Origin of the sequence: Streptomyces sp. NPDC058685, from assembly GCF_042714725.1 — a bacterium.
GTDB lineage: Bacteria > Actinomycetota > Actinomycetes > Streptomycetales > Streptomycetaceae > Streptomyces.
The window spans coordinates 148,707-203,415 of sequence record NZ_JBHXSL010000008.1 but is presented as its reverse complement, the minus strand read 5'-3'; the positions used below and the strand labels follow the sequence as shown (position 1 = coordinate 203,415).

The 54,709-nt window shown below is 71.5% G+C and carries 55 protein-coding genes (2 of these 55 only partly in view); 41 read left to right on the top strand and 14 right to left on the bottom strand.

Annotation, left to right across the window (positions count from 1 at the left end):
* On the top strand, positions 1-413 hold the 3' portion of the coding sequence (locus ACFWU3_RS10510) for a PaaI family thioesterase (protein WP_384434149.1). It extends 7 nt beyond the left edge of the window; 413 of the gene's 420 nt are visible here — the last part of the coding sequence; the start codon falls outside the window, past its left edge; the stop codon is at positions 411-413.
* A 253-nt stretch (positions 414-666) separates the two neighbouring features.
* Here ACFWU3_RS10510 and ACFWU3_RS10505 read toward each other — a convergent pair whose 3' ends face one another.
* Positions 667-1,671 (bottom strand): Gfo/Idh/MocA family oxidoreductase, encoded by a 1,005-nt coding sequence (locus ACFWU3_RS10505; protein WP_384434146.1) that lies wholly within the window; start codon positions 1,669-1,671, stop codon positions 667-669.
* A gap of 155 nt (positions 1,672-1,826) precedes the next feature.
* Between ACFWU3_RS10505 and ACFWU3_RS10500 the strand changes: the two genes are divergently transcribed.
* The 15 genes from ACFWU3_RS10500 to ACFWU3_RS10430 all read left to right on the top strand — a co-directional run bounded on the left by ACFWU3_RS10500 (position 1,827) and on the right by ACFWU3_RS10430 (position 15,242).
* Entirely contained in the window at positions 1,827-2,546 is a 720-nt protein-coding gene (locus ACFWU3_RS10500) for a GntR family transcriptional regulator (protein WP_384434304.1), read from the top strand.
* 160 nt (positions 2,547-2,706) lie between these two features.
* Positions 2,707-3,705: a sugar ABC transporter substrate-binding protein gene (locus ACFWU3_RS10495; protein WP_313943287.1), complete on the top strand. Its 999-nt coding sequence runs from the start codon at positions 2,707-2,709 to the stop codon at positions 3,703-3,705.
* 119 nt (positions 3,706-3,824) lie between these two features.
* A complete protein-coding gene (locus ACFWU3_RS10490) occupies positions 3,825-4,838 on the top strand; it encodes a sugar ABC transporter substrate-binding protein (protein ID WP_327678853.1) in 1,014 nt (337 codons plus the stop codon).
* Entirely contained in the window at positions 4,835-5,896 is a 1,062-nt protein-coding gene (locus ACFWU3_RS10485) for an ABC transporter permease (protein WP_313943285.1), read from the top strand. The genes ACFWU3_RS10490 and ACFWU3_RS10485 overlap by 4 nt, the downstream gene beginning before the upstream one ends.
* Positions 5,893-6,738 (top strand): ATP-binding cassette domain-containing protein, encoded by an 846-nt coding sequence (locus tag ACFWU3_RS10480; RefSeq protein WP_384434142.1) that lies wholly within the window; start codon positions 5,893-5,895, stop codon positions 6,736-6,738. The genes ACFWU3_RS10485 and ACFWU3_RS10480 overlap by 4 nt, the downstream gene beginning before the upstream one ends.
* Before the next feature lie 130 nt (positions 6,739-6,868).
* Positions 6,869-8,029, top strand: a complete 1,161-nt coding sequence (locus tag ACFWU3_RS10475; protein WP_313943283.1) for an ROK family glucokinase — start codon at positions 6,869-6,871, stop codon at positions 8,027-8,029.
* Positions 8,030-8,031: 2 nt separating this feature from the next.
* A complete protein-coding gene (locus tag ACFWU3_RS10470) occupies positions 8,032-8,607 on the top strand; it encodes a hypothetical protein (RefSeq protein WP_313943282.1) in 576 nt (191 codons plus the stop codon).
* 80 nt (positions 8,608-8,687) lie between these two features.
* The gene (gene pcaC, locus ACFWU3_RS10465) at positions 8,688-9,974 is read left to right on the top strand and encodes a 4-carboxymuconolactone decarboxylase (RefSeq protein ID WP_384434138.1); all 1,287 of its coding nucleotides are present in this window, start codon (positions 8,688-8,690) and stop codon (positions 9,972-9,974) included.
* Between the two features lie 12 nt (positions 9,975-9,986).
* Positions 9,987-10,619 (top strand): MBL fold metallo-hydrolase, encoded by a 633-nt coding sequence (locus tag ACFWU3_RS10460; protein WP_384434135.1) that lies wholly within the window; start codon positions 9,987-9,989, stop codon positions 10,617-10,619.
* Between the two features lie 30 nt (positions 10,620-10,649).
* Positions 10,650-11,429, top strand: coding sequence for an exodeoxyribonuclease III (locus tag ACFWU3_RS10455; RefSeq protein ID WP_384434132.1), 780 nt, complete (start codon positions 10,650-10,652; stop codon positions 11,427-11,429).
* 58 nt (positions 11,430-11,487) lie between these two features.
* Entirely contained in the window at positions 11,488-11,937 is a 450-nt protein-coding gene (locus ACFWU3_RS10450) for a DUF6278 family protein (protein ID WP_327678842.1), read from the top strand.
* Positions 11,938-12,048: 111 nt separating this feature from the next.
* On the top strand, positions 12,049-12,792 hold the full coding sequence (locus ACFWU3_RS10445; protein ID WP_384434129.1) for an amino acid ABC transporter ATP-binding protein: 744 nt from the start codon (positions 12,049-12,051) through the stop codon (positions 12,790-12,792).
* Positions 12,793-12,808: 16 nt separating this feature from the next.
* Positions 12,809-13,723: a glutamate ABC transporter substrate-binding protein gene (locus ACFWU3_RS10440; RefSeq protein ID WP_384434126.1), complete on the top strand. Its 915-nt coding sequence runs from the start codon at positions 12,809-12,811 to the stop codon at positions 13,721-13,723.
* Between the two features lie 11 nt (positions 13,724-13,734).
* Positions 13,735-14,379, top strand: coding sequence for an amino acid ABC transporter permease (locus ACFWU3_RS10435; protein WP_384434123.1), 645 nt, complete (start codon positions 13,735-13,737; stop codon positions 14,377-14,379).
* Entirely contained in the window at positions 14,376-15,242 is an 867-nt protein-coding gene (locus ACFWU3_RS10430) for an amino acid ABC transporter permease (protein WP_384434120.1), read from the top strand. Before ACFWU3_RS10435 ends, ACFWU3_RS10430 begins: the two co-directional genes overlap by 4 nt.
* An 80-nt stretch (positions 15,243-15,322) precedes the next feature.
* On the opposite strand, the gene ACFWU3_RS10425 is transcribed toward ACFWU3_RS10430, so the two are convergent.
* Both ACFWU3_RS10425 and ACFWU3_RS10420 read right to left on the bottom strand, forming a co-directional pair.
* Positions 15,323-16,930 carry a CocE/NonD family hydrolase gene (locus tag ACFWU3_RS10425; RefSeq protein ID WP_384434117.1) on the bottom strand — a complete coding sequence of 536 codons (1,608 nt, stop codon included), beginning with the start codon at positions 16,928-16,930 and terminating at the stop codon, positions 15,323-15,325.
* A 111-nt stretch (positions 16,931-17,041) separates the two neighbouring features.
* Positions 17,042-18,223 carry an Ig-like domain-containing protein gene (locus tag ACFWU3_RS10420; RefSeq protein ID WP_384434114.1) on the bottom strand — a complete coding sequence of 394 codons (1,182 nt, stop codon included), beginning with the start codon at positions 18,221-18,223 and terminating at the stop codon, positions 17,042-17,044.
* A gap of 216 nt (positions 18,224-18,439) precedes the next feature.
* Between ACFWU3_RS10420 and ACFWU3_RS10415 the strand changes: the two genes are divergently transcribed.
* Positions 18,440-18,982 carry a PH domain-containing protein gene (locus tag ACFWU3_RS10415; protein WP_384434111.1) on the top strand — a complete coding sequence of 181 codons (543 nt, stop codon included), beginning with the start codon at positions 18,440-18,442 and terminating at the stop codon, positions 18,980-18,982.
* 43 nt (positions 18,983-19,025) lie between these two features.
* On the opposite strand, the gene ACFWU3_RS10410 is transcribed toward ACFWU3_RS10415, so the two are convergent.
* Complete coding sequence (locus ACFWU3_RS10410; protein ID WP_384434108.1) at positions 19,026-19,769, bottom strand: hypothetical protein; 744 nt, start codon at positions 19,767-19,769, stop codon at positions 19,026-19,028.
* Positions 19,770-19,874: 105 nt separating this feature from the next.
* On the opposite strand from ACFWU3_RS10410, the gene ggt reads away from it, so the two are divergent.
* Complete coding sequence (gene ggt / locus ACFWU3_RS10405) at positions 19,875-21,692, top strand: gamma-glutamyltransferase (RefSeq protein ID WP_384434105.1); 1,818 nt, start codon at positions 19,875-19,877, stop codon at positions 21,690-21,692.
* Positions 21,693-21,850: 158 nt separating this feature from the next.
* Positions 21,851-22,546 carry a glycoside hydrolase family 75 protein gene (locus tag ACFWU3_RS10400; RefSeq protein WP_384434102.1) on the top strand — a complete coding sequence of 232 codons (696 nt, stop codon included), beginning with the start codon at positions 21,851-21,853 and terminating at the stop codon, positions 22,544-22,546.
* A gap of 45 nt (positions 22,547-22,591) precedes the next feature.
* Here ACFWU3_RS10400 and map read toward each other — a convergent pair whose 3' ends face one another.
* Positions 22,592-23,359, bottom strand: a complete 768-nt coding sequence (gene map / locus ACFWU3_RS10395) for a type I methionyl aminopeptidase (RefSeq protein WP_384434098.1) — start codon at positions 23,357-23,359, stop codon at positions 22,592-22,594.
* A gap of 55 nt (positions 23,360-23,414) precedes the next feature.
* On the opposite strand from map, the gene ACFWU3_RS10390 reads away from it, so the two are divergent.
* The gene (locus ACFWU3_RS10390; RefSeq protein WP_313943265.1) at positions 23,415-23,669 is read left to right on the top strand and encodes a helix-turn-helix transcriptional regulator; all 255 of its coding nucleotides are present in this window, start codon (positions 23,415-23,417) and stop codon (positions 23,667-23,669) included.
* Between the two features lie 54 nt (positions 23,670-23,723).
* Here the strand turns inward: ACFWU3_RS10390 and ACFWU3_RS10385 are convergent, their stop codons facing one another.
* Complete coding sequence (locus tag ACFWU3_RS10385) at positions 23,724-24,398, bottom strand: NAD(P)-dependent oxidoreductase (protein WP_384434094.1); 675 nt, start codon at positions 24,396-24,398, stop codon at positions 23,724-23,726.
* Between the two features lie 79 nt (positions 24,399-24,477).
* Between ACFWU3_RS10385 and ACFWU3_RS10380 the strand changes: the two genes are divergently transcribed.
* From ACFWU3_RS10380 to ACFWU3_RS10345, 8 genes are all read left to right on the top strand, one after another.
* Positions 24,478-24,957, top strand: a complete 480-nt coding sequence (locus tag ACFWU3_RS10380; protein WP_384434092.1) for a winged helix-turn-helix transcriptional regulator — start codon at positions 24,478-24,480, stop codon at positions 24,955-24,957.
* Positions 24,958-24,967: 10 nt separating this feature from the next.
* Positions 24,968-25,348, top strand: coding sequence for a PPOX class F420-dependent oxidoreductase (locus ACFWU3_RS10375; protein WP_384434088.1), 381 nt, complete (start codon positions 24,968-24,970; stop codon positions 25,346-25,348).
* A gap of 72 nt (positions 25,349-25,420) precedes the next feature.
* Positions 25,421-26,812: a hypothetical protein gene (locus tag ACFWU3_RS10370; protein WP_384434085.1), complete on the top strand. Its 1,392-nt coding sequence runs from the start codon at positions 25,421-25,423 to the stop codon at positions 26,810-26,812.
* A gap of 156 nt (positions 26,813-26,968) precedes the next feature.
* Positions 26,969-27,811: a nitrilase-related carbon-nitrogen hydrolase gene (locus ACFWU3_RS10365; RefSeq protein WP_384434082.1), complete on the top strand. Its 843-nt coding sequence runs from the start codon at positions 26,969-26,971 to the stop codon at positions 27,809-27,811.
* On the top strand, positions 27,808-29,088 hold the full coding sequence (locus ACFWU3_RS10360) for an aspartate aminotransferase family protein (protein WP_313943259.1): 1,281 nt from the start codon (positions 27,808-27,810) through the stop codon (positions 29,086-29,088). The genes ACFWU3_RS10365 and ACFWU3_RS10360 overlap by 4 nt, the downstream gene beginning before the upstream one ends.
* Positions 29,089-29,192: 104 nt before the next feature.
* Positions 29,193-30,599, top strand: coding sequence for a dihydropyrimidinase (hydA, locus tag ACFWU3_RS10355; protein ID WP_313943258.1), 1,407 nt, complete (start codon positions 29,193-29,195; stop codon positions 30,597-30,599).
* Between the two features lie 15 nt (positions 30,600-30,614).
* Positions 30,615-31,616 carry a TIGR03842 family LLM class F420-dependent oxidoreductase gene (locus tag ACFWU3_RS10350; RefSeq protein ID WP_384434078.1) on the top strand — a complete coding sequence of 334 codons (1,002 nt, stop codon included), beginning with the start codon at positions 30,615-30,617 and terminating at the stop codon, positions 31,614-31,616.
* Between the two features lie 83 nt (positions 31,617-31,699).
* Complete coding sequence (locus ACFWU3_RS10345; RefSeq protein WP_384434075.1) at positions 31,700-33,226, top strand: NCS1 family nucleobase:cation symporter-1; 1,527 nt, start codon at positions 31,700-31,702, stop codon at positions 33,224-33,226.
* Positions 33,227-33,276: 50 nt separating this feature from the next.
* Here ACFWU3_RS10345 and ACFWU3_RS10340 read toward each other — a convergent pair whose 3' ends face one another.
* On the bottom strand, positions 33,277-34,068 hold the full coding sequence (locus ACFWU3_RS10340) for an SDR family NAD(P)-dependent oxidoreductase (RefSeq protein WP_384434072.1): 792 nt from the start codon (positions 34,066-34,068) through the stop codon (positions 33,277-33,279).
* 55 nt (positions 34,069-34,123) lie between these two features.
* Here ACFWU3_RS10340 and ACFWU3_RS10335 point away from each other — a divergent pair, with 55 nt between their 5' ends.
* The gene (locus tag ACFWU3_RS10335; protein ID WP_384434070.1) at positions 34,124-35,560 is read left to right on the top strand and encodes an amidase; all 1,437 of its coding nucleotides are present in this window, start codon (positions 34,124-34,126) and stop codon (positions 35,558-35,560) included.
* 5 nt (positions 35,561-35,565) lie between these two features.
* Positions 35,566-36,153 carry a TetR/AcrR family transcriptional regulator gene (locus ACFWU3_RS10330; protein WP_384434067.1) on the top strand — a complete coding sequence of 196 codons (588 nt, stop codon included), beginning with the start codon at positions 35,566-35,568 and terminating at the stop codon, positions 36,151-36,153.
* 15 nt (positions 36,154-36,168) lie between these two features.
* Here the strand turns inward: ACFWU3_RS10330 and ACFWU3_RS10325 are convergent, their stop codons facing one another.
* Positions 36,169-36,945, bottom strand: a complete 777-nt coding sequence (locus ACFWU3_RS10325; protein WP_384434064.1) for a TIGR02569 family protein — start codon at positions 36,943-36,945, stop codon at positions 36,169-36,171.
* Positions 36,946-37,108: 163 nt separating this feature from the next.
* On the opposite strand from ACFWU3_RS10325, the gene ACFWU3_RS10320 reads away from it, so the two are divergent.
* Positions 37,109-38,899 carry a gamma-glutamyltransferase family protein gene (locus ACFWU3_RS10320; protein ID WP_384434061.1) on the top strand — a complete coding sequence of 597 codons (1,791 nt, stop codon included), beginning with the start codon at positions 37,109-37,111 and terminating at the stop codon, positions 38,897-38,899.
* Between the two features lie 41 nt (positions 38,900-38,940).
* Complete coding sequence (locus ACFWU3_RS10315; RefSeq protein ID WP_384434058.1) at positions 38,941-39,762, top strand: inositol monophosphatase family protein; 822 nt, start codon at positions 38,941-38,943, stop codon at positions 39,760-39,762.
* A 167-nt stretch (positions 39,763-39,929) separates the two neighbouring features.
* Here the strand turns inward: ACFWU3_RS10315 and ACFWU3_RS10310 are convergent, their stop codons facing one another.
* Complete coding sequence (locus ACFWU3_RS10310; RefSeq protein ID WP_384434301.1) at positions 39,930-40,706, bottom strand: nucleotidyltransferase domain-containing protein; 777 nt, start codon at positions 40,704-40,706, stop codon at positions 39,930-39,932.
* A gap of 107 nt (positions 40,707-40,813) precedes the next feature.
* On the opposite strand from ACFWU3_RS10310, the gene ACFWU3_RS10305 reads away from it, so the two are divergent.
* The 4 genes from ACFWU3_RS10305 to ACFWU3_RS10290 all read left to right on the top strand — a co-directional run bounded on the left by ACFWU3_RS10305 (position 40,814) and on the right by ACFWU3_RS10290 (position 45,023).
* Entirely contained in the window at positions 40,814-42,232 is a 1,419-nt protein-coding gene (locus ACFWU3_RS10305; RefSeq protein WP_384434055.1) for a phytoene desaturase family protein, read from the top strand.
* Between the two features lie 37 nt (positions 42,233-42,269).
* Complete coding sequence (locus ACFWU3_RS10300; protein WP_384434052.1) at positions 42,270-42,803, top strand: O-acetyl-ADP-ribose deacetylase; 534 nt, start codon at positions 42,270-42,272, stop codon at positions 42,801-42,803.
* 241 nt (positions 42,804-43,044) lie between these two features.
* Complete coding sequence (locus tag ACFWU3_RS10295) at positions 43,045-44,520, top strand: AlkA N-terminal domain-containing protein (protein ID WP_384434049.1); 1,476 nt, start codon at positions 43,045-43,047, stop codon at positions 44,518-44,520.
* A gap of 11 nt (positions 44,521-44,531) precedes the next feature.
* Positions 44,532-45,023, top strand: a complete 492-nt coding sequence (locus tag ACFWU3_RS10290; protein ID WP_384434046.1) for a methylated-DNA--[protein]-cysteine S-methyltransferase — start codon at positions 44,532-44,534, stop codon at positions 45,021-45,023.
* 127 nt (positions 45,024-45,150) lie between these two features.
* Here ACFWU3_RS10290 and ACFWU3_RS10285 read toward each other — a convergent pair whose 3' ends face one another.
* The 3 genes from ACFWU3_RS10285 to ACFWU3_RS10275 form a co-directional block, all read right to left on the bottom strand.
* A complete protein-coding gene (locus tag ACFWU3_RS10285; protein ID WP_384434043.1) occupies positions 45,151-45,888 on the bottom strand; it encodes an NAD-dependent deacetylase in 738 nt (245 codons plus the stop codon).
* A gap of 95 nt (positions 45,889-45,983) precedes the next feature.
* The gene (locus tag ACFWU3_RS10280) at positions 45,984-46,472 is read right to left on the bottom strand and encodes an NUDIX domain-containing protein (protein ID WP_384434040.1); all 489 of its coding nucleotides are present in this window, start codon (positions 46,470-46,472) and stop codon (positions 45,984-45,986) included.
* Between the two features lie 78 nt (positions 46,473-46,550).
* Positions 46,551-47,342, bottom strand: coding sequence for an SDR family oxidoreductase (locus tag ACFWU3_RS10275; RefSeq protein WP_384434037.1), 792 nt, complete (start codon positions 47,340-47,342; stop codon positions 46,551-46,553).
* A gap of 104 nt (positions 47,343-47,446) precedes the next feature.
* Here ACFWU3_RS10275 and ACFWU3_RS10270 point away from each other — a divergent pair, with 104 nt between their 5' ends.
* Complete coding sequence (locus ACFWU3_RS10270) at positions 47,447-48,331, top strand: sigma-70 family RNA polymerase sigma factor (RefSeq protein WP_384434034.1); 885 nt, start codon at positions 47,447-47,449, stop codon at positions 48,329-48,331.
* Between the two features lie 19 nt (positions 48,332-48,350).
* Here the strand turns inward: ACFWU3_RS10270 and ACFWU3_RS10265 are convergent, their stop codons facing one another.
* Positions 48,351-49,421 (bottom strand): ADP-ribosylglycohydrolase family protein, encoded by a 1,071-nt coding sequence (locus ACFWU3_RS10265; protein ID WP_384434031.1) that lies wholly within the window; start codon positions 49,419-49,421, stop codon positions 48,351-48,353.
* A 173-nt stretch (positions 49,422-49,594) separates the two neighbouring features.
* Here ACFWU3_RS10265 and ACFWU3_RS10260 point away from each other — a divergent pair, with 173 nt between their 5' ends.
* Positions 49,595-50,728, top strand: coding sequence for a glycerate kinase (locus ACFWU3_RS10260; RefSeq protein WP_384434028.1), 1,134 nt, complete (start codon positions 49,595-49,597; stop codon positions 50,726-50,728).
* 1,005 nt (positions 50,729-51,733) lie between these two features.
* Here the strand turns inward: ACFWU3_RS10260 and ACFWU3_RS10255 are convergent.
* Entirely contained in the window at positions 51,734-52,243 is a 510-nt protein-coding gene (locus ACFWU3_RS10255) for a hypothetical protein (RefSeq protein ID WP_384434026.1), read from the bottom strand.
* A gap of 287 nt (positions 52,244-52,530) precedes the next feature.
* On the opposite strand from ACFWU3_RS10255, the gene ACFWU3_RS10250 reads away from it, so the two are divergent.
* The 3 genes in view from ACFWU3_RS10250 to ACFWU3_RS10240 are tightly spaced (each overlapping or abutting the next) and all read left to right on the top strand, a layout consistent with a single transcriptional unit that may run on beyond the window.
* A complete protein-coding gene (locus ACFWU3_RS10250; RefSeq protein WP_384434023.1) occupies positions 52,531-53,334 on the top strand; it encodes an ABC transporter ATP-binding protein in 804 nt (267 codons plus the stop codon).
* Complete coding sequence (locus ACFWU3_RS10245) at positions 53,331-54,146, top strand: ABC transporter ATP-binding protein (protein WP_384434020.1); 816 nt, start codon at positions 53,331-53,333, stop codon at positions 54,144-54,146. Before ACFWU3_RS10250 ends, ACFWU3_RS10245 begins: the two co-directional genes overlap by 4 nt.
* Positions 54,143-54,709 carry the 5' portion of a branched-chain amino acid ABC transporter permease gene (locus ACFWU3_RS10240; RefSeq protein ID WP_313943231.1) on the top strand. Its footprint extends 324 nt past the window's final position, so only the first 567 of its 891 coding nucleotides appear in the window; the start codon lies at positions 54,143-54,145; its stop codon lies beyond the right edge, outside the window. Before ACFWU3_RS10245 ends, ACFWU3_RS10240 begins: the two co-directional genes overlap by 4 nt.

The following is a 54,709-nucleotide window of genomic DNA, read 5'->3' as shown; positions in this document are numbered from 1 at the left end:
GATTCGACCTCGCCCTCGCGCAGAAGGTCCTCGACAGCCAGCCCTTCAGCCGGCTGCTCCAGGCGCGCATCACCGCCTTCGGGGACGGGGCCGCCGTGCTGGAGGTCGATGTGCGGGACGAGTTGCGGCAGCAGAACGGCTATCTGCACGGCGGTGTCCTCGCCTACGCCGCCGACAACTCGATCACCTTCGCGGCCGGCACCACCCTCGGGCCCGCCGTCCTCACCGCGGGGTTCTCCATCCAGTACGTGCGGCCCGCCACCGGGGTGATCCTCCGGGCGCGGGCCGCCGTCGTGCACAGCGGGCGGCGGCAGGCCGTGGTGCGGTGCGATCTCCTGGCGGTGGGGGAGGACGGCGAGGAGACCCTGTGCGCCGTCGCCCAGGGCACGGTGCTCTCGGCCCAGACGTCCTGAGGGCTCTCGGCCCAGACGTCCTGAGGTCGTCCTGCGCGGCGCGGTCCTTCTGACGGCGGACCGCCTCAGGCGCACCGGCCGCGGGCGCCGCCGAGCGCTCGGCGCGTCCGGACCGGGGGCTGCCTCAAACGCCCCGGCCCGTCCGGACCACCGGCTCCCCGGCCCCGTCCTGACCGCGGGGTCCGTCAAACGCCCCGGCCCGTCCGGACCGCCGGCTCCGTCAAGCGCCCCGGACGCCGCTATCGCCGCCCCCTCAGGCGCCCGCGATCTCCTCCAGCCGCACCGGCCTGTGCTCGCGGCGGGACAGCTCGCACGCCTCCGCGATCCGCAGAGCCGTCAGCGCCTCCCGCCCGTCGCACGGATTCGTCCCCTCGCCCTGGACCATCCGGACGAACGCGTCCAGCTCCGCCTCGTACGCGGGGGCGAAGCGTTCCAGGAAGCCCGGCCACGGCTTGTCGGCCGCCGGGGCGCCCTGCGGCTCGGTCGAGCTGATCGGGGTGCGGTCATCGAGGCCGACCGCGACCTGGTCCAGTTCGCCCGCGAGTTCCATCCGGACGTCGTAGCCGGCGCCGTTGCACCGCGTCGCCGTGGCCGTGGCGAGCGTCCCGTCGTCCAGGGTCAGCACCGCGGCCGCCGTGTCGACGTCGCCCGCCTCGCGGAACATGGGCGGTCCCGTGTCCGAGCCGGTCGCGTAGACCTCCACCACCTCGCGCCCCGTGACCCAGCGCAGGATGTCGAAGTCGTGGACCAGGCAGTCCCGGTACAGGCCGCCCGACAGCGGCAGATAGTCGGCGGGCGGCGGCGCCGGGTCGGAGGTGATCGCCCGGACCGTGTGCAGGCGGCCGAGCGCTCCCGACCGCACCAGGTCGCGGGCCACGGTGTACCCCGCGTCGAAGCGGCGCATGAAGCCGAGCTGGAGCTCCGTACCCGCCGTCTCCACCTCGCGCAGCGCACCCAGCGTGCCCGGCAGGTCCACCGCGATCGGCTTCTCGCAGAAGGCGGGGAGTCCGGCCCGGGCGGCCCGGCCGATCAGTTCCGCGTGGGAGGCGGTCGCCGAGGCGATCACCACCGCGTCCACGCCCCAGGTGAAGATCTCGTGCGCGCTGGGCGCCGCCGTGGCCCCGGTCCGCTCGGCGACCGCAGCCGCCCTCGCCGGGTCGACATCCGCCACGACCAGGGATCCGACCTCCCGGTGTCGGGCGAGCACGCCCGCGTGGAAGGTGCCGATTCGTCCGGTTCCGATCAGTCCGATGCGCATGGCCCAAAAATGGAGCCGAGCCGGGCACTGTGTCAAGACTTTGTCCTGACAACCGAACTTCACGACTTCCCGTCAACATGAGCGGCGACTACGCTCGGCCCGTGCCCAAGCAGCCCAGACACGTGACGGACTCGTCCCTGTCTCTCCAGCTGAGCGTGGACCGCACCAGTCCGGTCCCGCTCTACTTCCAGCTGTCGCAGCAGCTGGAAGCGGCCATCGAGAGGGGGACCCTCACTCCCGGCAGTCTGCTCGGCAACGAGATCGAGCTGGCCGGCCGGCTCGGGCTGTCGCGCCCCACCGTCCGCCAGGCGATCCAGTCCCTCGTCGACAAGGGTCTGCTGGTGCGCCGCCGCGGCGTCGGCACCCAGGTCGTGCACAGCCAGGTCAAGCGTCCGCTGGAGCTCAGCAGCCTCTACGACGATCTGGAGGCGGCCGGCCAGCGGCCCGAGACGATCGTCCTGACCAATGCCGTCGAGAACGCGAGTGCCCAGGTCGCCGCGGCTCTCGGCGTCACGGAGGGCAGCGAGGTCCAGCTGATCGAGCGGCTGCGGTACGCCCACGGCGAGCCCATGGCCCTGCTGCGCAACCATCTGCCCGCCGGACTGCTCGACTACGACACCGACCGGCTGGAGGCCACCGGTCTGTACCGGATGATGCGCTCCGCGGGGATCACGCTGCACAGCGCCCGCCAGTCGGTCGGGGCTCGGGCCGCCAGCGTTCCCGAGGCGGAACTCCTCACCGAGGAGGCGGGCGGCCCGGTGCTGACCATGGAGCGCACCACCTTCGACGACACCGGCCGGGCCGTCGAGTTCGGCTCGCACATCTACCGCGCCTCGCGCTACGCCTTCGAGTTCCAGCTCCTCGTACGCCCCTGAGCGCGGCCGGTCACCTTCCGGCGGACGATGGACATGATCAGGTCACGTAAGAATGTCCTTCTGGTAAGAATGTTCGGACAAAGTCTTGACGGGGTGCGGCCGTCGCCGTAGAAACTCACCCAGCCGCAACCGGGCGGCCGGGAGAGAAGGCGGACCCACCATGCGAACCCACCGCAAGGCAGCAGCCGTGCTCGCCGCGTGCGCCCTGGTCGCCGTCGCCGGATGCAGCAGTTCCGGCGGCAAGGAGGCCAAGGAGGACACCTCCAAGGACGGCGGAGGCGGCGTCCCCGCGGCCACCGAACGCCTCAAGATCGCCATGGTCACGCACTCGGGCGAGGGCGACACCTTCTGGGACATCGTCCAGAGCGGCGCCAAGGTCGCGGCCAAGAAGGACAACGTCGAGTTCCTCTACGCCGCCAACAAGGAGGGTAAGGAGCAGGCGCAGCTCGTCCAGACCTACATCGACCAGAAGGTCGACGGGATCATCGTCACCCTCGCCAAGCCCGAGGCGGTCGGCGCCGTCGTCAAGAAGGCCGTCGCGGCCGGGATACCCGTCGTCACGATCAACTCCGGCGCAGAGTTCTCCGACGCGCTCGGCGCGCTCAGCCACATCGGCCAGGACGAGGCCGTCGCCGGCGAGGCGGTCGGCGAGGAACTCAACAAGCGCGGCAAGAAGAAGGCGCTCTGCGTCATCCACGAGCAGGGCAACGTCTCTCTCGAAGCCCGTTGCGCCGGAGTCAAGAAGACCTTCAAGGGCACGGTCGAGAACCTCAACGTGGAGGGCACCAACATGCCCGCCTCCACCTCCTCCATCGAGGCGAAGCTGCAGAGCGGCAAGGACATCGACTCCGTGGTCACGCTCGGCGCCCCGTTCGCCGCGGCCTCCGTCAAGGCCAAGTCGGGCGCGGGTTCGAAAGCGGAGGTCAACACCTTCGACCTCAACGCCGAGGTGGTCAAACAGCTCAAGGCCGGCGAGATCGGCTTCGCCGTCGACCAGCAGCCCTACCTCCAGGGCTACCTCGCCATCGACGAGCTGTGGCTGAACAAGACCAACCTGAACGTCATCGGCGGCGGCAAGCCCGTCCTCACCGGCCCGGCGCTCGTCACCGAGAAGGATGTGCCCACGCTGGAGAAGCTCACCGCCGACGGAACCCGATGACGTACCCGGCCCACCCGATGCCGACCCTCCCACCTGCCGTGACACATACTTGGGCGGCCGGGGCGCGAGGACACGCCCCCCGGCCGCACCGGGAGAATCGGCAAGAAGGGCACGGCGTCGTGGCTAGGGCAAGGACAGGGGTACGCGCACTCGGCGCGCTGCTGGCGGCGGTACTCGGAGCCTCCCTCGCGGGATGCAGCAGCACCGGCGGGAAGCGGGCCGAGGACGCGCGCAAGGCGCAGGCCGCGGCCGGCAAGGCCGCCGTGAACACCCCCCGCTGGACCTTCGCGATGGTCACCCACTCGGGCGACGGCGACACCTTCTGGGACATCGTCCAGAACGGCGCCAAGCAGGCCGCCGCCAAGGACAACATCAACTTCCTGTACTCCCACAGCGACGAGGGCCAGCAGCAGGCCCAGCTCGTGCAGGCCGCCATCGACAAGAAGGTCGACGGCCTGATCGTGACGCTCGCCAAGCCCGACGCCATGAAGGGTGTCCTCGCCAAGGCCACCGCGGCCGGGATCCCCGTGATCACCGTCAACTCGGGATCCGAACAGTCCAAGCCGTACGGCGCGCTGACGCACATCGGCCAGGACGAGACCATCGCGGGCGAGGCCGTCGGCGACGAGCTGGACAAGCGGGGCAAGAAGAAGGCCCTGTGCGTCCTGCACGAGCAGGGCAACGTCGGACACGAGCAGCGCTGCGCCGGCACCAAGAAGACCTTCGACGGCACCCTGCAGAACCTGTACGTCGACGGCACCAACATGCCCGACGTCCAGGCGTCCATCGAGGCCAAGCTCCAGGCCGACCCCTCCATCGACTCGGTCGTCACCCTCGGCGCGCCCTTCGCGGACGCCGCCGTGCAGGCGAAGAAGACCGCGGGCAGCAAGGCCGAGATCGACACCTTCGATCTGAACGCCAAGGTCGCGAGCGGCCTCAAGGCCGGGACGCTCGGCTTCGCGGTCGACCAGCAGCCGTTCCTCCAGGGGTACGAGGCCGTCGACCTGCTGTGGCTCTACCAGTACAACGCCGATGTCCTCGGCGGCGGGCGGCCCGTCCTCACCGGGCCGCAGATCATCACCAAGGAGAACGCCGCCGAGCTCGAGGACTACACCGAGCGGGGAACCCGATGAGTGCTACCGCACCACCTGCCGGCACCCGGCAGCCGGAGAAGACCGACGAGCGGCTGATGCGCACCTCGCCCCTGCGCAAGCTGATGGCGAGGCCCGAGCTGGGCTCGGTCGTCGGCGCGGTCGCGGTCTTCCTCTTCTTCTCGATCGTCGCGGACTCCTTCCTGCGGGCGTCGAGCTTCTCCACCGTGCTGTACGCGGCCTCCACGCTGGGCATCATGGCCGTGCCGGTCGCGCTGCTGATGATCGGCGGCGAGTTCGACCTGTCGGCCGGCGTGATGGTGACCACCTCCGCGCTGATCTCGGCGATGTTCAGCTACCAGATGACGGCCAACGTCTGGGTCGGGCTGCTCGTCTCGCTGGTGGTGACGCTGGCCGTCGGGGTCTTCAACGGCTACATGCTGATCCGGACGAAACTGCCGAGCTTCATCATCACGCTCGGCACGTTCCTGATGCTGACCGGCCTCAACCTCGGCTTCACCAAGCTGATCAGCGGCACGGTCTCCACCAAGTCCATCGCCGACATGGACGGTTTCACCTCCGCGCAGAAGCTCTTCGCCTCCGAACTCACCCTCGGCGACATCACCTTGAAGGTGACGATCCTGTGGTGGTTCGCCCTGGTCGCGCTCGCCACCTGGATCCTGCTGCGCACCCGCTTCGGTAACTGGATCTTCGCGGTCGGCGGCAACGCGGACGCGGCGCGCGCGGTCGGTGTGCCGGTCACCAGGACCAAGATCGGCCTCTACATGGGCGTCGCTTTCGCCGCCTGGATCTCGGGACAGCACCTGCTGTTCTCCTTCGACGTCGTGCAGTCCGGCGAGGGCGTCGGCAACGAGCTGACGTACATCATCGCGGCCGTCATCGGCGGCTGCCTGATCACCGGCGGCTACGGCTCCGCGATCGGCTCGGCGGTCGGCGCGTTCATCTTCGGCATGACCAGCAAGGGCATCGTGTACGCCGAGTGGAACCCGGACTGGTTCAAGTTCTTCCTGGGAGCGATGCTCCTTCTGGCCACCCTGCTCAACGCATGGGTCCGCAAGCGTGCGGAGGCAACGCGATGACCACGCCGAAGTCCACGGAGCCCGCGGACACCGGGCGGACGCCTCTCGTCGAGCTCGACGACGTCAGCAAGTACTACGGCAACATCCGCGCGCTGGAAGGCGTCTCGCTGGAGGTGCACGCCGGGGAGATCTCCTGCGTCCTCGGCGACAACGGCGCCGGCAAGTCCACCCTCATCAAGATCATCGCGGGGCTGCACCGGCACGACGTCGGCACCTTCCTCATCGAGGGGGAGGAGGCGGATCTGTCGAGCCCCCGCGAGGCGCTGGACCGCGGTATCGCCACGGTCTACCAGGATCTCGCCGTGGTGCCCCTCATGCCGGTCTGGCGGAACTTCTTCCTCGGCTCCGAGCCCACCCGGGGCAAGGGTCCCTTCAAGCGGCTCGACGTCGACATGATGCGCGAGACCACCAGGTCCGAGCTGCTGCGCATGGGGATCGACCTGCGCGACGTCGACCAGCCCATCGGGACGCTGTCGGGCGGCGAGCGCCAGTGCGTGGCCATCGCCCGCGCCGTGTACTTCGGTGCGAAGGTCCTGGTCCTCGACGAGCCCACCGCCGCACTCGGGGTGAAGCAGTCGGGCGTGGTGCTGAAGTATGTGGCCGCCGCCCGCGATGCCGGGCTGGGAGTGGTGCTGATCACCCACAACCCGCACCACGCCTATCTCGTGGGCGACCGTTTCATCCTGCTCAAGCGCGGAGTCATGTCCGCCAGCCACACCAAGGACTCCGTCACGCTCGACGAGCTCACCCGCCAGATGGCGGGCGGCAGCGAGCTGGAGGACCTGCGCCACGAGCTGGAGCGCGCACCGGTACCGACGCACCTGGGCGGCCACGACCACTGACCGTCCGCACCGCAAGGCCCGGTGCTCCCGCCCAGGGGCTCCGGGCCGTCGGCTCTCGGCCGGGGCCGCGGGCCGACGGCCCGGATGGCAGAATCGGGCCCGTCAGCCGCCCCCGAAACCCCGCAGGGACATGAGCACCTACCGCGACTTCGCCCACCGCGGCTCCGCCCGCGCCACCGTCCTGCGTACCGTCGGCACCCGGGAGCGGCGTTCGCACCTCACCGCGCCGCGTGTGCCGACCGTCGGAATCGACATCGGCGGGACGAAGGTGATGGCCGGCGTCGTCGACGCCGACGGGGTCATCCTGGAGAAGGTCCGCACCGAGACACCGGACAAGTCCAAGAGCCCGAAGGTCGTCGAGGACACCATCTGCGAGCTCGTGCTCGACCTCTCCGACCGGCACGACGTGCACGCCGTGGGCATCGGAGCGGCCGGGTGGGTCGACGCCGACCGGTCCACGGTGCTCTTCGCCCCGCACCTCGCCTGGCGCAACGAACCGCTGCGCGACGCGCTCACGGCCCGGCTCGCCGTCCCCGTGCTCGTCGACAATGACGCCAACACCGCCGCATGGGCGGAGTGGCGCTTCGGCGCGGGCCGAGGCGAGGACCATCTCGTCATGATCACGCTGGGTACCGGCATCGGCGGCGCGATCCTCGAGGACGGCCAGGTCAAGCGCGGCAAGTACGGGGTCGCGGGTGAGTTCGGCCATATGCAGGTCGTCCCCGGCGGGCACCGCTGCCCCTGCGGCAACCGAGGCTGCTGGGAGCAGTACAGCTCCGGCAACGCGCTCGTCCGCGAGGCCCGTGAGCTGGCGGCCGCCGACTCGCCGGTCGCCTACAGCCTCATCGACCGGGTGGGCGGCAACGTCGGCGACATCACCGGACCGCTGATCACCGAACTCGCCCGCGAGGGCGACGCGATGTGCGTCGAACTGTTCCAGGACATCGGCCAGTGGCTCGGCGTCGGCATCGCCAACCTCGCCGCCGCGCTCGACCCCTCCTGCTTCGTCATCGGCGGAGGCGTCAGCGCTGCCGACGACCTGCTCATCGGCCCCGCCCGGGACGCGTTCCGCCGTCACCTGACGGGCCGCGGATACCGGCCCGAGGCCAAGATCGCGAAGGCGCAGCTCGGGCCCGAGGCGGGTATGGTCGGCGCGGCCGACCTCGCGCGGCTCGTGGCACGCCGCTTCCGCCGCACCAACCGGCGGCGGGTGGAGCGCCACGAGCGGTACGAGCGCTATGCGCAGGCCCTCCGCAACGCCGGATCGCCCGGCCCCACCCAGGAACCGTAGTCATGACCGTGCCCCGCCAGTCCGCCGCCCCCGACGAGAACTTCCGTCCGCCGGAGGACCGACGCCACATGATCCGCCGCCGCTGGCTGACGGCGATCATCATCGTGCTGCTCGTCGGTATCCCGGCCGGCTATCTGGTGGTCTCCGCGGAGCAGAGCCGGGACAGCGGCCGGGACAAGGAGGCCGAGTCCTCGGCGAGCGGGCTGCGGGACACCTGGCCGTCGCAGATGAAGCGCCGGGTCTTCGGGGTGCCGATCCCTCCGAAGTCCAAGGGTGTCGCGTACTACGAGACCAGCAACTGGAAGACCAGCCGGCTGTTCGTGCAGTTCCGGACCACGTCCGCCGGGCTGGACCTGTTCCTGGAGGGCGTCGGCATCAACCGCGCGGCGCTGAAGAACGGCGAGATCACCATCGGCGACCGGGACGCGGACACCGTCGGCTGGAAGTTCCCGCCGTCCCGGGACTGGGCGGGCGCCAGCCATACGCAGAAGGACCCGCTGCCCAGCCAGGACATCACGGTCGACATGACCCGTACGGACCGTCCCAAGGTCTACGTCGTGTCCACGACCACCCCCTGACCGGCATGCGGCCGGGCCTCGCGGCAGTGAGCGGAGGGGGGCCGTCCACTCATGACCCCGGAGTCACTACCGTGGAGCGGGTGAGTGACACGCAGACGCCCCCGAAGACCCTTCAGTACCGGATCGACGGTCCGGACGACGCCCCCGTACTCATCCTCGGGCCCTCGCTCGGGACCACCTGGCACATGTGGGACCGCCAGATCGGGGACCTCGCCCGCCAGTGGCGGGTCCTCCGCTTCGACCTCCCCGGACACGGCGGCGCTCCCGCGTACCCCGCCCCCTCCGTCGCCGAGCTCGCCGGCCGGCTGCTGACGACGCTCGACGAGCTGGGCATCCAGCGCTTCGGGTACGCGGGCTGCTCCGTCGGCGGTGCGATCGGCCTCGAACTGGCGCTGCGCCACCCGCATCGCCTCGCGTCGCTCGCGCTGGTCGCCACATCGCCGCGGTTCGGCACGGCCGACGAGTTCCGTCAGCGGGGCGTGATCGTGCGGACGAACGGCCTCGACCCGATGGCCCGCAGCGCGCCGGAACGCTGGTTCACCCAGGGCTTCGCCCTCGCGCAGCCGGCGATCGTCGAATGGGCGGTCCAGATGGTGCGCACCACCGACCCCGGCTGCTACATCGCCACCTGCGAGGCCCTCGCGGCCTTCGACGTCCGTGCCGAGCTCGGCCGCGTCGGGGTGCCCACGCTCGTGCTGGTCGGTTCCGAGGACCAGGTGACCGGACCGGCCGAGGCCCGCACCCTGGTCGCCGGCATACCGGACGCCCGGCTGGCGCTGGTGCCCGGTGCCTCGCACCTCGCGCCCGTCGAGCAGCCCTCCGCCGTCACCGACCTTCTCGTGCGCCATTTCTCCAGCGCCTGGCAGGACACGCTGACCGCCATCCCGGTGCCGCACGCGGTACCGGCGGTCTCCGCGCCGATGGGCCCGGTCGCCGAGATCGGCCCCGCCGGTCACGCACAGCCCGAGGCGGTGACGCACGGCCGCCCCGACCCCTACGAGGCGGGGATGACGGTGCGCCGCGCGGTGCTGGGCGACGCGCACGTCGACCGCGCGACGGCCGCCGCCGACGACTTCACCGGCGACTTCCAGGAGCTGATCACCCGCTACGCCTGGGGCGAGGTGTGGACCCGGGAGGGACTCGACAGACGCACGCGCAGCGTGATCACCCTGACCGCGCTGGTCGCGGGCGGTCACCTGGACGAGCTGGCGTTCCACACCAGGGCGGCGCTGCGCAACGGGCTCACCCCCGAGGAGATCAGGGAAGTGCTGATCCACACCGCCGTCTACTGCGGTGTCCCCGCGGCGAACTCCGCCTTCAAGGTGGCCCAGGCCGTCATCCAGGAGGAGACCACGCCGCGGTCGTAGCAGGATGGAGTCATGAGGCTCACGAAGAAGAAGCACGCGTGCATCCGGCTGGAGAAGGACGGACGGACACTCGTCGTCGACCCCGGCGCCTTCAGCGAGGAGGACGCCGCCGTCGGAGCCGACGCGGTCCTCGTCACCCACGAGCACCCCGACCACTTCGACGAGGGCCGGCTGCGGGCGGCGCTGGAGGCCAACGCGGAGGCGGAGATCTGGACCCTGAGGAGCGTCGCCGAGAAGATCTCGGTGGCGTTCCCGGGTCGTGTCCACACGGTCGGGCACGGCGACACCTTCACCGCGGCGGGCTTCGACGTCCAGGTCCACGGCGAACTGCACGCCGTGATCCACCCGGACCTTCCGCGGGTCACCAATGTCGGCTACCTGGTGGACGGTTCGGTCTTCCACCCGGGCGACGCGCTCACGGTCCCCGACCACCCCGTCGAGACACTGATGCTCCCGGTGCACGCGCCGTGGAACAAGATCGCGGAGATCATCGACTATGTGCGCGAGGTGAAGCCGCGGCGGTCCGTCGACATCCACGACGCCCTGCTGACCGACCTCGCTCGCCCTCTGTACGACCAGCATCTCGGCAACCTCAGCGGCGCGGAGCACGACCGGCTCGGCCCGGGGGTGACGGCGGACCTGTGACTGTCACACCCCGCCGCTAGGCTTCTCCTCATGCGCATCGCCACGTGGAACGTCAACTCGATCACCGCCCGGCTGCCCCGGCTGCTGGCCTGGCTGGAGAGCAGCGGCACCGATGTGGTGTGCCTCCAGGAGACCAAGTGCACCGAGGAGCAGTTCCCGGCCGACGCGCTGCGCGAGATCGGCTACGAGTCGGCGGTCCACGCCGCCGGCCGGTGGAACGGCGTGGCGCTCGTCTCCCGGGTCGGCCTTGAGGACGTGGTCAAGGGTCTGCCCGACGGCCCGGCCTACGAGGGCACACAGGAACCGCGGTCGATCGCCGGCACCTGCGGACCGGTCCGCCTCCGGTCGGTCTATGTCCCCAACGGCCGCGAGGTCGCCCATGACCACTACGCCTACAAGCTGAGCTGGCTCGACGCGCTCAAGCTGTCGGTGGCCGAGGACACCGCGGCCAGCCGCCCCTTCGCGGTGCTGGGCGACTTCAACATCGCGCCGACCGACGACGACGTGTGGGACCGGTCGGTCTTCGAGGGCAGCACCCATGTCACCGAGCCCGAGCGTGCGGCGCTCGCGTCGCTGCGCGAGGCCGGTCTGTCCGACGTGGTGCCGCGTCCGCTCAAGTACGACCAGCCCTTCACCTACTGGGACTACCGCCAGCTGGCCTTCCCGAAGAACCGCGGCATGCGCATCGACCTGGTCTACGGCAACGAGCCGTTCACCCAGGCCGTCAAGGACAGCTTCGTGGACCGTGAGGAGCGCAAGGGCAAGGGCGCGTCGGACCACGCCCCGGTGGTTGTGGATCTGGACATCTGACGACTGCCGACGCGTGCCCTGTGGTGCGTCAGGCCGCCGGGATGCGAGGCTGAGTGGTATGAACATCCCTTTCTTGGACAACTGGCTCAAGCGGCACAGCGCCGACACCGGTGAGAGTGACTTCGCGGCCGCCGAGAAGGACCCCGAGCGTGCGGCCGCCATCGCCGAGCTGCTCTCGGAGTGCGAGTTGCTGCGTGTCCGAGTGGGGCAGGCCGGGCTCGAACTGGACGACTCCCCGGCATCCTTGAGCGCCCTCGACCAGCTGCCGCCACGCTGGCGCGACGACCCCGAGGAGCTGCCCTGGCTCGGCAACGACGCGGGGCTCTACCTCGGCACGGTGATCGTGCGTACGGTCCCGGGCGCGAGCTGGCACATCTGGCCGGGCGGCAGCCCGGTGGTGCGCCTCGTCTCCGGCCGTGAGATCAGCGTCGTGGAGGCCGGTCTGGACTGGGCCGTCAACGGTTCGCCGGAGCTGTCCCAGGTCTACGCGGAGGCCGCCGAAGCCTGAAGTTGGTAAATACGGCTTATGCCCTATTTATGCGTGTCGGGTGTGAAGTCCCTTATCGGGCTGGATAGTTTGCGCTGACCTCGACACAGCGATGGGTGGGTAGGGCAGTCTATGGCCGTTGATCCGTTGATCGAGCTGCGCGACGTCAACAAGTACTACGGACAGTTGCACGTCCTCCAGAACATCAACCTCACCGTCGGGCGCGGGGAGGTGGTGGTGGTCATCGGCCCCTCGGGCTCCGGTAAGTCGACCCTCTGCCGGACGGTGAACAGACTCGAGACCATCGAATCCGGCAGCATCACCATCGACGGCCAACCCCTCCCGGAGGAGGGGAAGGGGCTCGCGAAACTTCGCGCCGACGTCGGCATGGTCTTCCAGTCCTTCAATCTCTTCGCGCACAAGACCGTGCTGGCCAATGTCGCGCTCGCACCGGTGAAGGTCCGGGGCCGCTCCAAGAGCGACGCGCACAAACGCGCCCATGAGCTCCTCGACCGTGTCGGACTCGCCTCCCAGGCCGACAAGTACCCCGCCCAGCTCTCCGGAGGTCAGCAGCAGCGCGTCGCCATCGCCCGCGCGCTCGCGATGGACCCCAAGGTCATGCTCTTCGACGAGCCGACGTCCGCCCTCGACCCGGAAATGATCAACGAGGTGCTGGAGGTGATGCAGCAGCTCGCCCGCGAAGGGATGACCATGGTCGTCGTCACCCACGAAATGGGCTTCGCCCGCTCCGCCGCCAACCGTGTGGTGTTCATGTCCGACGGCCGCATCGTCGAGGACCGCGCCCCGGAGGACTTCTTCACCCACCCGGAGAGCGACCGGGCCAAGGACTTCCTGTCCAAGATCCTCAAGCACTGACGGGGGTGCTGTACCGATGATGCGTACGAGGCGCGCCCTGGCGGCGCTGACGCTCGTCCTGGCGGCCCTGGCCGTCACGGCCTGCGGCAAGGAGGGCAGCCCGCCGGTCAAGGGGCCGCAGGCCGACCAACTGCCGGACTACCAGGTGAACAAGGGCTTCCAATTGCCCGATTCGCCGACCTGGCGCAAGGCCGAGAAGCGCGGCCACCTCGTCGTCGGGGCCAAGGAGGACCAGCCGTACGTCGGCGAGAAGGACCCGGCCACCGGCCTCTACACCGGGTTCGACATCGAGATCGCCAAAATGGTGGGCGCCTATCTGGGCTTCGACCCCCGGACCATCATCTTCCGGACGATCGCCTCCGCGAACCGCGAAACCGCCCTGCAGAACGGCCAGATCGACTACTACGTCGGCACCTACACCATCAACGACAACCGCAAGAAGCTCGTCGGCTTCGCGGGCCCGTACTACCTCGCCGGTCAGTCGCTGCTCGTGCGGGCGGACGAGAACGACATCAAGGGCCCGCAGGACCTCGACGGCAAACGGGTCTGCTCGGCCGCCGGTTCGACCCCCTACCAGCGCATCGAGAGCGACTACCCGAAGGCCGACCTCGTCGCGTACGACACCTACTCCGTCTGCGTCGACAACCTCCTCACCTACCAGGTCGACGCCGTGACCACCGACGACGCGATCCTCACCGGCTACGCGGCCAAGGTGCCCGACGAACTCAAGGTCGTCGGCAAGCCGTTCTCAGAGGAGCCGTACGGCATCGGCGTCCCCCGCAACGACAACGCCCTGCGCTTCGCGATCGACGACGCGCTCGCGGCCAACGAGAAGAACGGGAACTGGCAGAAGGCCTACGCCGCGACGCTCGGCCTGTCCGGGGTGCCGGCCCCGAAACCGCCCCCGATCGACCGCTATCCGGCGTCCTGAGCGAGGCACCTGTGAACGTACTGATCGACAACTTCTCCCTGTACGGCAAGGGCTTTCTCGGCACCGTCGAACTCACGGTGTACGCCTCGCTCCTCGCCCTGGTCCTCGGTTTCGTGATGGCGTCCTTCCGCGTCGCGCCTGTCGGCTCGCTGCGCGTCGTCGGCACGGTGTGGGTGACCGTGCTGCGCAACACCCCGCTCACCCTGCTGTTCTTCGCCGTCCTGCTGGGCCTTCCGCGGTTCGGGCTGGTCCTGCCTTTCCAGGTCTTCGCGGTGATCGCCCTGGGCTGCTACACCTCGGCCTTCATCTGCGAGGCGCTGCGCTCCGGCATCAACACCGTGCCGACGGGCCAGGGGGAGGCGGCCCGCAGCCTCGGAATGGGCTTCGGTCAGACCCTGAACACCGTGGTGCTGCCCCAGGCGTTCCGCAGCGTCATCCCACCGGTCGGCTCCACACTCATCGCCCTCGCCAAGAACTCCGCGATCGCGGGCGCGTTCAGCGTCACCGAGCTCCTCGGCGTCTACAAGCCCCTCAACGAGATGGGCTACAGCATCATCTGGTCCTTCGTCTGGATCGCTGTCGGCTACCTGATCATCACCCTGACCATCAGTGCGCTGTTCAACGTGCTCGAGAAGCGCTTCGGAGTCGCCCGATGACTTCCACCGCCCTCTACGACGTCCCCGGACCCCACACCCGCAGGCGGCACCGGCTCTACGGAGTCGTCTCCACCCTCGCCGTCCTCGCCCTGGTCGGCTGGATCGTCTATCTGCTGTTCGACACCGGCCAGTTCACCGCGGCCAAGTGGACCCCCTTCGAGTACAAGGGCATTCAGGAGCTGCTCCTGAGGGGGCTCGGCAACACCCTCAAGGCGTTCGCCTGCGCCGCGGTGCTCTCGCTCCTCCTCGGCGGGCTCCTCGCCGTCGGCCGGCTCTCCGACCACCGGGCCGTGCGCTGGGCGGCCACGGTGATCGTGGAGTTCTTCCGGGCCATGCCCGTGCTGGTGATGATCTTCTTCATCTTCGTCGCGCTGAAGGTGCAGCCGCTGCCCGCTCTGGTGGCCGGACTGACGCTCTACAACGGCTCGGTGCTCGCCGAGGTCTTCCGGGCCGGCATCAACTCCGTGGAGCGCGGCCAGCAGGAGGCCTCGTACGCACTCGGGATGCGCAAGACACAGGTCATGGCCAACATCCTGGTGCCGCAGGCCGTACGCGCGATGCTGCCGACGATCATCAGTCAACTGGTGGTCGCTCTCAAGGACACCTCGCTCGGATATCTCATCACCTACGAGGAATTCCTCCACGCGGGCAAGCTCATCGCGTCGAATCTCGACTACGATTTGCCGTTCATCCCTGTGGTGATGGTGATTTCGCCGATCTACATCGGGATGTGCATGCTGCTCTCCTGGTTCGCCAACTGGATGGCCAGGCGGCAGCGGCGCAATCCGAGAACAGAGGCCGTGGACATCGCCCCGGCCGAACCAGGGACGCTGCTGCCCGGGGGTCCTCCCGAGCCTCGATAGGCGCGGAGGGCAGGACAGCAGCTCATGGGGCACGACTCATTTCCCCGCCCTGGGCGGGGGCCCCTGGCAGCAGCCGGTGATCACTTCTGGCGCAGCGGGACCGACAGATACGACGGGTCGGCTGCGGACGAGGAGAAGGTCAGCTGCGCGCCGAACGGGTTGTGCTCGATGTAGAGCGGGTCGACAGTGTCGACGACCAGGGCGAGACGGTGGCCCGCCGGTACGTCGTAGGCCGTGGAGAACAGTTCCAGGTCGACGGCGAACGGCGTGCCGGGCGTCTTGTCGTGGAAGGTGTACGGCGCATTGCTGACCAGCTTGCCGAGGCCGAGCGGGCCCACGTCGTAGAGATACGCGACGAGGGTGCCGCTCTCCTTGGTACCGGTGAGCGTGGTGTGCAGCTTCGCCGTTCCCCGGATCTGCTGCGCCGAGTCGTACCGCTCCGACTGCCACACCGCGGCGAACGGCCGCGGCAGCAGCGGGATCGACGCGATCGGGGGTAGTTTCACGAACTGGTCCAGCATGCTGGACAGCAGGATGAGCCCGCCGTTGGCGCCCGAGTCGATGTTGGCCCAGATCTTCTTCGTACCGTCCAGGTCCAGCTTGCGCCGGTCCGCCGCCACCGACTTCCAGTCGGGGTAGCTCTCGTACGCGCCGGTGGAACGGGACTTGAGACGGACCGGCTGCTCGCGGTCCACGCCGTTGTCGTCGCCCTTGAGGTAGTGGTCGAGCCAGCGGTGGGTGCTGGTCCAGGTGTCGTTGGGCAGCCCGAGCAGACCGCCGATCTCCGGGGTGGCGTGGTCGCCCGGACGGAACTCCAGCCGCTTCGGGACGGTCAGCTTCTCGTAGAAGTCCGCGGTCTGGTTCGGCGGGAAGACCGTGTCGCCCCAGGCGTTGCCCAGCATCACGGCCGTACCGTTGGCGTTGATCCGGTCCACGAAGGCGGCCGGTGAGCGCTTCTTCCCCCAGTCGACCATCTCCTGCTCCTTGTCGAGATGGGAGCCGAGGAAGTCATGGGTGAACTGCTGGAATTCGGGGCTGGGCCGGCCCGTGAGATAGCCGGCGCCGCTGAGCAGCAGAGCGGCCTGCCGGTTCTGGGTGCGGCCGCGGTAGATGGAATCGACGAGGTCGGCCCAGCCGCTGAGGGCGGCCACGGCCTTGATCCGTTCGTCATGGGCGGCGGCCAGCAGGCTGATCCCGGCCGCGTAGGAGACACCGGCCATGCCGATCCGGCTCGGGTCGGCCGGGGTGTTGGCCAGCGCCCAGTCGATGACCCTGGACGCGTCGGCGACGTCGGGCGGCCCCGCCACCTCGATGTAGCCGCCCGACTGCCAGAAACCACGGGCGTTGTAGGTGACCACCACATAGCCGGCGTCGGCGAGCTTCTTGGCCTGTGCGAGGTACTCGATCTGGGGCAGCGCCCAACTGGTCGGCAGGATCAGTACGGGGTAGGTGCGGCTGCCGTCCGCGCCCGCCGGGGTGACCACGTTCCCCTTGAGCACCGTGCCGCCGTCGCCCTTGATGTCGACGAATCGTACGCCGGGCACCCCGGCCTGCTGTTCGGCGCTGCGCGGTGCGGTCACTCCCGCTACCGGTGCGGCCGGCGCGACACCGGCCGCCGGCCCGGCGAGGAGCGCGGCGGAGACGGTGCCGATGGCGGTGGTACGCAGAACCTTGCGCGGCTGTCCCACAGGTCACTCCTCACACGTGTCACGGGAAAGTGACCCGACGGTAACGTCAGCGACTCACGCGAGGTAACTCCTCGGTAAGTTACGTGTGAGTAAAGATTGTTGGACGTGGCGTCAATACAGCGCGCTCTTCGTCCGCCAGGCGTCCCACGGCAGATTCCACTCGCCGTAGCCGTTGTTGAGGGCCTGCGTGCCCTTGGCCTCGTTGCCCGTGACCTCGAACGGATCGCCCACCTGGACCTGGCCGTAGACCCACTTGGCGTCCGCGTCGCTCATGCCGATGCAGCCCGAACTCCGGTTGGCGTTGCCGAAGTAGCCGGCGTTCCACGGCGCCGCGTGCGCGTACATGCCCGACCACGTCAGCCGCATCGAGTAGTCGACCATCTTGTTGTAGGCGTCGCCGAGGCCCACGGTCTCCGAACGCATGTTGATCGTGCCCTCCTTCGCCATCAGGACGGTCCTGCCCCGCCAGGACGCCTTCTCGCCGCCCGGGGTACCCGCGGACATCGGCACCTCCCTGACCGCACGGCCGTCGCGCACCAGCGTCAGGCGGTGGCGGTCCAGGTCCACCGCGACCGACTGGCTCCTGCCGATGGTGTAGGTCGTCGCGTAGTCACGGACGAACCACCCGCCCGCTCCCGAGTCGATCCCGCTCAGCTTCGCCTGGAGCGAGACCCTCGTGCCCGGCTGCCAGTACTCCTTCGGCCGCCAGTCGATCCTGTCCTTGCCCGACCAGTCCCGCATCCAGCCCCAGGAGCCCTCGGTGTTGTTCGAGGTGGTGACCTTGAGGTGCTTCTCCACCGCGGCCCTGTTCTTCACCGGGTGGTCGAACACGATCGACAGGGGGTGTGCGACGCCGACCGTGGCGTTCTTGCCCGGGGCCATGGCGAGCTTGTTGACCTTGGCGGGGGCGGCGGTGGCGAAGGCCGCCGTGGCGGCGCCTCCGCCGGTGTCCTTCGCCTCGACCGAGTAGCGCGTGCCCGGAGTCGCGGGGCGTGCCGACGTCCAGCTCCTGCCGTCGTCGGCGATGCGTCCGTCCAGCCGTCCGCCCTTGGCGTCCGTGACCGTGACCTCCTTCAGCTTCCCCTCGGCGATCGTCACCCGCACGGGCGCGCCGGCGGCCTGCTTGCCGGTCGGAGTCACCGAGATCGAGGGTCCGTCCTTGCCGTCGGCATCGGCGTCCGCGGCGCCGCCGGAACATCCGGTGAGCAGCACGGCAAGCACCGCGCCGCCGACGGACACGGCGGGGCGGACGGGTCGGCGGCCGAGCGGGAAGCGCGGTCGTGTGCGGCTCAAGGCAAAACCTCCGTTGCGATCACTGTCGCGCAGTGAGAGTCCGCTGCGATGTCACGGGTTCCGGAATTTCCCGGATTTCCCCCTAACTCCGGTGTGATGAGAAACGCAGGGAAAGGGACGTTTGGTCCACGGCGAGCGCCGGGTCCGGGGCCGGCCGCGACCCCCGCGGGCCCTCACCCCCTGGTGTTCTGTCCGGTCGTCAGGCACTCTCGCCAGATGGATCCGGCACCGGCAGGAACGATCCTGCGACTGAGGCTGAGGCGGCGGGCCGAGTGGATACCGCTCGCCGCGATCGTGCTGCTCGTGGTCTGGGGCATCGCCACGGCGTCGATCGTCGAGGGACCCAACGGCACCTCCGGAGGCATCGCGCTCGCGGTCGTCGGCGTGCCGGTGGCCGTGTTCGCCGTCAGCTGCGCGGCCCATCTGGTGCGGCCGATGCGCCTCACCGTCGACGCCGACGGGCTGGAGGTACGGCTGCCGCTCTGGCCGGCCAGGACCGTCGCCTGGTCCCGGATCACCGGTGTGAGCGCCCCGCCCGACCATGTCGTCGTCGACTGCGCCGCACCCGTCGGTGGCCTGCCGCCGACCTGCCGGCCACGGGCCGCGTACCGCAGACTCGCGGCCGACCTCGGACGGCCCGCAGGCGGTCAGGGGCTCTGCTTCGAGACGCGCGTCTTCGACCTGGAAGCCGCCGAACTGCTCGACGCGATCGCACGGCACGCCCCGCAGGGGACCGCGGTGCGTGCGGGACGGTCCTGACGGAGCGCGGACGCGGTCTGGGGGTCCCTCGTGTGGATCAGACCTAGCTCGCTGCCTGGGCCGAGGGCCGCGGGGTCGGCAGCGGTGCCTGTGCCGCGCGGGTGACGTCCGCGACCAGCTCGACCACGTCCGGCCCGTACGCCTGCGAGTTGACCACCTTGAGCAGCAGACAGAACGACGAGGCGCCGTGCTTGCGGGTGAGTCTCTCGTGGTTGCGGGCCAGATAGCGGGTCGCCGCCTGGTTGGTTATCGCGCGCTGGCCGCAGAAGAGGAAGACCGGCCGGGCGTCCTGGCCCGCGGTGAGCCGGGCGAGGAACACGTACTCGGCGACGCCGGGCTCCATCCGGTAGCGCTCCGACCCGATCTGGAACGCCCCCTGGTCCGGACCGGGCTCCGGATCGGTGTTGATCCGCACGCCGGGCAGCAGCGAATGCAGATGCGCGGCCATCCGGCGGTTGCTGAACGGGCCTCCCACGCAGAACTCCGTGCGCTCGCCGAAGCCCTGCTGGGCCGTGTCGTGCCAGACGATCTGGGCGTGCGCCCCGCAGCCCTTGATCAGCGCGGAGAGCTCCAGGAGGGCGAAGACGTCGAAACGGTGCACGGAGCCGTCCCGGCCGGCCTCGCGGTTGACCACGAGGAGCGACTCGGAATTCGTGGGCAGACCGAAGAATGCCTGCTTGCGACGGAGTTTGCGGCGCCACAGATACGTGCGCGCGAGCCAGCCGAGCGTGGCGCTGATGCCGGCGGCCACCACGCCGAGCACGATGTTGCGTACGTCGTCAGTCATGGGCGCGCATGGTAGCGGGGTTGTCGCGACATTGTTCGAGACGGTCCTGACGGGATGCGCGCGGTGAAGTTACGCTGCGCGGACGTACATTGACTGGAGGTACGGATGCGTCGCTCCGTCGCACGGAATGTGTCGGCTCTGGCCGTGACCGCGGCCGTGATCTCGATCGGGGCCGCGGCCCCGCCCACCTCCTCGCCGCCGGGCGGGGCACCGGTCAAGAAACCGGTCGCCGTGGGTTACGGCGGCGCCGTCGCCAGTGTCGACGCGGACGCATCGGCCGCGGGCATCGAGGTGCTGCGCCGCGGTGGCAATGCCGTGGACGCCGCCGTCGCGACCGCCGCCGCGCTCGGCGTCACCGAGCCGTACTCCGCCGGCATCGGCGGTGGCGGCTTCTTCGTCTATTACAACGCGAAGTCCCGCACGGTCCACACCATCGACGGCCGCGAGACCGCGCCCCGCTCCGCCGACGCCTCCCTCTTCCTGGAGAACGGCAAGCCCATCCCCTTCGAGGAGGGCGTGACGAGCGGCCTGGGAGTCGGCACCCCCGGCACCCCGGCGACCTGGGAGTCGGCGCTGGACGCCTGGGGGAGCAGGCCGCTCGGCCAGCTGTTGCAGCCGGCCGAACGCCTCGCGAAGGACGGCTTCACCGTCGACGCCACCTTCCGCTCGCAGACCCAGTCCAACCAGGCCCGGTTCGCGGACTTCCCCGCGTCGGCGGAGCTCTTCCTGCCCGGCGGGCAGCTCCCGGTCGTCGGCTCGGTCTTCAAGAACCCGGATCTGGCGCGTACGTACAAGGAGATCGCCCGCAAGGGCGTCGGCACGCTGTACCGCGGCGACATCGCCCAGGACATCGTGCGCACCGTCCGCACGCCCCCGGTCGCCAAGGGCGCCACCCGGGTCGTACGGCCCGGCGATCTGACCGCGCGCGACCTCCGCGCGTACGAGACGATCCGGCGGGCGCCCACGAAGGTCTCCTACCGCGGCCTGGACGTCTACGGCATGGCTCCGGTGTCCTCCGGCGGCACCAGTGTCGGCGAGGCGCTCAACATCCTGGAGCGGAGCAACCTGTCGAAGGCCACGCAGACGCAGTATCTGCACCGCTTCATCGAGGCGAGCCGGATCGCCTTCGCGGACCGCGGGCGCTGGGTCGGTGACCCGGCCTTCGAGAAGGTGCCGACGAAGGGGCTCCTGTCGCAGCGGTTCGCCGACTCGCGCGGATGCCTGATCAAGGACGACGCGGTGCTCACCAGCCCGCTGGCGCCGGGCGATCCGAACAAGCCGGTGGCGTGCGGCGGATCGGGCACGGCCGCCCCGACCACGTTCGAGGGGGAGAACACCACCCACCTGACGGCGGCTGACAAGTGGGGCAACGTCGTCGCCTACACGCTCACCATCGAGTCGACCGGCGGCAGCGGCATCACCGTGCCCGACCGGGGCTTCCTGCTCAACAACGAGCTCACGGACTTCTCCTTCGCCCCGGCGAGCCCGGCGGTGCACGACCCGAACCTGCCGGGTCCGGGCAAGCGTCCCCGCTCGTCGATCTCGCCGACGATCGTCCTCGACGACGGCCGTCCCGTCCTCGCGCTCGGCTCCCCGGGCGGCGCGACCATCATCACCACCGTCCTCCAGTCGCTGACGGGTCGTCTGGACCGGAATCTGCCCCTGGTGGACGCGATCGCCGCGCCGCGCGCCAGCCAGCGCAACCAGACGACGACGGAGATCGAGCCGGAGCTGTGGAACAGCCCGCTCCGCGGACAGCTGGAGAAGATCGGTCACGCCTTCCGGCAGAACCCGGAGATCGGCGCGGCGACGGGTATCGAGCGGCTGCCCGACGGCCGCTGGCTCGCCGCCGCCGAAAAGGTCCGCAGGGGCGGCGGATCGGCCATGGTCGTCCGCCCCAGCGGTCATCCGTACGGCCGCTGACCGAACGGCGCAAACGTCCGCTGCCCGTCCGGGGCCCCAAACCCCGTACGGGAGGCGGACGTTGGCCGTCCGGGCGCCGGCGGGCGCCGGGTGGGGGGCGATCGGATGTGCGCGTGAGCGGGTAGGGACGCTTTCCTTACAGAAAGGCGACACCCCCCATGCGCACTCGCACTCTCGCGCTCGCCGTCTCCGGCGCCGCCCTCCTCGCGGCGATCGCGCTGCCCGCCACGGCGAGCTCCGCGGCGACCGGCACCGGTGCCTTCCGCGAAGGCACGGTCGCGGCGGCCGACCTGCTCGCCAAGGTGACGGGCTGTCCGCAGATCTCGAACGGCCTGTACCGGACGGACAGCGCGGCCCCGGCGACGATCCCCGTGTGCGGCAAGGACGGCGTCGTGTACTGGACGGCCGACATGGACATCGACTGCGACGGCCAGGTCACGAACGCGTGCAACACCGGCACCGACCCCTGGTTCCAGGCCGCGACGGCCTTCCACCAGTCCGACGGCCGGGCCCTCGACGCCGAGCGGTTGCCGTATGTCGTCGTACCGACCAGCAGCGCCATCTGGAACTACGGCAGCGCGGGCATCAAGGGCGGCGGGGTGGTCGCCGTCGTCCACAACGATCAGGTGCAGTACGCGGTCGTCGGGGACACGGGTCCCAGTCAGATCATCGGCGAGGCGTCCTACGCCACCGCCCGGGCGCTGGGGATCGACCCGGACCCGTCGACCGGCGGTACCGCCGCCGGGGTCACGTACATCTTCTTCCCGAACACCACAGTGCTGCCGATCGAGAACCACGAGGCGGCGGCGACTCTCGGCGAGACGCTCGCCAGGCAGTTCGTCGCCGGGGTCTGACAGCGGGGGATCTGGCGGCGGGACCTGCGGTCCGCGAGGGCGCGGTCAGAGCGCCGTGAGGATGCGCGGGCCGTCGTCCGTGATCGCCACCGTGTGCTCCGCGTGCGAGGCGCGGCTGCCGTCCAGCGTGCGGATCGTCCAGCCGTCGCCCGCCGTGCGGTGGCCGTCGGTGCCACCGCCGATCACCATCGGCTCGATCGCCAGCACCATCCCGTGGCGCAACGGCATGCCCCGGCCCGGGCGTCCCTCGTTCGGGACGCCCGGGTCCTCGTGCATGCTGCGCCCCACGCCATGACCGCCGAAGCCGTCCGGGATGCCGTATCCGGCGGTCCGGCACACGCGGCCGACGGCATGGGCGATGTCACCGATGCGGTTGCCGACGACGGCGGCCGCGATACCGGCCTCCAGGGCCTCCTCGGCGGTGGCGATCAGCCGGACGTCCTCGGGCCGGGCGCGCCCGACCGTGAAGCTGACGGCCGAGTCGCCCACCCAGCCGTCCAGGATCGCCCCGCAGTCGAGGCTCACCAGATCGCCGTCGCGCAGGCGGTATCCGTCCGGGATGCCGTGCACGATCGCGTCGTTGACGGAGGCGCAGATGACGGCGGGGAAGGGGATGGGAGCCCATGAGGGGTGATAGTCCAGGAACGGTGATCCCGCCCCGGCCTCGTCCAGCACCGAGCGAGCGGCACGGTCCAGTTCCAGCAGGCTGACGCCCACCGCCGCAGTCTCGCGGGCTGCCGTGAGTGCCTGTGCCACGAGGCGGCCGGCCTCGCGCATCGCCTCGATCGAGGCGTCCGTCTTGATCTCTACCATGCCAATTACTATACCGGTCCTACCGGTATTGGAATACCAGCATTAGAATACCGCCATGGTGCGCACCCCTCTCACCCCCGAAGAGCGCGAACGCGGCGAACGGCTCGGCCGGATCCTGCGCGTCGCGCGCGGCGACCGCAGCATGGTGGAGATCGCCGCGGCCGCCGGCCTCTCGGCCGAGACCCTGCGCAAGATCGAGACGGGCCGGGCCCCGACGCCCGCGTTCTTCACGGTCGCCGCACTCGCGCGGGTGCTCGGTCTGTCGATGGACGAACTGGTGGTGCGCTGCGCACTGGTGCCGGCGGCCTGACGGGCCTCCGGGCCGATCAGGTACGACCTGGGCTGTCGTTCGGAACAGGCCGGGTCAGTGAGCGGATTCCGGTGCGAGCGACGGGACCTCACCCGCCACCGCGAGCTGGATACGGCGATGGCGTGGCCGCTCGATCTCGTCCAGCAGGGCCACGGCCAGGTCGCCGTGCGCGATCCGTCCGCCGCCGTCGATGAGCTGCCCCCGTGCCGTCCGGTAGCGGCCCGTGCGGGGAGCTCCCGCGTCCAGGTCCATGGGCGGGACGACCATCAGCCAGTCCAGCTCCTCGGGCGCCCGGCTCAGCACGTCGAACTCCGCGACATGCCCCTGGGAGAACACCCGGTAGGGCTCCGGGAAGTCCGGATCGTCCATCACCCGTACCCCTGGTGACGTCTCCAGCGTCGAGGCGATGCCCAGCGTCAGGAAGCGGTGCACGCCGGCCTCGGTCAGCCCGGTGACCATCGCCTCGGCCGCGCAAGTGAAGAACTCCTCCGCCGGGACGTCCAGCCGCGCCGCCGCATTGACCGCCGCGTCGTGGCCCGCCGCGAGCCGGGCGACGGATGCGCCGTCCGTCGCGTCACCGGGCACGACCGTCACGCCGTCCGCCGCGAGATCCGGATGTCTGCCGGGATCGCGCACCACCGCCGTCACCGCATGCCCGCGCGCCGCCGCCTCCGACACCGCCGCTCTTCCGACCCGTCCGCCTGCTCCGAACACCATGATGTGGCTCATGTCCCGGACGGTAGAACGGAGGTGGCCGGTTACTGCAAAGGTACCGGGCGGACCCGGCGGAGCGCGCAGGATGGAGAGCATGGAGACGAAGCCCGAGCCGCTGCGGCCGGACATGTTCGCCGATCCCGACTGCTCGGCCGGTTTGCAGCCGTTCCGGTTCGGCGACAAGTGGTCCGGGATGGTGATGCGCTGCCTGGAGGACGCGCCGCGCCGCTTCTCCGAACTGCGCGTCGCACTGCACCGGGTGACCCCGAAGGTGCTCACCGAGACGCTCCGCGCGATGGAGCGCAACGGCTTTGTGAAGCGGACGTCGTACGACGAGAATCCGCCACGGGTCGAGTACGAACTCACCGCGCTCGGCCGGTCGGCCGTCCAGCCGATGAACGCGGCGTGCGACTGGGCGCGGACGCACCGGCCCGAGCTCGTCGCCGCGCGGGAGGCGGACCCGGAACACGGGCGCGGTCAGGTGGGTCCGGAGAGTACGGGCGCGAACAGCCGGAAGCGGAGTACGGATGCGGACGGCCGGACCGGCCGCCCGGGGGCCCCGGACACGGCGTAGTCTCGCGCACGTGACTGCCGAGGACTTCGCCGCCGCCAAGTACATCAGCGTGACCACGTTCCGTAAGAACGGAACCGGTGTCGCCACCCCCGTCTGGTTCGCCGAGGACGGCGGAAAGCTGTACGCCTGGACCCGGACCGACTCCTGGAAGGTCAAGCGGCTGCGCAACGACCCGCGCGTCGTGGTGACCGTGTGCGACGTGCGCGGCCGGATCGCCGAGGGCGCCCCGACCGCCGAGGGGACGGCCGAGCTCCTCGACGCGGCGGCGACCGCACGGATCCGCAAACTCCTGGCCCGCAAGTACACCTGGCAGTTCTGGCTGGTCGACTGGCCGGCCACGCTGGCGCGGCTCGGCAAGCGTCCGCACACCGGCATCGCGGTAACCATCTGAAAACAGCGCGTAGCAGTGCCGTAACACGTCTGATGTCCAATGCCACCCAGTCGAGGGTGGGGCGGGACAGTGATGGCGGTGCATCAAGTACCGGCACAGACCGGTGTGTTCGCGCGGTATCTCAAGGGGCTTGCCGCGCTGCTCGACCGTGACGGCGGCTGGTACGCGGTCTTTCTGCACCGCGACCCCCAGGGCATGCAGGCGTGTCTGGACGGCTTCGAGGTCCCGCCGTGGGACGTCGTCGGATCGCTGCTCCAGGATCTCGCGGTGGTGCGGGGGCGGGAGTTCGTGGAGCAGGAACAACTCCGGGCCAAGCAACTGCACACGGCCTCGGCCGCGGCCCACGACCGCCGGCCGGGCGGTCGCGAGGCCCTTGTGGAGCGCCTGGAGCTGATGCGGCGTGAACTGATCCACGCCACCGGTCGCAACGAGGAGCTCATCCGACTGATCGCCGCCGAGCCGGAGGGCACGCAGGCGGCACAACAGCTGACGTACGAGCTGGAATGGGTCAGGGACGACCACGTGCGGGCCACCGCGAGGGTCGCCGAACTGCGTCGGCGCCTGGCTGTTCTGCCTCCGCCGGAACACGGTCGGGCCGGCGCCCCGGGACCGGGGGAGCGGGTGCCGCGGCAGGCTTCCCGGCCGGAGTCGGCGCAGTGGTCCGCTCCGGCGCAGGAAGGCCCTCGGACCGCCCCGCAGGCGGAAACCCCTGCCTCCGGTGACCAGGGCAGAGGCAGCAAGGACGGCGGCAAGGCCGGGGCCAGGGACAAGCGCCGGCGCCCGCGCGGCGCGCGCTTCGCCGGCATGGAGGAGGACGTCGAGGCCGTCGCCGTGCCCGAACTCCCCGTCGGCGGGGATCTGCCCCGCGGGGCACGGTACGGCGCCGCGGGCACGGCTCCCGAACAGGAGCAGCCCGTCCTCGTCGACCCCGAGGACGCCCTGCGCGCCGCGCACGAGACCGTGCGCTCCCTCGGGCGGCTGCGCGCGGAGGGTCGCAGCGGAGAGGCCCATGCCCTCCTCTGCGAGGCCGCCACCCTGCCCGCCGGCCGGCTTCCTGTGCTCGCCGCCGAGCTCCACCGCGCCGGTCTGGAGGCCGACTGGGCCACGCTGCTGTGGGAGGCCGCCTCGCAGCCCGTGCTGCGGCTCGCGGCGATCGCCGGCGCCCTCTCCGCCGCCGGCCGCGCCCAGGACGGCCACCAGCTCCTGCGCCAGGGCGTGACCCGCCCGGCGGACGAGATCGCCGCCGCCGTACTCTCCCTCGACGAGGACGGCCGCGCCCCCGAGGCGCTCGCCCTGCTCGTCGCCTATGCCCAGCTGCACACCCCCGCCGACACGGCGCGAATCGCCGACCGCGACCCCGCCCGTCTCGTCCCCCGTCTGCTGGCCGCCGCCCGTGCCGGAACCGCGGCCCATGAGCGCGATCTTGTCCACGCGCTACGTGTCTCGGGCCACCTCGGCGCCTGACCCGTACGGTGTCGACCGCTCGGGTGCGAAACACGATCGACTCTGCGGGTTGACGACGATGGTCTTGCCCCAGTGTGTGACGGGGCTTACGTTCTCCATCTACGCATTCGTCTACGTGCGTAGAGGCCCTCTGCCGTTCGGCCGAAGGAGCAGCTCATGGCCACTGTCGTACGCGCCGCACTCGTCCAGGCGACCTGGACCGGCGACACCGAATCCATGATTGCCAAACACGAGGAACACGCCCGGGAAGCGGCCCGTCAGGGCGCCAAGGTCATCGGATTCCAAGAGGTCTTCAACGCCCCCTACTTCTGCCAGGTCCAGGACCCGGAGCACTACCGCTGGGCCGAGCCCGTCCCGGACGGTCCCACCGTCCGACGGATGCAGGATCTCGCCCGCGAGACCGGGATGGTCATCGTGGTCCCGGTCTTCGAGATCGAGGGCGCGGGCTTCTACTACAACACCGCCGCCGTGATCGATGCCGACGGCTCCTACCTGGGCAAATACCGTAAGCACCACATCCCTCAGGTCAGGGGATTCTGGGAGAAGTACTACTTCAGGCCCGGAAACGCGGGCTGGCCGGTCTTCGACACCGCCGTCGGCAAGGTCGGCGTCTACATCTGCTACGACCGCCACTTCCCGGAGGGCTGGCGGCAACTGGGGCTGCAAGGAGCCCAGTTGGTCTACAACCCCTCGGCGACCTCGCGCGGTCTCTCCAGCTACCTCTGGCAGCTGGAACAGCCGGCCGCCGCCGTGGCGAACGAGTACTTCATCGCCGCGATCAACCGCGTCGGCGAGGAGGAGTACGGCGACAACGACTTCTACGGCACGAGCTACTTCGTCGACCCGCGCGGGCAGTTCGTCGGCGAGGTGGCCAGCGACAAGGCGGAGGAGCTCGTCGTACGCGACCTGGACTTCGACCTGATCGACACCGTCCGGCAGCAGTGGGCCTTCTACCGCGACCGGCGCCCCGACGCGTACGAGGGGCTGGTGCAGCCGTGAGTCATCTGTACGACCGGCACAAAGCCGTGATCCCCGACTGGGTCGCGCTCTACTACCAGCGGCCCATCGAGATCACACACGGCGAGGGCCGCCATGTCTGGGACGCGGACGGCAACCGCTACCTCGACTTCTTCGGCGGCATCCTCACCACGATGACCGCCCACGCGCTGCCCGAGGTCACCAAGGCGGTCAGCGAGCAGGCCGGGCGGATCATCCACTCCTCGACGCTCTATCTGAACCGCCCGATGGTCGAGCTCGCCGAGCGGATCGCGGCGCTCTCGGGCATCCCCGACGCACGGGTCTTCTTCACCACCTCGGGCACCGAGGCCAACGACACCGCCCTGCTGCTGGCCACCGGACACCGCCGGTCCAACCAGATCCTGGCGATGCGCAACAGCTACCACGGACGTTCGTTCTCGACCGTCTCCATCACGGGCAACCGCAGCTGGTCGCCGACCTCGCTCTCCCCGCTGCAGACGCTGTACGTGCACGGCGGCGTCCGCACCCGGGGGCCGTACGCCCACCTGTCCGACGCGCAGTTCATCGAGGCGTGCGTGGCGGACCTGGAGGACCTGCTCGGCCACACCCGGGACGTCGCCGCGCTGATCGCCGAACCCATCCAGGGCGTCGGCGGGTTCACCTCCCCGCCCGACGGGCTGTACGCCGCGTTCCGCGAAGTCCTCGACCGGCACGGCATCCTGTGGATCGCCGACGAGGTGCAGACCGGCTGGGGCCGTACCGGCGACCACTTCTGGGGCTGGCAGGCGCACGCCGGCAACGGACCGCCGGACATCCTCACCTTCGCCAAGGGCATCGGCAACGGCATGTCCGTGGGCGGAGTCGTCGCGCGTGCCGAGATCATGAACTCGCTGGACGCCAACTCCATTTCGACGTTCGGCGGCTCACCGGTCACCATGGCCGCGGGCAGCGCCAACCTCGCGTATCTGCTGGAGCACGACCTCCAGGGCAACGCCCGCCGCGTCGGCGGACTGCTGCTCGAGCGGCTGCGCGGGATCGGGGCGAGCGTGCCCGCCGTCCGCGAGGTGCGCGGCCGGGGCCTGATGCTCGGCATCGAACTGGTCAGGCCCGGCACCGACGAGGCCGATCCGCAGGCGGCGGCGGCCGTCCTGGAGGCCGCGCGCGAGGGCGGGCTGCTGATCGGCAAGGGCGGCGGCCACAACACCAGCGCCCTGCGCGTCGCGCCGCCGCTCTCCCTGACCGTGGCCGAGGCGGAAGAGGGCGCGTCCATCCTCGAACACGCCCTGCGCAGCGTTTAGGGCCCGATCCACACGACAGGCCCCGGGGCCCGACGCCCGCGGAGGGCCTGTCGTCGGGATCGCGCCCCAGCCGACCGTACGTATCCCAAGGGAGCGCACCAGCCATGAGCAGCACCCGCACCCTCATCCGTGGCGGACTGGTCATCACCGCATCGGACGAGATCCACGCAGACGTACTGATCGAGGACGGCCGCATCGCCGCGCTCGCCGCGCAGGGGTCCGCCGTCTCCGAGCCCTGGACCGCCGACCGCATCATCGACGCGACGAACAAGTACGTCATCCCGGGCGGCGTCGACGCCCATACGCACATGGAGCTGCCGTTCGGCGGGACATTCGCCTCCGACACCTTCGAGACGGGCACCCGCGCCGCCGCCTGGGGCGGCACGACCACCATCGTCGACTTCGCCGTCCAGTCGGTGGGCCGCCCGCTGCGCGAGGGGCTCGACGCCTGGTACGCGAAGGCCGACGGCAACTGCGCCGTCGACTACGGCTTCCACATGATCCTCTCGGACGTCAACGAGTCGTCCCTGAAGGAGATGGACCGGCTGGTCGAGGAGGGTGTCACCTCCTTCAAGCTGTTCATGGCCTATCCGGGCGTCTTCTACAGCGACGACGGCCAGATCCTGCGCGCCATGCAGCGCTCCGCCACCAACGGCGGGCTGATCATGATGCACGCCGAGAACGGCATCGCCATCGACGTCCTGGTCGAACAGGCTCTCGCCGAGGGCCGCACCGACCCGCGCTACCACGGCGAGGTGCGCCGGGTGCTGCTGGAGGCCGAGGCCACCCACCGCGCCATCCAGCTGGCCCGGGTCGCGGGCGCCCCGCTGTACGTCGTGCACGTCTCGGCCGAGGAGGCCCTCGCCGAACTCGCCGCCGCCCGCGACATGGGGCTCAACGTCTTCGGCGAGACCTGCCCGCAGTACCTCTTCCTGTCCACGGACAACCTCGCCGAGCCCGACTTCGGCGGCGCGAAGTACGTGTGCAGCACTCCGCTGCGACCGAAGGAGCACCAGGCGGCGCTCTGGCGCGGACTGCGGACCAACGATCTCCAGGTGGTCTCCACCGACCACTGCCCGTTCTGCTTCGTCGGGCAGAAGGAACTGGGCCGCGGCGACTTCTCCAAGATTCCCAACGGCCTGCCGGGCGTCGAGAACCGGATGGACCTGCTGCACCAGGCCGTCGTCGACGGGCACATCACCCGCCGCCGGTGGATCGAGATCGCGTGCGCCACCCCGGCCCGCATGTTCGGCATGTACCCGAAGAAGGGGACCATCGCGCCGGGCGCGGACGCCGACGTCGTCGTCTACGACCCGCACACCGAGCAGACCCTCTCGGTGGAGACCCACCACATGAACGTCGACTACTCCGCGTACGAGGGCAAGCGGGTCACCGGACAGGTGGAGACCGTGCTCTCTCGCGGTGAAGTCGTCATCGACCAGCGGAAGTTCACCGGCCGGGCGGGACACGGCCAGTACACCCCGCGCGGAACCTGTCAGTACCTCGGCTAGAAGGGGTCAAAGACCATGGACTTCGGACTTGTCCTGCAGACGGATCCGCCGGCATCCGGTGTCGTCGGACTGATGCGGCGCGCGGAGCGCAACGGCTTCCGCTACGGCTGGACCTTCGACTCGGCGGTGCTCTGGCAGGAGCCGTTCGTCATCTACAGCCGCATCCTCGAACACACCGAGACGATGATCGTCGGGCCGATGGTGACCAACCCGGGCACCCGGACCTGGGAGGTCACCGCCTCCACCTTCGCCACCCTCAACGACATGTACGGCAACCGCACGGTCTGCGGCATCGGCCGGGGCGACTCGGCGATGCGGGTCGCGGGCCGCAAGCCCAACACCCTTGCCCGGCTGGGCGAGGCGATGGGTGTGATCCGCGATCTCGCGGAGGGACGCGAGGCCGTGGTCGACGGTCAGCCGCTGCGCCTTCCGTGGGTGCAGGGCGGCAAACTGCCGGTGTGGATGGCCGCGTACGGCCCCAAGGCGCTCGCTCTCGCGGGCCAGAAGGCCGACGGTTTCATCCTCCAGCTCGCCGATCCGTATCTCACCGAGTCGATGATCAACGCCGTGCGCACCGCCGCGTCCGACGCCGGACGGGACCCCGACGCGATCACCATCTGCGTCTCGGCGCCTGCCTACGTCGGCGACGATCTGGCCCACGCCCGAGACCAGTGCCGGTGGTTCGGCGGGATGGTCGGCAACCACGTCGCCGACCTGGTCTCCCGCTACGGCGAGCACTCGGACCTGGTGCCCGAGGCCCTCACCTCGTACATCAAGTCGCGGGAGGGGTACGACTACAGCCACCACGGCCGTGCCGGCAATCCGTCCACGGACTTCGTCCCGGACGAGATCGTCGACCGGTTCTGTCTGCTGGGCCCGGCCGAGGCGCACATCGAGAAGCTGAGGACACTGCGCGACCTGGGTGTGGACCAGTTCGCCGTCTACAACATGCACGACGCCAAGGAAGTGACGATCGACGCGTACGGCGCCGAGATCATCCCCGCGCTGAACGGCTGAGATCCCCGTCACGCCGCAGCCCGCTCCCGCTGAACCGTGCACGACCGCTCACCACCGCTGAAGACCTCCGAAGGGCCAGCGCCATGACCGCGACCGTCCCCCCTGCCCCCTCCGGCCAACCGATACCGGATTCGTCCGGCCGCGTCGAGCTCGCGCCCGGCGCCGTACCCGCGGACGGCCGCTTCGTCAACGACGATCTGCTGCCCGTCCCCGTCGCCCGACGCCGCTGGACCACCTACAACTTCGCCGCCCTGTGGGTCGGCATGGCCCACAACATCCCGTCCTGGCTGCTCGCCTCGGGACTCGTCGCTCTCGGCATGGACTGGAAGCAGGCGGTCTTCACCATCGGGCTTGCCAACGTGATCGTTCTCGCGCCGATGCTGCTCACCGGGCACGCCGGACCGAAGTACGGCATCCCCTTCCCGGTCCTGGCGCGCGCCTCGTTCGGGCTGCGCGGCGCGAATCTGCCCGCCCTGATCCGGGCCGCGGTGGCCTGTGCCTGGTTCGGCATCCAGACCTGGATCGGCGGGCAGGGCATCTTCATCCTGCTGGGCAAGATCTTCGGCGGCTGGACCTCGGCCGCGGAGATCGGCGGCCAGCCCTGGACGCTGTGGGTCTGCTTCCTGCTCTTCTGGATTCTCGAACTCGCCATCATCTACCGGGGGATGGAGGCGTTGCGGCGGTTCGAGAACTGGGCGGCGCCGTTCGTGATCGTCGGCGCCGTGGTGCTGCTCGTGTGGATCGCCGTCAAGGCGGGCGGCTTCGGCCCGCTCCTCGACCAGCCCTCGAAGCTGGGATGGGGCGCCGACTTCTGGCCGGTCTTCTTCCCCTCCCTGATGGGCATGATCGCCTTCTGGTCGACCCTGAGCCTCAACATCCCGGACTTCACCCGGTTCGGCGCCGGTCAGCGGGCCCAGATCTGGGGCCAGACGCTGGGCCTGCCGACGACGATGACGCTCTTCGCCCTGCTGTCGGTCTTCGTCACCTCCGGCTCGCAGGCGGTGTACGGGGAGGCCGTCTGGGACCCGGTCCAGCTCGCCGCCAAGACCGACAACGTCTTCGGGCTGCTCTTCGCGCTGGTGACGGTGCTGATCGCGACGATCTCGGTGAACATCGCGGCCAACGTCGTCTCACCCGCGTACGACCTGGCGAACCTGGCGCCGAAGTTCATCAACTTCCGCACCGGAGCGCTGATCACGGGCGTGGTGGGCGTCCTGATCATGCCGTGGAAGCTGACCGAGACACCCGAGCTGTACATCTTCACCTGGCTCGGCCTGGTCGGCGGCCTGCTCGGCACGGTCGCGGGCATCCTCATCGCCGACTACTGGCTGATCCGGCGCACGGTCCTCGATCTGCCCGGCCTCTACACCGAGGGCGGCCGCTACTGGTACACCTCCGGCTGGAATCTGCGGGCCGTGGCCGCCTTCGTCGTCGGCGGTGTGCTGGCGATCGGGGGCTCGCACTCGGCGCCGGGCAAGGGGCCCTTCCCCGAGGACGGCCTCATCCCGTTCCTCAAGCCCCTCGCCGACTACGGCTGGGCCGTCGGGCTCGCGGCCTCGCTGCTGCTCTACGTCTCGCTCATGGGGATCTCGGAGCGCCGGAAGGCGTGAGCCCCCACGGAGGCGCGGCGTCCCCGCCGCTCAGAGCCGCTCAGAGCCGCTCAGCGACGGGAACGCTGCGCCTCCACGATCTTCTCGACCGTCGGCTCCGCCCCGGCCCGCCGCTGCACCCGCTCGGCGAATCCGGGGAAGTGGCCGGCGATCGCGCTCAGGATCTTCAGCTCCAGGGGAGCGACGTTGATCTCGGCGACGTCGCGCTCGACCGCCCGCGTCACGGCGTTCACGACCGCGCGCGGCGAGACCGTACGGACCCCGCCGGGCGTGCCCGAACCGGTGGCGGCGAACATCCCGAGGTCGCGGACGAAACCGGGCTGGACGACGGAGACGCCGACGCCCGTGCCGTGCAGATCCTGGCGGAAGCCGAGGGAGAAGCCGCGCAGCCCGAACTTGGTCGCGTTGTAGAGGGACGAGGACTTGGTCGCCGCCTTCCCCGACAGTGAACCGACGAAGGCGATGTGGCCTCTGCCCGCGTCGACCATCGCCGGCGCGAGCAGCCGGGCCAGCATCGTGGGCGCCCGCAGATTCACCGCGAGGGCCCGGTCGATCTCCTCGGGCGAGTAGTCGAGGACCTCGCCGCTGGAGGGCAGGGCGGCGTTGGCTATCAGGATGTCCGTCCCCGCGGCCTCCTCGGCGAGCCGCCGTACGTCGTCCGGGTCACCGAGGTCAGCGAGAATCGTGCGGGCGCCATAGGCGTCGGCGAGCGGTGCCAGTGCCTCGGCGCGCCGGCCGGACACCACCAAGGTCGCCCCTCGCGCCGCCAGTTCGGCGGCGAGCGCCCCGCCGATGCCCCCGGTCACGCCGGTGAGCAGAACGGTTGCTCCGGTGATGCGCATCTGGTTACCCTCCAGTTCTGTTCGTTCGAACGAACAATAGGGAGGCGGGGCGGTCGTGTCCACAGACGAATTCGGCGGACTGACGGAACACGTGCGGGAGTTGGCGGACGGCCACACCACGTCCGAGGCCCTGGTGGCGCGCGCCGTCGAGCGCATCGAGGCAAGTCAGGGCACCATCAACGCCTTCCGCTGGGTGCGCTCCGAGGAAGCCCTGGCCGAGGCGCGGGAGGCCGACCGGCGGCTCGCCGCGGGGGAGAGGCTGCCGCTGCTCGGCGTGCCGGTCGCCGTCAAGGACGACACCGACGTGGCCGGACTGCCCACCCTCTTCGGCTGTCAGGGTGACATCGTCGCCGCGGGTTCGGACGGTGAGGCGACCCGCCGGCTGCGCGCGGCGGGAGCGGTGATCGTCGGCAAGACCAACTCCTGCGAGCTCGGCCAGTGGCCGTTCACCGAAGGACCCGCCTTCGGCGCCACCCGCAACCCCTGGTCCACCGACCACACCCCGGGCGGCTCGTCCGGCGGCTCTGCCGCCGCCGTATCGGCCGGGCTCGTGCCCGCGGCCCTCGGCTCGGACGGCGCCGGTTCCATCCGCATCCCGTCCGCCTGGACGCACCTGGTGGGCATCAAGCCCCAGCGTGGCCGCGTCTCCCTGCACCCGTACTCCGACGCCTTCCAGGGGCTCGCCGTCAACGGCCCGCTCGCCCGCACCGTGGCCGACGCCGCCCTGCTGCTCGACGTCGTGCAGGGCCCGCACCCGGAGGATCTGCACCGCCCGGACGCGATCGACGCCTCCACCGCCGCCCGCCGCGAACCGGGCACACTGCGGATTGCGCTCGCCTGGCGGCCCCCGCTGACCCTCACCCGCACCGGGCCCCACCCCGAGGTGCGGCGCGCCGTCACCGCGATCGCCGAGGCGCTCGCCCGGCTCGGTCACCACGTCGAGGAGGCCCGGCCGCGCTACGGCCTGATCGGCCTCTCCTTCGTGCCGCGCGCCACCGCCGGTGTGGCGGAAGTCGCCGCCCTCCACCCCGATCCGGCGCTGCTCGACCCGCGCACCCGCAGCGCGATGCGCTCCGGCAAGCGGCTCGGCGGCCGGGTCGTGCGCGCGGCGCGCGCACGTGAGGCCCGCCAGCACGCACGGATCGGCGAGATCTTCGACGGCCGCGGATTCGACGTCGTGCTCGCGCCGACCACCGCGACCCCGCCCCCGCGCATCGGCACCTTCGACCACCTGGGCGCCTGGCGGACGAACGCCGTCATGGCGGCCGCCTGCCCCTACGCCTGGCCCTGGAACGTCCTCGGCTGGCCCGGTGTCAACGTGCCCGCCGGCCTCACCGCCGACGGCCTGCCCGTCGGCGCCCAGCTCCTCGGCCCGGCCGGCAGCGAGGAGACGCTCATCTCGCTCGCCGCGCAACTGGAGGCGGACCAGCGCTGGTATGAGAAGCGTCCCCATGCCCCCGGGATCTCCAGGAGCACCCCGGTGGAACAATGAGAGGCATGTCCCACGCCGCCCGCTCCGCGCCGACCCGGCAGCGCATCATCGCCGCCGTCCTGCACATCATCGGAGAAGGCGGTGTCGCGGCGGTCACCAACAGGCGCATAGCCAAGGAGGCCGGGGTCTCGCTCGGTTCGGTCACCTACCACTTCGAGACCCAGCACGACCTGCTGCGGGAGAGCCTGCTGCACTTCGTGCGCGAGGAGACCCGCCGCTTCACCGAACTCGCCGACCAGTGCCAGAGCGAGGGCATCGACATCGGCGGCGCCGCGTCCCTGGCGGGCCAGGTCGCGGACGGCACCTCCTTCGACAGCGCGCACATCGCGCCCTTCGAGCTGTACGTCGAGGCGGGACGCGACGAACGGCTGCGGGAGGCGGCGGCGGAGGCGTTCACCGCGTACGACCGGCTGGCGGCGCAGATCCTCACCGGCCTGGGCGTACCCGACGCGGAACGGCTCGCGGCGACGACCGTCGCCCTCGTGATGGGCCTCCAACTGCGCCGACTCGCCACGGGCAGCTCGGCCGACGACCTGGTGGACGCGCTGCTGCTGCTCGCGCGGGGGGCGGCGGCCGCGGACACGAGCCGGTAGGGCCTGTCGCTCGGATCAGCCGAGGACCAGGTCCACGACCTTGCGGTACTCGCTCTCCTGCGTCGCGTCGAGCGCCGTGTGCGTGGCGATGCGGAACACCAGTGCGCGCACGAGCAGTTGGGTCCAGTCGGGCAGGTGCGACCAGCGTTCCAGCAGCGCGGGATCGGCGTTCCACCAGCACAGTGCGTCGACGGCGACGACCGCCGAGGCCCAGGCCGCCGGCCGCCAGTACGGGGGCCAGTCGATGATCGCGGGCGGGGCGTCCGGGTCGAAGAGCACATTGCCCAGAAGGTCGCCGTGCACGATCTGCGCGGGGGCCGTGACGGGACGGCGCGCGGCCAGCAGCGGCCGCAGCAGCGGGAAGTCCGGGCTCTCGTCGCTCTCACCCCAGGCCAGCCGGTCCGCCCGCGACCAGGCGTTGTCCCGGACCCCGAGGAAACGTGGCCGGGGCAGGTGGGCCACCGCCGCGTGGAACGCCTCGCCCGCGCGGATCACCTCGTCCGGCCGGCGCGGATCGGCCGTACCGCCGACCATGCGCCATGCCTCCCAGCCGCCGGCGCACCAGGAGCCGTCGACCGCCGGGACCGGCCGTGCGACCCGGAAGCCGGCCGTCTCCGGGAGGTGGCACAGCACCCCGGCGCGCCACGAGGTCTCGGGACCCATCCCGGCGGGCTTCAGCATCACCTCGTCGGACCGCCAGGCCGAACCCTGGCCCCCGGGCAGGGGAGCCGGCCTGCCGGCGGTTCCGAACGCGGTGAGGACGGATGCGGGCGGGGCGGGGGAGTGGCTCATGCCGTCGCAGCGTAGGCGACTAGCCTGCACGAATGCCGAACTCCCGCCTCGCGCCCGGTGAATTCGGGATGCCGCACAGGTTCGGTGACCGGTCGTACGGCTCGACGGGCGGCGGGTCGGCGCGAAGGGGCCGTGTACGGCCCCCTGTTGCGAAAGGGGCTCCATGTTCACCACCCGGCCCACCCTCCAGGGCACGTTCGGCATGGTCTCGTCCACGCACTGGCTCGCCTCGCAGTCCGCGATGGCGGTCCTCGAGGACGGTGGCAACGCCTACGACGCGGCCGTGGCCGCAGGCTTCGTACTGCACGTCGTCGAGCCGCATCTGTGCGGGCCCGCGGGCGAGGTGCCGATCCTCCTCGCCCCGGCCGGCGGCGACGTACGCCTGCTCTGCGGACAGGGTCCCGCACCCGCCGGGGCCACCATCGCCCACTACCGGTCCCTCGGACTCGACCTGGTGCCCGGCACCGGGCCACTGGCCGCCGCCGTGCCCGGCGCGTTCGACGCCTGGATGGTGCTGTTGCGCGACCACGGGACCAAGTCCCTCGCCGAAGTGCTGCGGTACGCGATCGGGTACGCCGAGGACGGGCATCCGCCGGTGGAGCGCGTCGGGGCGACCGTGGAGGTGGTCCGCGAGCTCTTCGAGACCGAGTGGACCTCGTCCGCGGACGTCTATCTGCCGGGCGGCCGCGCTCCCGAGCCCGGCGAACTGTTCCGCAACCCCGCTCTCGCGGCGACCTGGCGACGGCTCGTCACCGAGAGCGAGAGCGCGGGCGCGGGCGGCGGGCGGGTGGCCGAGATCGAGGCGGCGCGGCGGGTGTGGCGCGAAGGCTTCGTCGCCGAGGCGCTGCTGAGGCAGGCGGGCCGCCCCACCCTGGACACCAGCGGCCGACGGCACACCGGCACGCTGACGGCCGCCGACCTCGCCGGCTGGTCCGCCGTCTACGAAGCACCGGCCACCTACGACTGGAACGGCTGGACCCTCTGCAAGGCGGGCCCCTGGAGCCAGGGCCCCGCGCTCCTGCAACAGCTCGCGCTGCTTCCCGAGGACCTGCCGCCGTACGGCTCGGGCGCGTACATCCACCTGCTGGTGGAGGGGTGCAAGCTCGCCATGGCCGACCGGGAGGCCTGGTACGGGGACGCCGGCGACGTGCCCCTGGAGGACCTGCTCTCGCCGTCGTACAACACCGCACGGCGCGCTCTGATCGGCGAGAGCGCCTCCCACGATCTGCGGCCCGGCAGTCCGGGCGGCCGGACACCCCGGCTCAGTCCGCACGCCACGGACGTGGCGGGGGAGGCCGGTGACGACGCCATGGGCGTCGGCGAGCCCACGGTCGCCAAGGACGGCAGGAGCAGCGGCGACACCTGCCACATCGACGTCGTCGACCGCTGGGGCAACATGGTCGCCGCCACCCCGAGCGGCGGCTGGCTCCAGTCGAATCCGGTCGTACCCGAGCTGGGCTTCCCCCTCGGCACCCGCCTCCAGATGGCCTGGCTCGATCCCGGACTCCCCAACTCGCTCACTCCCGGCCGGCGGCCGCGCACCACCCTGTCGCCCTCGATCGCCCTGCGTGACGGTGAGCCGGTGATGGCCTTCGGCACCCCCGGCGGGGATCAGCAGGACCAGTGGCAGCTGCACTTCTTCCTGGCGGTGGCGCTGGGCTCCGCCGTACGCGGCGGGCTCGATCTCCAGGGCGCGATCGACGCCCCCAACTGGCACAACGACAGCTTCCCCGGCTCGTTCTACCCGCGCGGCATGTCACCGGGCAGCGTCACGGTGGAGTCCCGCGTGGGGCCCGGCGTGATCGCGGAGCTGCGGTGGCGCGGCCACGAGGTCACGGTCGGCGACGCGTGGTCCGAAGGCAGGCTGTGCGCGGTCGCCCGAGATCCGCGCACCGGGGTGCTCTCCGCCGGGGCGAACCCGAGGGGAATGCAGGGTTACGCGGTGGGACGCTGAGGGGACAGCCCGATGTCAGAAGGCCGTGCTTAGCTGGACATATGATCGATGACTTTGTTGCCGGTGACCTGTCCGACGTCGAGGAGGCGATCCGCAAGGCGGCCGCCGCCGAGATCATGCCGCGGTACCGCCAGCTCGCCGCACACGAGATCGTCGAGAAGACCGGCCCGCACGACCTGGTGACGACGGCCGACCGCCAGGCCGAGGAGCACCTCACCGCCTCGCTCACCGCGCTGCTGCCCGGCTCGGTCGTGGTCGGCGAGGAGGCGGTGCACGCGGATCCGGCGGTGTACGACGCGCTCCGGGGCGACGCGCCCGTGTGGATCGTCGACCCCGTCGACGGCACCCGCCAGTTCGTGCACGGCGATCCCGGCTTCTGCACCCTGGTCGCGCTGGCCCAGCACGGGAAGGTGCTGGCGTCCTGGACGTACGCGCCCGTCCCCGACGACATGGCGACGGCGGTCCGCGGCCGCGGCGCACGCCTCAACGGCGAACCCCTCCACGCGGGCTCGCCCGGCCCCGACGCGGTCCTCCGCGTGGCGATGTCCCACCCCGACTACACGACCCCCGACCAGAAGCGCGCCCTGCTCGGACTGAACGTCGACGGTGTCGACGCCCGTCCGTGCGGCTCGGCGGGCCTGGAGTACCTGTCGGTCGCCCGCGGCGAGCTGGACGCTGTCGCATTCTCATGGGAGAACGCGTGGGATCACGCGGCGGGACTGCTGCTGGTGGAGGAGGCGGGCGGCACGGACGTGACCGTCGCGGGGGAGAGGTTCCGCACAGCGGGCGGGAACGCGCTGCCGTTCACGTCGGCGAGGACGGACGCGGTGGCCCGAAGGATCCGCGCGCTGCTGACGACCTGAGGCGGTGGCCGGGGCGGGCGCGTCTGTCGGCCTGGAGGGCAACCGCCTTCGCACATAGCGTGGTTCAGGCCGTGTGATCGCTCGGTGCGCTGAGGTACGGACTGGACCGGCCCGGGGGCTGGACGGTGAGGCGGAGGGGACGGGGCGTGGGTGAGTGCGCGACAGGCTCACGCGCCCACCGCCGCCCTCACCTCCCGCACCAGCCTCCCCGCCGCCTCGACCGCCTCCCCGTCCAGCCCCTTCAGCACCCTCGCCACGCTCTCCGCGAACCCCTCCGGTGTGTCCCGGAGCTTCGCCGCCGCCGGCAGCGCGCCCTTCTCGTTCAGGCACCACGTCCTGTGGTGGGCGTGCAGGGACTGGACCAGGATTCCCATCGCGCGGGACAGGCACAGGGACTGGTGCAGTACGTCCCCGGTGCTCACCGACTTGCCCGCCGCCGTCACCGAGAACTCCGCCTCCCACGAGGCGCGGATCAGGGCCTCCCGCAGCGCCTCCGGGTACACCTGTGTCTTCTGCCGCAGCGCAGTCAACTCGCTGTCCGTGTCGGCCAGTACACGGCACAGCGCCACTTCGCCGGCGTACGCGGGTGACCAGAACCCCAGCGGGTGGCCCGGCTGCATGCCGGTTTCGTAGCGGCCGGCGCGGCAGTCCGCCCAGACGCGCTGCACCCGGTCCAGGTCCCGCAGGATCCAGTCCACGGGCGTGCCGTCGACGACCAGCCACGCACCGCCGTCGACCCACGGGCCCCATCCGCCCGGCCCTGCCACCTCCACCGGCCGGCCCGTCACCTCCGTCGCCAGCGCGGCCAGCGCGCTGACGTCCACCGAACCCCGGTAGTAGACGCCGAGATCCCAGTCGGAGTCGGGCCGGTGCGTACCCCGGGCACGGCTTCCGCCGAGCGCCACGGCGCGTACCCCGGCCACCCTCATGAGCTGCGCGGACATCGCCTCGATCAGGTTGTTCACGGCATCGGACCCTACCCAGGGCACCGCGGTCGCCGCCCCGGAATATCCTGGGGCTCCTGGCCATCGGCTGACAAAGGAGTCCGAAGGTGCCGTCGATGCTCGATGCCGTCGTCGTGGGGGCGGGCCCCAACGGACTGACCGCCGCCGTCGAACTGGCCCGCCGCGGCCACTCAGTGGCGGTGTTCGAAGCCCTCGACACCGTCGGCGGGGGCGCCAGGACCGAGGAGCTCACCCTCCCCGGCTTCCGCCACGACCCCTGCTCCGCCGTCCACCCGCTCGGCGTCGGCTCGCCCGCTTTCGCGGACATGCCGCTCGGGCGGTACGGCCTGGAGTGGTTGCAGCCCGAACTGCCGCTGGCGCACCCGTTCCCGGACGGCACGGCCGCCGTGCTGAGCCGCTCGGTGGGGGAGAGCGCGATGTCGCTGGGGGCCGGGGACGCGGGGACATACCGCCGGCTCGTCGCGCCGTACGTCGGGCACTGGGACACGATGGCCGCCGACTTCCTGCGGACGCCCTGGGACGGGCTGCCCCGGGACCCGTACCGCTTCGCTCGCTTCGGGATGACCGCGATCCAGCCCGCGACCTGGGTCGCGCGCCGCTTCCGGGGCGAGAAGGCCCGCGGGATGTTCGCCGGCCTGGCCGCCCATGCCATCGCGCCGACCAGCGGCATCGCCACGGCCGGTATCGCGCTGCTGTTCGCGCTCGCCGCCCATGCCAAGGGCTGGCCGGTGCCCCGCGGCGGCTCGCAGTCGATCTCCGATGCCCTCGCCGCGTATCTGCGGGACCAGGGCGGCACGATCCACACCGGCGCCGAGGTCAAGCGTCTCGACGAGTTGCCCCCGGCCCGCGCGTACATCTTCGACACCTCTCCGACCGCCCTGGCCCGGATCGCCGGTCTCGGCAACGCGTACGAGCACTACCGTTACGGCCCCGCAGCGTTCAAGATCGACTACGCGCTGTCCGGCCCCATGCCGTGGACCGCGAAGGAGGCCCGCAGCGCCGGGACGGTGCACATCGGCCCCACGGCCGGCGAGATCGAGGCGGCGCTCGGCGCGGCTCTGCACGGCCGTCGGCCCGACAAGCCGTTCCTGATCACCGCGCAGCCGAGCCTGATCGACTCCTCACGGGCGCCTGCCGGCAAGCACGTCCTGTGGGCCTACGGCCATGTGCCGGCCGGCTGGGACGGTGACGCCACCGAGGCGATCGAACGCCAACTGGAGCGCTTCGCACCCGGTTTCCGCGATCTCGTGCTCGCCCGGGCGGTCGCCGGCCCGCCCGAACTTGCCGCGCGCAACGCCAACTACATCGGCGGCGACATCGCCTGCGGTGCCTTCGCCGGACTCCAGACGGTCCTCCGGCCCAAGCTCGCCCGCGTCCCGTACGCGACCGCGCACCCCGCCGTGTTCCTCTGCTCGTCGGCGACCCCGCCGGGTCCGGGCGTCCACGGGATGTCGGGTCATCACGCAGCCAAGGCCGTGTGGCGCCGGCTGCGGGGTGCCCGGTGACACGGCGTCGGCGGGCGCTCAGGCGGATGATGGACGTATGACGCAGCAGCAGCCGAAGATCGTGCTCGTCCGCGGGGACATCACCGAGCAGCAGGTCGACGCCGTCGTCAACGCGGCCAACTCCTCACTCCTCGGTGGCGGCGGTGTGGACGGAGCCATCCACCGCCGCGGCGGCCCGGCGATCCTCGCGGAGTGCCGCGACCTGCGCGCCTCGCACTACGGCAAGGGCCTGCCGACCGGCCAGGCGGTCGCCACCACCGCGGGTCATCTGCCCGCAGGTCATGTGATCCACACGGTCGGTCCGGTGTGGTCGCGCGAACAGGACCGCAGCGACCTCCTCGCCTCCTGCTACCGCGAATCGCTGCGCGTGGCACGGGAGTTGGGGGCGGGTACGGTGGCCTTCCCGGCCATCTCGACGGGCATCTACGGCTGGCCGATGGACGACGGGGCCCGGATCGCCGTCCGCACGGTGCGTGCCGCGGCGGAGCCCCCGGTGACGGAGGTTCGGTTCGTGTTGTTCGACGACCGGGCGTACGAGGAGTTCGAGGCGGTGCTGGGCTCGGAGCGGTGATCCCTCGCGGTACGTGCGGGGCTCCTGTCGGTGCGACGGCGGTCCTGCCTTCGCGGGGCGCGCCGCGGTCCCGGTCTCCGCAGGTGGGCACCGCGATCCCGGCCTCGGGACGGCGACACCCGGGACCGGTGACTCGGCGGAACTCGGGCAGGGTCGCGGAGCCCGGGCCGGGTCCTGGCAGCTCGAGGTCGATGTCGTTTTCTCGCCAGCGTCGCCACTGCCCGTGCACGATGCTTGACCCATGCACATCGACACCGAGCGCTGCGTGCGCGCCGTCCGGTCGAAGGACGCCCGATTCGACGGCTGGTTCTTCACGGCCGTCCTGACGACGCGGATCTACTGCCGTCCCAGCTGCCCGGTGGTGCCGCCGAAGGTCGAGAACATGACCTTCTACCCCAGCGCCGCCGCCTGCCAGCAGGCCGGGTTCCGCGCCTGCAAGCGTTGCCGCCCCGACACCACACCCGGCTCCCCCGAGTGGAACGCCCGCGCGGACTCCGTGGCCCGTGCCATGCGTCTGATCCGGGACGGCGTCGTCGACCGCGAGGGCGTCCCCGGCCTCGCCGCCCGCCTCGGCTACTCCACCCGCCAGATCGAGCGGCAGCTCCTCGCGGAGCTGGGAGCGGGCCCTCTCGCCCTCGCCCGGGCCCAGCGCGCCCAGACCGCGCGCGTCCTGATCGAGACGACGGGCCTTCCGATGGCCGAGGTCGCCTTCGCGGCCGGCTTCTCCTCGATCCGCACCTTCAACGACACCGTCCGCGAGGTCTTCGCGCTCGCCCCCGGTGATCTGCGCACCCGCGCCGCCCGCAGCGCCACCGCCCCGCCGCGGACGCCGGGAGTCATCGCGCTCAGGCTGCCGTACCGGGCGCCGCTCGACCCGAGCAATCTCTTCGGCCACCTCGCGGCCACGGCCGTGCCCGGCGTCGAGGAGTGGCGGGACGGCGCGTACCGGCGCACCCTGCGCCTTCCGCACGGTCACGGCGTCGTCGCCCTCACCCCCCGCCCCGACCACATCGCCTGCCGGCTGTCGCTGACCGACCCGCGCGATCTCACCATCGCCATCAGCCGCTGCCGCTGGATGCTCGACCTGGACGCCGACCCCGTCGCCATCGACGACCAGCTGCGGACCGATCCCCTGCTCGCGCCGCTCGTCGGCAAGGCCCCCGGGCGCCGGGTGCCGCGCACCGTCGACGCGGCGGAGTTCGCCGTACGGGCCGTGCTCGGCCAGCAGGTCTCCACTGCCGCCGCCCGTACGCACGCGGGCCGGCTGGTCCTCGCGCACGGTGAGACGGTCGAGGATCCGGAAGGCGGCCTCACCCATCTCTTCCCGTCATCCGAGGCCCTCGCGACGCTCGATCCCGAGTCACTGGCACTGCCCCGCAGCCGCCGCGCCACGCTGACCACCCTGGTCGGGGCACTGGTCGACGGCTCGCTCCGGCTCGGCGTGGACAGCGACTGGGACAAGGCCCGTGCGGAACTGACCGCCCTGCCCGGCTTCGGGCCGTGGACGGTCGAGACGATCGCCATGCGAGCCCTCGGGGACCCGGACGCCTTCCTGCCGGGCGACCTCGGAGTCCGCCACGCGGCGGCCGGACTGGGCCTGCCCGTCACGCCGGCCGCCCTGGTCGCGCGCGCGGCGGCCTGGCGCCCCTGGCGCGCCTACGCCGTCCAGCACCTGTGGGCCACCGGCGACCACCCCGTCAACCGCCTTCCCTCGTAAGGAGTTTCCTCATGACCAAGCAGTACACGGTGGTCGACAGCCCCTACGGCCCGCTGACCCTCGTCGCCACCGACGGCACCCTGAGCGGCCTCTACATGACCGATCAGCGCCATCGCCCCGGCGAGGAGACGTTCGGCGAGGAGGACCCGGCCCCGTTCGGTGGGGCGATCAGACAGCTGGACGCGTACTTCGCCGGTGAACTGGTCGAGTTCGACCTGCCGGTCCGCCTGGAGGGCACCCCCTTCCAGCGGAGCGTCTGGGAGCTGCTGATGAAGATCCCGTACGGAGAGACACGGACGTACGGCGAACTCGCCGAGCAGCTCGGCAAGGCAAGCGCCTCACGGGCTGTGGGGCTCGCCAACGGCAAGAACCCGGTGTCGATCATCGTGCCGTGCCACCGCGTGATCGGCGCCTCGGGCAGCCTCGTCGGTTACGGCGGCGGGCTGGACCGCAAGCAGCGACTGCTCGCCCACGAACGGGGTGCGGAGGGCGCGCTGTTCTAGTCCCGGTCCCACTGCCGGCCCCGCACCCCGACCGCGGGTGCGGGGGACTGTGTGTGCGCGAAGGCACCGTGGGACGGGCGGGAGCCGGCTCGCTCGGTCTGCTGTGCAGGCCGCCGAGCCCATGAGGTCATGATCCGCCGGATGGACCCCGGAGCGCTGCCAGCAGCTTCGGCAGGGCCGTGCCGATCGGCTCGCGGACCAGCTCGTCGGCGAGTTCGTCGTACGGCGTCGGGTCCGCGTTGACGATCGACAGGCGTGCGCCGTGGTCCGCCGCGATCCCCGCGAGCGACGCCGCCGGCTGCACCTGGAGGCTCGTACCGACCGCGACGAAGATCTCGCTCGCCTTGGCGATCGCCATCGCCTCGGAGAGCACCTGGGGGTCGAGCCGCTGCCCGAACATCACCGTCGCCGACTTCAGAATCCCGCCGCACGCCAGGCAGGACGGGTCTTCCTCGCCCGCCTCGACCCGCGCCAGCGCGTCCTCCATCGAGGAGCGCAGATGGCATCCCGTGCACACCACCGACCGTGACGTGCCGTGCAGTTCGAGCACCTTGCGGTCGGGCATCCCGGCCAACTGGTGCAGCCCGTCCACGTTCTGGGTGATCACCCGGACGGCGAACCCCGGCCGCTTCTCCAGCTCGGCGACGGCCCGGTGCGCGGCATTGGGACGGGCGCGCCATGCCGGACTGTTCCGCCGCATCTGCCAGGCGCGGCGCCGGATGTCCGGATCGGCCATGTAGTAGTCGTACGTGACGAGCTTCTCGGCCTCCGGATCACGCCGCCACAGACCGTTGGGCCCGCGGTAGTCGGGAATGCCGGAGTCCGTGGAGATCCCGGCGCCGCTGAGAATCGCGACGAGAGTCATACGGCGAGCCTATGCAGCGGGTCCCGCGACGGCGAACCGGTTTTGTCACGCCGGGGCGGGTACGCCTCGCCGTGCGCCGGCCGCGCGGCAGCTGGTCAGAGCGCCGGACTGCCGTTCTCCAGTTCCACCGCACCCGCCCCCGTGGCCAGTACGTCGAGCGCCGCCACCACCCGGTGGCCCAGTTCGCCCAGCAGATACGTGTGGATCTCCTCGCGGCCGACCAGCCGCCACGACAGCAGCTCCTCCTCCTGGAGCCGGATCGCCTGGAGGGTGGACTCGCTGAGCACCCCGCCGTCATACACGTAGGCGACGATCGGCGGGCGTCCCGCGCCCGGGACCCAGTCGATCGCGAGCAGCCGGCCCGGCGGCACATCGAGGCCGATCTCCTCCAGCGTCTCCCGGCGGGCCGCCTGCCGGGGCGACTCGTTGTCGTCCGACTCGACCGTTCCGCCGGGAAGCGCCCAGCCCTTGCGGTAGTTGGGTTCGACGAGCAGCACCCGGCCCGCCTCGTCGCGGAAGAGCGTGGCGGCGCCGGCGAGGACACGGGGGAGGGCGGCGATGTACGCGGAGTAGTCGGAAGTCACGCAGGAAGCCTAGTGAGGGCGCGGCCTGCCTGTCCGTCGGAGCGGTATCCGGCTCGCAGGCCACCGCGCAGGACCGCCTCAGCTCTTGTCCGCGCCGTGCAGGGGCCGGTCCAGGCCGACCCGCTCCGTCAGGAACTCCTCCCAGGTGCGCTGCCCCTGGACGGCTCCGTCGAGCGACAGGTTCTCGCCTGCCCGGTAGGCACGGCCGGCCTTCCCCGGGATGCGCACCGGCAGCATCGGCCGGCGACGGCCGCGCGCCCGGAGGTAGCCGCCGAGCAGTTCGGCCATCGTGTAGACCTTCGGGCCGGCGAGGTCCGGCACCAGGCCGGCCGGGGCGCCGAGCGTCAGTTCCACGAGGCGGGCGGCCACTTCGCGGGAGTCGACCGGCTGGAGACGCATGCCCGGGGCAGGGATCACCGGCAGCTTGGTCATCTTCTCCGCCAGGGTCAGCGCCAGGTCGTGGAACTGCGCGGCCCGCAGCGTCGTCCACGGAATCCCGGACTCGGCCACGGCCTGCTCCGCGGCCAGCTTCGACCGGAGCCACGCCAGCGGGACCCTGTCCGCCCCGATGACCGAGATGTGGACCAGGTGCCGTACCCCGGCCGCCGATGCCGCCCGCGCGAGATGGCGGGTGGCCTCGTCGTCGCCCTTCGGCCCGCCCGCGAGGTGCAGCACGACCTCGACCCCGTCCACCGCGGCCTCGATGCCCTCGCCCGCGACCAGATCACCGGTCATGTACTCGACGCCGTCCCCCCGCTCGCGGCCGTGGCGGCTGAACACCCGCACCTCGGAGCCGGCGTCCAGCAGCAGTGGAATCACGTGCCGGCCCAGGGTGCCCGTACCACCGGTGACCAGAATCGTCGACGCCATCTTCTTCTCCTGAAGTCGTGGGGCCGGGAAGGCAACTCCCGGACCCGCTCGGTAGTTTTCGAGGTTCTGCTTCTCTGACACATGGCGAACGGGGAATGTGACCGATGGACGAGCACGACTTTCTGACCGAGCGGTTCGCCGCCGACCGGACGCACCTCGTGGCGGTGGCCTACCGGATGCTCGGCTCGCTCAGCGAGGCCGAGGACGCGGTGCAGGAAGCGTGGCTGCGTGCCCGTCGCGCCGGCACCGACGGCGTGGAGAACCTCACCGGCTGGCTGACCACCGTCGTCGCCCGGGTCTGCCTGAACATGCTGCGCTCGCGTCAGTCACGGCGTGAGGACCCCTTGGACGCGGGGGTGCCCGAGCCGCCCCTCGGCTCCGAGACCGGCGGTGACCCCGAGGAGGAGGCGCTGCTGGCGGACTCGGTCGGGGTCGCGCTGCTGGTGGTCCTCGACACGCTGACGCCGGCCGAACGGCTCGCCTTCGTCCTGCACGACATGTTCGCGGTGCCGTTCGACGAGATCGGTCCCATGCTCGAACGCTCGCCGGCTGCGGTGAGACAGCTCGCGAGCCGTGCGCGCCGCCGGATCAAGGGCGGCACCCCGGCACCCGATGCCGACCTGATGCGTCAGCGTGAGGCCGTGGAGGCGTTCCTGGCCGCCACCCGCGGCGGCAACTTCGACGCGCTGGTGGCGCTGCTCCACCCCGATGTCGTCCTCACCGCCGACGCGTCGGTCATTCCCACCCCCGAACCCGTCGTGGTCGGCGGCGCCGCCACGGTTGCCAAGGGCGCGATGGCCGCCACCGGCCGGGCCCGCTTCACCGGACTCGCGCTCCTCGACGGACGGATCGGCCTGGCGATGGCACCGCGCGGCCGGCTGTCGCTGGTCCTCGCCTTCACGGTCACCGACGACGGGATCACGGCCATCGACGTCATCGCGGACCGCGAACGGCTGGGCCGGATGGACCTCGCCGTCCTCGACGCCTGAAACGGCAGCCGCCGCCTCCTCACGCCGTCGCGGTCAACCGGACCGTACGCTCCGCCAGTTCACTGATGCGCGAACCGTCGAATCCGAACACCGCGCTGCGCACCCGGTCCTCCAGCGGCCGAGTCCACTGCGCGGGGATGGCGGCGGCTCCGCACAGCACGCCCACGACCGAGCCCGCCGTGGCGCCGTTGGAGTCGGTGTCCAGCCCGCCGCGGACGGTCAGGGCGACGGTGCCGGTGAAGTCTCCGGCGCCGTACAGGAGTCCGGCCGTGATGACGGCGGCGTTGGGCACGACGTGGATCCAGCCGAGGCCGCCCGTACGGTCCTCCATCTCGGCCAGCGTGTCGGACCAGGACGTCCCCGCGTCGTACAGGGCCGTGGTGTGGCGGACCGTACGGGCCAGGCGGCAGCCGGCCGGGATGTGCTCCAGGGCCGCCTCGATCACCTCGCGCGGTCGGCTCGCGGTGAACGCGGCGGCCACCAGGGCTGCCGCCCACATCGATCCGTAGACACCGTTGCCGGTGTGCGACAGGACCGCGTCCCGGCGGGCCAGTGCGGCGGCGCGGTGCGGATCACCGGGAGACGTCCAGCCGAAGATGTCCGCGCGGATGAGCGCGCCGATCCACTCCTGGTACGGGTTGTCGTACGAAGCGGTGAGCGGAGGCTTGAGGCCTTTCGCCAGGCTGCGGTACGCGGCCCGCTCGGCGGTGAACGTCTGGAGATACGGCAGCCGCAGCAGCCACAGGTCGCCCACCTGCTCGGTGGTGAAGGCGAAGCCGTGGGTCTCCAGCAGATGCAGACCGAGGATCGCGTAGTCGATGTCGTCGTCACGGCAGCTGCCGTGGATCCGGCCGCGTACGCACTCCCGCCATTCCGGACGCAGCGCGAACTCGCCGGGTCCCGCGTCCGCCGGTGGCCCGGGCAGATAGTCCGTGAGCGGCAGGGCACCGGTGCGGCGCAGATAGCGGTCGATGCGCTCACGCGTCCAGTGATCGCCACGCTCGACCGGTTTGCCGAGCATGTTCCCCGCGATCCTGCCGAGCCAGCCGCCGAGTGTCCGGTCGGCGAGCTCCGAGTGGTGCAGTCCCATACGTCCGGTCTACCGAAGTGCGGCCCGAAGCGCGCGGTGGTGGACGCACGGATTCGTCCCGTGTCCGTGTCGTGTGCGGGTTCTCACGGTTCGTGGTGGGGTGGCACGTCCTGTGACCTGCCGGATAAGGTCGGGGCGGCGCGACTGCCTGTTCGACAGCAAGGGATAGCAGAGTGACGGACGGAGCAGTTCATCAGCCCGCGCGCGTGCTCGTGGCGGCTGACAAGTTCAAAGGCTCGCTCACGGCCGTACAGGTCGCGGAGCGGGTGACGGCGGGCCTCCAGCGGGTGGTGCCCGGCCTGGAGGTGGAGACCCTGCCCGTCGCCGACGGCGGCGACGGCACCGTCGCGGCTGCGGTGGCGGCCGGTTTCGAACGCCGTGAGGCCCAGGTGACCGGCCCTCTCGGCCAGGCCGTGACGGCGACCTACGCCCTGCGGGACGGCACCGCCGTCGTGGAGATGGCGGAGGCGTCCGGCCTCCAGCACCTTCCCGAAGGGGTCTTCGCGCCGCTCACCGCCACCACATACGGCTCCGGCGAACTGCTGCGTGCCGCGCTCGACGCGGGCGCCCGCACGATCGTCTTCGGCGTCGGCGGCAGTGCGACGACCGACGGCGGCGCGGGCATGCTGGCCGCGCTCGGCGCCCGCTTCCTCGACGAGGGCGGTGCGCCCGTCACCCCCGGCGGCGGTGGCCTGCGGGAGCTGGCCTCCGCGGATCTGTCCGGGCTCGACCCGCGCTTCAAGGACGTGGAACTCGTCCTCGCCAGCGACGTCGACAACCCCCTCACCGGCCCGAAGGGCGCCCCCGCCGTGTACGGCCCGCAGAAGGGTGCGACACCGCAGGACGTGGCCACCCTGGACGAGGCGTTGACGCACTACGCCTCGATCCTGGGTCCCGATCAGGCCGGTCTGCCCGGGGCGGGAGCGGCGGGCGGCATCGGCTACGGGGCGCTGGTCGCGCTCGGCGCGAGCTTCCGCCCCGGTATCGAGGTGATGCTCGACGTGCTCGGGTTCGCCCCCGCCCTGGCGCGAGCGACCCTGGTGATCACCGGCGAGGGTTCCCTCGACGAGCAGACCCTGCACGGCAAGGCACCGGCGGGCGTCGCGGCGGCGGCGCGTGCGCAGGGCATCGAGGTCGTCGCGGTCTGCGGCCGGCTGACCCTGCCCCCGGAGGCCCTCGGCCGCGCGGGCATCCGCCGTGCCTACCCGCTGCTGGAGCTGGAACCGGACCCGGCCCGCTGCATGGCGGAGGCGGGCCCGCTGCTGGAGAAGGTGGCGGAGAACATCGCGCGGGACTTCCTGACGTGAGCTGAGCCGGGGCGCGGGCGCGGCCGGATGTGCGGGCCGGGACCCGGGCCCGGGTGGCGCACGTCCGGCGTCCACGGGCCCGTCCCGCCCCGGTCGGCGAGCGAACGACGCGTTCGTGAAGCGGCATGCTGCCCGAGCCGAGAGGGCGCCCCTGCTGGAGCTGGAACCGGACCCCGTCCGCTGCCGGAGAAGGTGGCGGAGAACATCGCGCGGGACTTCCCGACGTGAGCTGAGCCGGGCTGGCGGGGCACGGCCGAGATGTGCGGGCCGGGCGCGCCCGGCGCCCACGGGCCCGTCGCTGCTCCGCTCGGCTCGGCGAGGCCGCGATGTGTTCGTGAAGACGTCTGCTGCACGAGCCGAGGGGGCGACCGTCAGTCGCGGGCGGCCGGCGCGCGTCGTGCCAGGCGGGCCCGCAGGCTTCCTTCGCACTCCTCGGCGCGGGAGAGCCGGCCGCGGGTGCCTCTCCATCTGGTCGGCAGAGGATGGCTGGTGCGTACGCGTCCCAGGAGGGCAGCGCGCTCTTCAGCGCCGAGCCGGTCGTCCCGCACCGTCGTCCGCATTGAGCCGGTCGTCCGCGGCCGGGCCGGTCTGCCGCCGCGGATCGGTCGTCCGTATCGAGGAGGTCGTCCGCGCCGAGCCCGTCGTCGGCCCGCGCCGATCGTCCCGCCGCGCCGGTCGTCCCGCGGAGTCCGTCGCCCGCGCCGAGCCGGTCGCCTGCGTCGAGCCGGTCGCCCGCCCGTGCCGGTCGTCCCGCGGAGTCCGTCGTCCGCCTCGGGCCGGTCGCCCGCGCCGAGCGCGTCGCCCGCCCGTGCCGGTCGTCCCGCGGAGTCCGTCGTCCGCCTCGGGCCGGTCGCCCGCGCCGAGCCGGTCGCCCGCCCGAGCCGGTCGTCCCGCGGAGTCCGTCGCCCGCGCCGAGCGCGTCGCCCAAGCCGGGCCGGTCAGCCGCCGCGGATCGGTCATCCGTATCGAGCCGGTCGGTCGGCCCGGTCGGCCGACCGGCCCGTATCAGCCCTGCGCGTCCGCGAGTTCGATCGGGCCGTGCGGGCCGCCCGTGATGCGTCGCGTCTCCTCCATGACCGCGGCCGTCACCCGGGCCACCGCTCCGTCGTCGCCCTCGATCACGGCGTACTCGTCGTCGAGCTCGACGAGCCGCTCGGCCAGGGGCAGTTCGTGCCCGTAGAGCTGGTGGAGCCGGAACGTGAGTTCCCAGGGTGCCGACCGCCCGGACAGCATGCGCCGGGCGAGCGCTCGCACAGCCGCCTCCTCGCGGGCCTCGCCCGCGACCGTACGGAAGGCCACGCCGAGCTCGTCCAGCGCCACGGGGAGCAGGTCGTGCACGGCGTAGCCCGCCTCGGCGCGGGTGCAGGCCGCCAGTTGCCGGAGTCCGGGGCCGTCGAGTCCGGCGACGAGCGCGTCGCAGGCCGCGTCGACGACGTCGGCCGCGGGGATCTCGCCCACGCTCCAGAGCGTGGCACGGTCGTGGAGTTCACTCAGCGCTGCTTCGGGCGACGGCATCCGGCCATGATCCCCATCTCCCGGGGCCGGTCGAACGGGTTTCACGGCAGCGGCTGTTCGGCAGCCCGCTCCGGCCGGACTCGCACGCCCTGCGCCGATGTCCACCGCACGCCCCGCGGCCACCCGCCGCCGAGGGTGGCGGCGCTTGTGCCCGTGCACAAGGTGTGCGCTGCGCCGCTGGTCATCCGCAGCGATTCGCCCCTGCGGCGTGGACGGCCGGGCGGCGCCGGTGCTGATGTGAGGCACCACAGGGGCACACAGGACACAGGCCCCGGAAGGGGGACTGCATGGCCGCCTCGCTCGAGGTACGAGCACTGTCCGTCGGCTACGGGCCGGTGCGGGCGCTGCGTGAGGTCTCCGTCGATGTGCCGGAGGGCAGGGTGGTCGCCGTGCTCGGCGGCAACGGCGCGGGCAAGTCCACGCTGCTGCGCGCGATCTCACGCACCCTCACCTTTCAGCGCGGCCGGGTCACCGCGGGCTCCGTCCACTTCGAGGGCCGCCCGCTGGACGGGCTCAGCCCGGCGCGCGTCGTGGCCGCCGGAGTGGTCCAAGTGCCCGAAGGACGGCAGGTGTTCGCACGGATGACGGTGGCCGACAATCTGCGGGCGGGCGCACTGGGGGCGCGTGGCGGCCGGCGGGAGGCCGCCGCGGCGCTCGCCCGCGTACACGAACTCTTCCCGGTCCTGGCCGATCGCGCCCACCAGCGGGCCGGTCTGCTGTCCGGCGGTGAGCAGCAGATGCTCGCGCTGGGCAGGGCGCTCATGGCACGGCCCCGGCTGCTGCTCCTCGACGAGCCGTCGCTGGGACTCGCCCCGCTGATGGCCGAACGGATCGCGCAGACCGTCCAGGAGATCAACACCGCGGGCACCTCGGTCCTGCTGGTGGAGCAGAACGCGGCGATCGCGCTCCGGCTCGCCTCCACGGCGTACGTCCTGGAGGTCGGTGAAGTCGCCCTGGAGGGACCCGCCGACCGGCTGGCCGCCTCCGACGAGGTGCGCAGGCGCTATCTGGGAGTGGTCGACGAGGAGGCCGCGGAGGACGCCGTACGGGCCGAGGCGGCCGCACCGGCGCTGCGGAGGTGGTCCGCATGACGATCCCGGACACGGCCGCTGCCGTGGACGACGCCGCCGCCACGCCGGCGCTCACCGTCTCCGGCCTCACCGTCCGCTTCGCCGGTCTCACCGCGCTCGACGACGTCTCCTTCACCGTCGCGCCCGGCAGCGTCCATGCCGTCATCGGCCCGAACGGCGCGGGGAAGTCCACCTGCTTCAACGTCCTGTCCGGTGTCTACCGCGCCACCTCCGGCACGGTCCACTTCGGCGACAGCGAACTCACCGGCCTGCCCCCGCACCGCATCGCGGCGCTCGGTGTCGCCCGCACCTTCCAGAACCTCGCCCTCCCGCCGCACGCCACCGTCGCGGACAGCCTGCTGCTCGGCCGCCACCGGCTCACCCGCGCCGGCTTCCTCTCCACCGGACTGCGGCTGCCGTCCGCCGCCCGTGAGGAGCGGCGGCACCGGGAACGCGTCGGTGAGATAGCGGAGTTCGTGGGGCTCGCGGCCGATCTCGGCCGGCCCGCCGGAGCGCTCCCGTACGGCAAACAGAAGCTTGTCGAGCTCGGCCGCGCGCTGTGCATGGAGCCGCGGCTGCTCCTGCTCGACGAACCCGTCGCGGGCATGACCGCCGACGAGCGGCAGCAGACCGCCGCCGTCATCGCGGGCGTGCGCGACGGTCTCGGCATATCCATCGTGCTGGTCGAACACGACATGGGGGTGGTGATGCGGCTCGCGGACGCCGTGACCGTACTCGACTTCGGGCGCCGGATCGCGGACGGCACCCCGGCCCAGGTGCAGAGCGACCCGGCGGTCGTCCGGGCTTACCTCGGAACAGGTGCGCAGGCATGACGACCTTCACCGAACTTCTTCTCGGCGGGCTCTCCATCGGCTCCGTCTACGCCCTGATCGCCCTCGGCTTCGTCGTCATCTTCAAGGCCACCGAGGTCGTCAACTTCGCCCACGCGTCCCTCCTGCTGGCCGGCGGTTATGTCACGGCCGTCCTCCACGACGACATCGGCTTCTGGGCGGCACTCGCCGTCGGCATCGCGAGCGCGGCCGTCGTGGGAGCCGCCGTCGAGTTCTTCGTGATGCGCCGCTACCGGGGCTCCGACCACAGCGTCCTCGCCATCGTCACCATCGGTGTCGACATCCTGCTGACCACCGAACTCACCCGGCGTATCGGCACGGACGTCCTCGCCCTGGGCGACCCCTGGGGCGACCGGGTCGTCACCATCGGCGACATCACCATCGCGCAGACCCGGATCGCCGCGTTCGTCGCCGCCGCCCTCCTCATCACCGCGTTCCTGCTGGCCTTCCGCTTCACCTCCTGGGGAGTGGCCATGCGGGCGGCCGCCGAGAACCCGCAGACCGCCGCGCTGATGGGGGTGCGGCTCGGCAGGGTCTCCCTCGCC

What these genes read in the sequence shown, in the direction of transcription:
- ACFWU3_RS10505 (WP_384434146.1), bottom strand. Translation starts at nt 1,671, where the DNA reads ATGCGCATCGGACTGATCGGAACCGGACGAATCGGCACCTTCCACGCG.
- ACFWU3_RS10495 (WP_313943287.1), top strand. Translation starts at nt 2,707, where the DNA reads ATGCGAACCCACCGCAAGGCAGCAGCCGTGCTCGCCGCGTGCGCCCTG.
- ACFWU3_RS10485 (WP_313943285.1), top strand. Translation starts at nt 4,835, where the DNA reads ATGAGTGCTACCGCACCACCTGCCGGCACCCGGCAGCCGGAGAAGACC.
- ACFWU3_RS10480 (WP_384434142.1), top strand. Translation starts at nt 5,893, where the DNA reads ATGACCACGCCGAAGTCCACGGAGCCCGCGGACACCGGGCGGACGCCT.
- ACFWU3_RS10475 (WP_313943283.1), top strand. Translation starts at nt 6,869, where the DNA reads ATGAGCACCTACCGCGACTTCGCCCACCGCGGCTCCGCCCGCGCCACC.
- ACFWU3_RS10470 (WP_313943282.1), top strand. Translation starts at nt 8,032, where the DNA reads ATGACCGTGCCCCGCCAGTCCGCCGCCCCCGACGAGAACTTCCGTCCG.
- ACFWU3_RS10460 (WP_384434135.1), top strand. Translation starts at nt 9,987, where the DNA reads ATGAGGCTCACGAAGAAGAAGCACGCGTGCATCCGGCTGGAGAAGGAC.
- ACFWU3_RS10455 (WP_384434132.1), top strand. Translation starts at nt 10,650, where the DNA reads ATGCGCATCGCCACGTGGAACGTCAACTCGATCACCGCCCGGCTGCCC.
- ACFWU3_RS10450 (WP_327678842.1), top strand. Translation starts at nt 11,488, where the DNA reads ATGAACATCCCTTTCTTGGACAACTGGCTCAAGCGGCACAGCGCCGAC.
- ACFWU3_RS10445 (WP_384434129.1), top strand. Translation starts at nt 12,049, where the DNA reads ATGGCCGTTGATCCGTTGATCGAGCTGCGCGACGTCAACAAGTACTAC.
- ACFWU3_RS10440 (WP_384434126.1), top strand. Translation starts at nt 12,809, where the DNA reads ATGATGCGTACGAGGCGCGCCCTGGCGGCGCTGACGCTCGTCCTGGCG.
- ACFWU3_RS10430 (WP_384434120.1), top strand. Translation starts at nt 14,376, where the DNA reads ATGACTTCCACCGCCCTCTACGACGTCCCCGGACCCCACACCCGCAGG.
- ACFWU3_RS10415 (WP_384434111.1), top strand. Translation starts at nt 18,440, where the DNA reads ATGGATCCGGCACCGGCAGGAACGATCCTGCGACTGAGGCTGAGGCGG.
- ACFWU3_RS10410 (WP_384434108.1), bottom strand. Translation starts at nt 19,769, where the DNA reads ATGACTGACGACGTACGCAACATCGTGCTCGGCGTGGTGGCCGCCGGC.
- ggt (WP_384434105.1), top strand. Translation starts at nt 19,875, where the DNA reads ATGCGTCGCTCCGTCGCACGGAATGTGTCGGCTCTGGCCGTGACCGCG.
- ACFWU3_RS10400 (WP_384434102.1), top strand. Translation starts at nt 21,851, where the DNA reads ATGCGCACTCGCACTCTCGCGCTCGCCGTCTCCGGCGCCGCCCTCCTC.
- map (WP_384434098.1), bottom strand. Translation starts at nt 23,359, where the DNA reads ATGGTAGAGATCAAGACGGACGCCTCGATCGAGGCGATGCGCGAGGCC.
- ACFWU3_RS10390 (WP_313943265.1), top strand. Translation starts at nt 23,415, where the DNA reads ATGGTGCGCACCCCTCTCACCCCCGAAGAGCGCGAACGCGGCGAACGG.
- ACFWU3_RS10385 (WP_384434094.1), bottom strand. Translation starts at nt 24,398, where the DNA reads ATGAGCCACATCATGGTGTTCGGAGCAGGCGGACGGGTCGGAAGAGCG.
- ACFWU3_RS10380 (WP_384434092.1), top strand. Translation starts at nt 24,478, where the DNA reads ATGGAGACGAAGCCCGAGCCGCTGCGGCCGGACATGTTCGCCGATCCC.
- ACFWU3_RS10370 (WP_384434085.1), top strand. Translation starts at nt 25,421, where the DNA reads ATGGCGGTGCATCAAGTACCGGCACAGACCGGTGTGTTCGCGCGGTAT.
- ACFWU3_RS10365 (WP_384434082.1), top strand. Translation starts at nt 26,969, where the DNA reads ATGGCCACTGTCGTACGCGCCGCACTCGTCCAGGCGACCTGGACCGGC.
- hydA (WP_313943258.1), top strand. Translation starts at nt 29,193, where the DNA reads ATGAGCAGCACCCGCACCCTCATCCGTGGCGGACTGGTCATCACCGCA.
- ACFWU3_RS10350 (WP_384434078.1), top strand. Translation starts at nt 30,615, where the DNA reads ATGGACTTCGGACTTGTCCTGCAGACGGATCCGCCGGCATCCGGTGTC.
- ACFWU3_RS10345 (WP_384434075.1), top strand. Translation starts at nt 31,700, where the DNA reads ATGACCGCGACCGTCCCCCCTGCCCCCTCCGGCCAACCGATACCGGAT.
- ACFWU3_RS10340 (WP_384434072.1), bottom strand. Translation starts at nt 34,068, where the DNA reads ATGCGCATCACCGGAGCAACCGTTCTGCTCACCGGCGTGACCGGGGGC.
- ACFWU3_RS10330 (WP_384434067.1), top strand. Translation starts at nt 35,566, where the DNA reads ATGTCCCACGCCGCCCGCTCCGCGCCGACCCGGCAGCGCATCATCGCC.
- ACFWU3_RS10325 (WP_384434064.1), bottom strand. Translation starts at nt 36,945, where the DNA reads ATGAGCCACTCCCCCGCCCCGCCCGCATCCGTCCTCACCGCGTTCGGA.
- ACFWU3_RS10320 (WP_384434061.1), top strand. Translation starts at nt 37,109, where the DNA reads ATGTTCACCACCCGGCCCACCCTCCAGGGCACGTTCGGCATGGTCTCG.
- ACFWU3_RS10315 (WP_384434058.1), top strand. Translation starts at nt 38,941, where the DNA reads ATGATCGATGACTTTGTTGCCGGTGACCTGTCCGACGTCGAGGAGGCG.
- ACFWU3_RS10310 (WP_384434301.1), bottom strand. Translation starts at nt 40,706, where the DNA reads ATGTCCGCGCAGCTCATGAGGGTGGCCGGGGTACGCGCCGTGGCGCTC.
- ACFWU3_RS10300 (WP_384434052.1), top strand. Translation starts at nt 42,270, where the DNA reads ATGACGCAGCAGCAGCCGAAGATCGTGCTCGTCCGCGGGGACATCACC.
- ACFWU3_RS10295 (WP_384434049.1), top strand. Translation starts at nt 43,045, where the DNA reads ATGCACATCGACACCGAGCGCTGCGTGCGCGCCGTCCGGTCGAAGGAC.
- ACFWU3_RS10290 (WP_384434046.1), top strand. Translation starts at nt 44,532, where the DNA reads ATGACCAAGCAGTACACGGTGGTCGACAGCCCCTACGGCCCGCTGACC.
- ACFWU3_RS10285 (WP_384434043.1), bottom strand. Translation starts at nt 45,888, where the DNA reads ATGACTCTCGTCGCGATTCTCAGCGGCGCCGGGATCTCCACGGACTCC.
- ACFWU3_RS10275 (WP_384434037.1), bottom strand. Translation starts at nt 47,342, where the DNA reads ATGGCGTCGACGATTCTGGTCACCGGTGGTACGGGCACCCTGGGCCGG.
- ACFWU3_RS10270 (WP_384434034.1), top strand. Translation starts at nt 47,447, where the DNA reads ATGGACGAGCACGACTTTCTGACCGAGCGGTTCGCCGCCGACCGGACG.
- ACFWU3_RS10265 (WP_384434031.1), bottom strand. Translation starts at nt 49,421, where the DNA reads ATGGGACTGCACCACTCGGAGCTCGCCGACCGGACACTCGGCGGCTGG.
- ACFWU3_RS10255 (WP_384434026.1), bottom strand. Translation starts at nt 52,243, where the DNA reads ATGCCGTCGCCCGAAGCAGCGCTGAGTGAACTCCACGACCGTGCCACG.
- ACFWU3_RS10250 (WP_384434023.1), top strand. Translation starts at nt 52,531, where the DNA reads ATGGCCGCCTCGCTCGAGGTACGAGCACTGTCCGTCGGCTACGGGCCG.
- ACFWU3_RS10245 (WP_384434020.1), top strand. Translation starts at nt 53,331, where the DNA reads ATGACGATCCCGGACACGGCCGCTGCCGTGGACGACGCCGCCGCCACG.